Genomic DNA, 57671 nt, shown 5'->3' on the forward strand with positions numbered 1-57671 from the left:
GAACGCGGCTGGACCGTCCCGGCTGTTACATTGCGCCGACGATCTTTGCCGATGTGACCGACGCGATGGCCATCGCCCGCGAGGAGATTTTCGGCCCGGTGCTGTCGGTGCTGGATTTCGAGGAGGAGGCCGAGGTTCTGGCCCGCGCCAATGCCACCGCCTTTGGGCTGGCGGCAGGGGTTTTCACCCGCGATCTGGCCCGCGCGCATCGCGTTGCGGCAGGGTTCGAGGCCGGCACCTGCTGGATCAATACCTACAACCTGACGCCGGTGGAGATGCCCTTCGGCGGCGTCAAGGCCAGCGGTGTCGGGCGCGAGAACGCCAAGGCCGCGATCGAGCACTATTCGCAGCTCAAGACCGTCTATGTCGGCATGGGCGATGTCGAAGCCCCGTACTGAGGAGCCTGCCATGCAAGCGGATTACGTGATCGTCGGGGCCGGATCGGCAGGCTGTGCCATGGCCTACCGGCTGTCCGAGGCCGGGGCCTCGGTTCTGGTCATCGAACATGGCGGCACCGATGCCGGGCCGCTGATCCAGATGCCCGCCGCGCTGAGCTATCCGATGAACATGTCGCGCTATGACTGGGGGTTCAAGACCGAGCCTGAACCGCACCTGGGCGGGCGGCGGCTGGTCACCCCGCGCGGCAAGGTCATCGGCGGATCGTCGTCGATCAACGGGATGGTCTATGTGCGCGGCCATGCCGGGGACTATGACCATTGGGCCGACAGCGGGGCCGAGGGCTGGGCCTATGCCGATGTGCTGCCCTATTTCAAACGCATGGAAGACTGGCACGACCGCGGTCAGGGCGGCGACGCGGGCTGGCGCGGGCAGGGCGGGCCGCTGCATGTCACGCGTGGACCCCGCGACAACCCTTTGCATACGGCCTTTGTCGAGGCCGGGCGGCAGGCGGGCTATCAGGTCACCGACGATTACAACGGGCGCCAGCAAGAAGGTTTCGGCCCGATGGAGCAGACGGTCTGGAAGGGCCAGCGTTGGTCGGCGGCCAATGCCTATCTGAAACCGGCGCTGAAACGGCCCAATTGCGATCTGGTGCGCGGTCTGGCGCGCCGGGTGGTGGTCGAGGCCGGGCGCGCCGTAGGGGTCGAGATCGACCGGGGAGGAAAGATTGAGGTCATCGGCGCACAGCGCGAGGTGATCCTTGCGGCCTCGTCGATCAATTCGCCGAAACTGTTGATGCTGTCGGGCATCGGCCCGGCGGCGCATCTGGCCGCGCATGGGATCGCGGTGGTGGCGGATCGGCCCGGCGTTGGCCAGAACCTGCAGGATCACCTTGAGATCTACCTGCAAATGGCGGCAAGCCAGCCTGTTACCCTGTTCAAGCATTGGAACCTGTGGGGCAAGGCGATGATCGGCGCGCAATGGCTGTTCACCCGAACCGGACTTGGCGCGTCGAACCAGTTTGAAAGCGCGGCCTTCATCCGATCCAGGGCCGGGGTGCGTTATCCCGACATCCAGTACCATTTCCTGCCCATCGCCGTGCGCTATGACGGGCAGGCGGCGGCGGAAGGACATGGATTTCAGGCCCATGTTGGGCCGATGCGCTCGGCCTCGCGCGGCGAGATCACCTTGGGGTCATCGGATCCGGCGGCCGCGCCGCGAATCTTGTTCAACTACATGAGCACGCCCGAGGATTGGCAGGATTTCCGCACCTGCATCCGCCTGACCCGCGAGATCTTTGCGCAAGAGGCGTTCAAGCCCTTCGTGAAGCACGAAATTCAACCGGGTGCGGCGTTGCAGAGCGATGACGAGTTGGACGGGTTCCTGCGCGAGCATGTGGAAAGCGCCTATCATCCCTGCGGCACTTGTCGCATGGGACGCGCCGACGACCCGAAGGTGGTTGTCGATCCGGCGTGCCGGGTGATCGGGGTGGACAGGTTGCGCGTGGCCGACAGTTCGATCTTCCCGCGGATTCCCAACGGGAACCTGAACGGGCCGTCGATCATGACGGGTGAGAAAGCGGCGGATCACATTCTGGGAAAAGGCATGTTGGCGGCGTCCAATGCCAGGCCGTGGATTCATCCAGAGTGGCAGACGGCGCAGCGCTAGGGCCGATGGTTCGGGCGCGCTTTCCGGGTATGTGATTGATAGAACGGTAGAAAGCCGTAACCTGCTGGACGCAGCCCCATTGGGCATGGTCCGCAGGGCCTGTGGCGCGCCGGCCCCCAAATGGTCAGGGGCCTGCGCGAAGAGGGGGTCTTACTTCATGCCTGCGGCTTCACGAGCCACGGCAGGGATGTCCGAGCGCGAAAGGCCCAGGTCGTTCAGATCGCGGTCGCTGAGAACCGACAGTTCGTTGATCGTCACGCGATAGGTTGCCCGGCGGGTGCGATGGGCCCGGAACGCGTCGAGGGCGCGTTCGATGCGGTTGACGATGGAGTTCTCATACGTGCGGATGTCTGCGGTAAAAGCCATGGGTGTGACCTTTCATAATTGTTTGTCGGGGCAGCACTGTCTGCCTCTGCATACGAATATAGGCGAATGCTGCACCTGCACAATGAATGCTAGCGCAAACCCGGAATGCCGCAGGCGCATAGGCCGTTGCAGTTGCGGGCGGGCGTTGTTTGCGCAAGGCTGGCCCGGAATGATCGGATCAGGGAGGTCGGCATGACGGCGCGCGTTGTGGTTCTGGGAATATTCGTGGCGGATACGACCTATCGGGCAGAACGGATGCCCCGGCTGGGGGAAACGATCCTGGGCAACAGCTTCGTGCTGGGCCCCGGCGGCAAGGGGTCCAACCAGGCGGTGGCGGCGGCACGGGCCGGGGGCGACGTGCGGATGCTGACCAAGCTGGGGCAGGATGACTTTGCCGAAATGGCGCTGGGGGTCTGGACCGGGGCAGGCGTCACACCGGTCATCAGTCAAAGCGCCGAATCTTATACCGGGGCCGCGTTCATCTATGTCGAGGAATCCTCGGGCAACAATGCGATCATCGTGGCGCCGGGGGCGGCGGCGACGATCTCGGCCGGCGACGTGGATGGCTGGGGCAATGAAATCGCGCAGGCCTCGGTTCTGTTGACGCAGTTGGAGCAGCCGCTTGATGCCGCCTATCGGGCGCTGGAACTGGCGCGCGAGGCCGGGGCGGTGACGATCCTGAACCCGGCGCCCGCGGCCTCCCTGCCTGACGACATGCTGGCGTTGTGCGACTACCTGACCCCCAACGAATCCGAGGCCGAAGGGCTGACCGGCATCGCCGTGCACAGCGTCGAGGATGCGCGCAAGGCAGCCGAGGCGTTGTTGGAAAAGGGCGTCGGCCGGGTCGTGGTCACGCTGGGCGAAAACGGTGTTCTGCTGCACGGGCGGGATCGCAGCCTGCACATCCCCGCCATCACCGCCGGTCCCGTGGTGGAAACCACCGGCGCAGGCGATGCCTTTAACGGCGGCTTTGCCACGGCCCTTGCTGGCGGCGCCGGGGCAGAAGAGGCCGCGCGGTTCGGCGTCGCCACCGCCGGTGTCTCGGTCACCCGTCCCGGGGCCGCGCGGTCGATGCCGGACCGGGCCGAGATCGAGGCCCTGCTGGCCGGACGCTAGGCGCAATTTCCATTCCCCAACCAGCGGAGCGGCGCGCGGTGATGCGATGCCGCGCGTGCGTTTGGGACTTGATCCCAAGAATTAAACAAGCGTACAATTAAATCAGAGGAAGCGTCCGGCGAACGGCCGCCAAGGGGAGGGAGCGGCATGTTCACCGCAAGCATGAGTTTCGATCTGGGCGAGGATATCGCCGCGCTGCGCGACATGGTCCACCGTTGGGCACAAGAGCGCGTCAAGCCGTTGGCCGCGGCCACCGACCGCGACAACACCTTTCCGAACGAGCTTTGGACCGAGATGGGCGAATTGGGCCTGCTGGGCATCACCGTGCCCGAGGCCGATGGCGGGTCCGGCATGGGCTATCTGGCGCATCTGATCGTGGTCGAGGAACTGGCGCGGGTGTCGGCGTCGATCTCGCTCAGCTACGGGGCGCATTCGAACCTGTGCGTGAACCAGATCAAGCTGAACGCCACCCCCGATCAGAAGGCAAAATACCTGCCGGGGCTGATTTCCGGGGAGACCGTGGGCGCGCTGGCCATGTCCGAGGCCGGGGCCGGGTCCGACGTGGTGGGCATGAAGCTGCGCGCCGAGAAGAAGAACGGCTACTACACGCTGAACGGCTCCAAGTACTGGATCACCAACGGGCCGGACGCCGACACGCTGGTGGTCTATGCCAAGACCGATCCCGAAGCGGGCTCGAAAGGCATCACCGCGTTCATCATCGAGAAGTCGATGACCGGCTTTTCGACCTCGCCGCATTTCGACAAGCTGGGGATGCGCGGCTCCAACACCGCCGAGTTGATTTTCGACAACGTCGAGGTGCCCTTCGAGAACGTGCTGGGCACCGAGGGCAAGGGCGTGCGCGTGCTGATGTCGGGGCTGGACTTCGAACGGGTCGTGCTGTCGGGCGTGAACATCGGCATCATGGCCGGCTGCATGGACGAGGTCATGCCCTACATGCGCGACCGCAAGCAGTTCGGTCAGCCGGTGGGCGACTTCCAGTTGATGCAGGGCAAGATCGCCGACATGTATGTCGCGCTGAACACCTCGCGCGCCTATGCCTATGAGGTCGCCAAGGCCTGTGACCGGGGCGAGGTCACCCGGCAGGATGCGGCGGGCTGTGTGCTCTATGCGTCCGAAGAAGGCATGAAGGTGGCGCATCAGGCGGTGCAGGCCATGGGCGGCGCCGGTTTCCTGAACGACAGCGTCGTCAGCCGTATGTTCCGCGATGCCAAGCTGATGGAGATCGGGGCCGGTACCAGTGAAATCCGCCGGATGCTGATCGGGCGCGAATTGATGGGAGCCATGGGGTGAGCAAACCGGTGGCCCACGGCACAACCCAGACCCTGACCGATGCCATCACCCGTGTTCTGAACGAACAGCGCGCCTATGAGGATGCGCGGGCGACCCGGATGGGGCAGGGGGCCGAACGGCTCACTGCGCCCCTGGGTAGCCTGATCGGCAGGGCGATCCCGGCCTCGGCGGTGCGCCGCGCGCTGGATCTGGCGGATCGGGCGGCGGGGGCCACGGTGCCGAACTTCCTGTTCGACCATGACAGCGCCGATCTGGCCGCCTGCGAGGCGACAGCCTTGAAGGTGCAGGCCTGGGCGCAGGGGATGAACGCCGCCTCGGGCGGGGTCGCGGGCTTCTTCGGCATGGCGGGCATGACCGCCGATATTCCGGCCACGCTGACGCTGGCCGCGCGCAATGTCCGGGCGACCGGCATTTCCTATGGGCTGGACGGCAGTAACGAAGACGAACGTCTGTTCCGGCTGATGGTGCTGGAAGTGGCCACCGTGCAGGCCGGCGACAAACGGCGCGAGACGCTGGACAACCTCAACACGCTGGCCCGGCATCTGGCCTCGCCCGAGGGGCGGCTGGTGCTGGAAAAGACCGGCGGCTGGGTCACCGACAAGGTGGCCGAACGTGTGGCCCGCGCCCTTGGGGTATCGCTGGCCGGGCGCAAGGCGGGACAGGTCGTGCCGGTACTGGGCGGCGCGGTGGCGGCCACCGTCAATGCCAGTTTTCAGGCCGATGTGGCGCGCGCCGCGCGATATGCCTACCGCCAGCGCTGGCTGATGGCGCGGCAGCTTTTGTCGGGAGAGGCCTCATGAAACTGACCAGTCAGATCCGCACCGGGTCGGAAACCTTCGCGGCCAACCGGACGGCACATCAGGCGGCGATGGATCGCATCGCCGAGGCCGCACAGGTCGCCATGGCCGGCGGCGGCGAGAAGGCCCGCGAACGCCATCTGTCGCGCGGCAAGATCCTGCCGCGTGAACGGGTGTCGCGGCTGCTGGATCCGGGCTCCCCCTTCCTTGAGGTCGGGTTGTTCGCGGCGCATGGGCTTTATGACGGGGCCTCGCCTTGCGGCGGGGCGGTGGCGGGCATTGGCCGGGTCGAGGGCCGCGAGGTCATGGTCATCTGCAACGATGCCACCGTGAAGGGCGGCACCTATTACCCGATGACGGTGAAAAAGCACCTGCGCGCGCAGGAGATCGCCGAGCAGAACAACCTGCCGTGCGTCTATCTGGTGGACAGCGGCGGCGCCAATCTGCCCAACCAGGACGAGGTGTTCCCCGATCGCGACCATTTCGGGCGCATCTTCTTCAACCAGGCCAACATGTCGGCCAAGGGCATCCCGCAGATCGCCGTGGTCATGGGATCGTGCACCGCCGGGGGGGCCTATGTGCCTGCCATGTCCGACGTGACGATCATCGTGAAGGATCAGGGCACGATCTTTCTGGCCGGTCCGCCACTGGTCAAGGCCGCCACCGGAGAGGTGGTGAGTGCCGAGGATCTGGGCGGCGGCGACGTGCACACCCGGCTGTCGGGCGTGGCCGACTATCTGGCCCGTGACGATGCCCATGCGCTGGCGCTGGCCCGGCGCGCCGTGGCCAACCTGAACCGGACCAAGACACAGACGCTGGACCTGCGCACGCCCGAGGATCCGGCCTATGATCCGGCCGAGATGCTGGGCGTCGTGCCTGCCGATCTGAAGACCCCCTATGACATCCGCGAGGTCATCGCGCGGCTGGTGGATGGCTCGCGCTTTGACGAGTTCAAGGCGCGCTACGGCACCACGCTGGTCTGCGGCTTTGCCCATGTGATGGGAATGCCGGTGGGGATCGTCGCCAACAACGGCGTGCTGTTTTCCGAAAGCGCCGTGAAGGGCGCGCATTTCGTGGAACTGTGCTCGCAGCGCGGCATCCCGTTGGTGTTCCTGCAGAACATCACCGGTTTCATGGTGGGCCGCGCCTATGAAAGCGGCGGCATCGCGCGCGACGGAGCCAAGCTGGTGACGGCGGTAGCGACGACGCAGGTGCCCAAGATCACCATGTTGGTGGGCGGATCGTTCGGCGCGGGCAACTACGGCATGTGCGGGCGCGCCTATTCTCCGCGCTTTCTGTGGACCTGGCCCAATTCGCGCATCTCGGTCATGGGCGGCGAGCAGGCCGCCGGGGTGTTGGCGACGGTGCGCCGCGAGGCCATCGAGCGCAAGGGCGAGAGCTGGAGCGCCGAGGAAGAAGCCGCCTTCAAGCGTCCCACCATCGAGATGTTCGAGGAACAGAGCCACCCGCTCTATGCCTCGGCGCGGCTGTGGGATGACGGCATCATCGATCCGCGCAAGAGCCGCGATGTGCTGGCGCTCAGCCTGTCGGCGGCGCTGAACGCGCCGATCCCGGACGCGCGCTTTGCGCTCTACAGGATGTAGCCGATGACATTGGACGACGTGAAACAGCGCTATCCGGGGGCCGAGACCTTCAAGTTCGGGGACGGACCCGCCCTGTCGGCGCAGCTTCTGGACCTGGTGCGCAGGGGGCGCAAGACGGCGACCTGCGGCGCCCTGCGCGACTTCGGCCCGGGCGGCGAGGCGATGCCCGAGGCCGGGCGGCGCGACATCGCGCTGAACTGGGACGGCACCCCGGCGCTGGTGATCGAAACCGTCTCGGTCAAGATCATGCGCTTTTGCGATGTGCCCGAGGCCTTCGCCCTGGCCGAAGGGGAAAACGACACGCGCGAGGGCTGGGCCGCCGATCACCGGGCCTATTTCGCGCGCCATGGCGGCTATGCCGCCGACATGATGCTTGTGTGCGAGCGGTTCAGGCTGGTCGAAGATCTGCAATCCGGGGAGAGTTGAGCGATGTTCACCAAGATCCTGATCGCCAACCGCGGCGAAATCGCGGCGCGCGTCATCACCACCGCGCGGCGGCTGGGGGTGCGCACCGTCGCCGTCTATTCCGACGCAGACGCCAATGCTGCCCATGTGGAACTGGCCGACGAGGCGGTCCACATCGGCCCGGCCGCCGCTGCCGACAGCTATCTGCGCGCCGACCGCATTCTTGAGGCCGCAAGGCGTACCGGGGCCGAGGCGATCCACCCCGGCTATGGCTTCCTGTCCGAGAACCCCGGTTTTGTCGATGCGGTCGAGGCCGCCGGGCTGACCTTCATCGGCCCGCCCGCCGATGCCATCCGCGCCATGGGTCTGAAGGATGCCGCCAAGGCCGCGATGGAGGACGCCGGCGTGCCCGTGGTGCCCGGCTATCACGGGTCCGAACAGGATCCGCAGTTTCTGGCCGATCAGGCCGACAAGATCGGCTACCCGGTGCTCATCAAGGCGCGCGCGGGCGGCGGCGGCAAGGGGATGCGGCTGGTCGAAACGCCCGCCGGGTTCGCCGAGGCGCTGGCCGGGGCGCAGCGTGAAGGGCAGGCCAGTTTCGGCGATCCCGGCGTGCTGATCGAGAAATACATCACCCATCCGCGCCACGTCGAGATTCAGGTCTTCGCAGATGGCCATGGCAACGTGGTGCATCTGTTCGAACGCGACTGTTCCTTGCAGCGCCGCCACCAGAAGGTGATCGAGGAAGCCCCGGCCCCCGGCATGCCCGACGACGTGCGCGCCGCCATGGGCCGCGCCGCGGTCGAGGCCGCCCGGGCCATCGGCTATGAGGGCGCGGGCACGGTGGAATTCATCGCAGACGGGTCGAAGGGTCTGCGCGCCGACGGGTTCTGGTTCATGGAGATGAACACCCGCCTGCAAGTGGAACACCCGGTGTCGGAAGCGATCACCGGCCTTGATTTCGTCGAGTTGCAACTGCGCGTCGCTGCCGGAGAGCCGCTGCCGGTCACACAGGCGGATCTGAAGATCAATGGCTGGGCGATGGAGGCGCGGCTCTATGCCGAAGATCCGGCCAAGGGGTTCCTGCCCGCGACCGGCACGCTGGATCACCTGCGGTTTCCCGACGGCGCGCGCTTTGGCCCCGGGGCCCTGCGCATCGACAGCGGTGTGCGGCAGGGCGACGAGATCTCGCCGTGGTACGATCCGATGATCGCCAAGGTCATCGTCCATGCGCCGACGCGCGGTGCGGCCATCGGCCAGTTGCGCGCGGCGCTGATGGATACGCAGGTGACGGGCACCACCACCAACCTGGCGTTCCTGACCGCGCTGACCCGCAACCCGTCTTTCGTGGCGGGCGACGTGGAAACCGGGCTGATCGCGCGGGATCAGGCGGCGCTGGTGGCCCAGCCCGATCCGGCACCGCATGTGGCCTCGGTTGCGGCGCTGGCCGCCCTTGGCCTGCTGGAAGACCGCAGCGGCCCCGATCCCTGGGACCGCCTGTCGGGCTGGCGGCACTGGAGCGACGCCAAGCTTTACGTCACGCTGGAACACGGCGGGCAGGAAATTGCCGCGCAGGTGCGCGCCCTTGGCGGCGGGCGGTTCCGGGTCAACCTGGGCGATGGCGGACAGACATTGCAGGTCGCGCGCCGGCCGGATGGACGGCTGGCGGTGCAGACCGATGGCCATGCCAGCCTGCTGGATCTTGTGCGCAATGGCAGCACGCTGACGCTGTTCCATGATGGCCAGGCCTACGCCTTTGGCCTGCCCGACAGCCTGGCCGACATCGAGGATACCGAGGCCGGCGGCGACCTGATTTCCGCCCCGATGCCGGGGCTTGTGAAACTGGTGGCGGCCAGGCCGGGCGCGGCGGTGACGCAGGGCGACCCGCTGTTCGTGCTGGAAGCGATGAAGATGGAACACACGCTGACCGCCCCGCGCGACGGCACGGTGCAGGAGGTTCTGGTGGCCGAGGGCGATCAGGTCACCGATGGCGCGGTGCTGTTGGTGCTGGAGCCGGGCGATGGCTGATCCAGTCACGATCTTCGAGATGGGCCCGCGCGACGGGTTGCAGAACGAACAGGCCAGCATCGCCACCGCCGACAAGATCGCGCTGGTCGATCTGCTGTCGGATTGCGGGCTGCGCAAGATCGAGGTGACCAGTTTCGTCTCGCCGAAATGGGTGCCGCAGATGGCCGATGCGGCGCAGGTTCTGGCCGGGATCACCCGCCGCCCCGGTGTGTCCTACGCGGCGCTGACCCCGAACCTGAAGGGCTTTCAGGGCGCGTTGGCGGCCCGCGCCGATGAGGTCGCGGTCTTTGCCTCGGCCTCGGAAGGGTTCAGCCGGGCCAACATCAACTGTTCCATCGCCGAGAGCCTTGAACGCTTTGCCCCGGTGCTGGCGGCGGCCCGCGCGGAAGGCGTGCCGGTGCGCGGCTATGTCTCCTGCGTGACCGATTGCCCGTTCGACGGGCCAACCGCCCCGGCACAGGTGGCCCATGTGGCCAAGGCGCTCCGCGACATGGGCTGCTACGAGATCTCGTTGGGCGACACCATCGGCGCGGGCACGCCGGACACCGTGGATGCGATGCTGAGCGCGGTGACAGGGGCGGTGCCGGCCCGGCATCTGGCCGGGCATTTCCACGACACCAAGGGCAGGGCATTGGCCAATATCGAGGTCAGCCTCGGTCACGGGCTGCGGGTGTTCGATGCGGCGGTGGGGGGGCTTGGCGGCTGTCCCTATGCGCCGGGGGCGCGTGGCAACGTGGCCACCGAGGCCGTGGTCGACCTGTTGCACGGGCGCGGCCATGCCACCGGCATAGACCCAGACAAGCTGGCCCAATGCGCCGCCTTTGCCACATCCCTGCGCGGAGACTCCGGATGAGCTTTGATACCCTCGACATCCAGACCGACGCCCGTGGCGTCACCACCCTGATCCTGAACCGCCCCGAGAAGCGCAACGCCTTGTCGGCGAAGATGATCGCAGAGCTGACGGCTTTCGCCGAAGCGATGCGGGACGATCGTACGACCCGCGTGGTGGTGCTGCGCGGGGCCGGCAGTCACTTCTGTGCGGGCGGCGATCTGGAGTGGATGAAGGCGCAAATCGAGTCCGATCGCTCGGGACGCATGTCCGAGGCGCGCAAGCTGGCCGGGATGCTGAAGGCGTTGAACGACATGCCGAAGCCCCTGATCGGGCAGTTGCACGGCGGCGCCTTCGGTGGGGGCGTCGGGATGGCCTGCATCTGCGACGTTGTACTGGCCGACCCGGACACGGCGTTTGGGCTGACTGAAACCCGCCTGGGCCTGATCCCCGCCACCATCGGCCCCTATGTGGCCGCACGGTTGGGCGAGGGCATGGCGCGGCGCGTGTTCATGTCGGCCCGGATCTTCGACGCCGCCGAAGCGCGCGACCTGGGCCTTGTGGCACGCGTGGTCGCGGCGGATGCGATGCCTGCGGCGATCGAGGCCGAGATCGCGCCCTATCTGAAAACCGCGATGGGCGCCGTGGGGGCCGCAAAAGCCCTGTTGCGCAAGCTTGGGCCGCCCATCGATGCGGCGGCGATCGACACAAGTATCACCGCATTGGCCGACACCTGGGAAACGGCAGAGGCCGCGGCGGGGATCGCGGCGTTTCTGGACAAGCGGCCCGCGCCCTGGGCCGGTTAGGGGCGCTGCCCCTCTGGGCCTGCGGCCCATTCACCCCGGAGTATTTCGGCCAAGAAGAAGTGGCGCTGCGCGATCAGTTGAAGTCCCGGAACAGGCGGGTTTCCGTGAACATGCTTTCCAGCCGCTCGATCCGGTCCCGGCCCTGGTTGGGCAGCCGGGTTTGAACCTGCGCCACCAGCGCCTCGACCAGCAGTTGCAGCGACAGGGTGGAGTCCCAGCCCGAAGGTGCCTCGACCATGGTGCTGAAGACGTGATCGGCGTGGCGGGCGATGGGCGAATTCCACTGGTCGGTGAAGAGCACGAGGGTGGCGCCGCTTTCGCGGCCCAGGCGGGCCAGTTTCGACAGGTCGCTTTCGTAGCGGCGGATGTCGAAGAGGATCAGGATGGCGGCGGCGTCCATGTCCAGCAGGTATTGCGGCCAGACAGCCGGGACGCGCCCCAGCGTGGTGACGCCGGGCCGGATGATCTGCAGGTGATTGTAGAGGTGATCGGCCACCGACCGGGTGATGCGCCCGCCTTCCAGATAGACCGGGCGGTCGGTGTCGGCCAGAAGGGTCGCGACGGTGTCGAAAGCCTCGGTGTCGATCCGGTCCAGCGTGCCTTGCAGGTTGCGCACCGCGGCTTCGGCGAAGCGAAACAGGGTGTGGCTGTCGCCATGGTCCCGTTGGGCACGATCCAGCTTGGACGCCGGTTTTCGGATCTGTTCGGAGATTTCGCGACGCAGCGCGTCTTGCAGCCCGGTGAACCCGTCGAACCCCAGTTTGCGGGCCAGCCGCACCACCGTTGGCGAGGAAACCTTGGCCGTGTCCGCCAGTTCGGTGATCGATTGCAGCCCGGCCACCGGGTAGTCCTGCAAAAGGGCGCTGACCACTTGCCGCTCTGCCAGTGTCAGGGTGGCATGGCGTGCCTGCAGGATGTCCTTGACGATGGGTTGGGAAGCCTGGGTGCTGTGCATGGCGAAAATTTATCGGGGTGCCCGAATGGGGTCTACGAAATAATCTTGACAGAAATATATTTTCTGTAACGAATCCGATCAATGGAAAGCCCTGACCCCCAACCGCTGTTGTCTGCCGCCGAAAGGCCGGCCTGTGTGCTGCACCGGCCAAAGGGACGCAGTGCTGTGGTTCTGGCCTGCGAACATGCGTCCAATGCCATCCCGGCCCGCCTGAACGGTCTGGGACTGGCGGTGGCGGACAGGACGTCGCATGCGGCCTGGGACATTGGCGCGCGGGATCTGTCGCTGGCCCTGTCGCAGCGTCTTGACGCGCCTCTGGTCCTGTCGCGGGTGTCGCGGCTGGTGCATGATTGCAACCGGCCGGTCGGGGCGGCCGATGCGATACCGGCACGTTCGGAAGTGATCGACGTGCCGGGCAACCGCGATCTGACGGCCACTGCGCGCCGCCGTCGCGAGACCGAGGTTCACGACCCGTTCCACGCCCTGTTGGGCAAGGTTCTGGCGGCGCATCCGGTGCCGCCGGTGCTGGTGACCCTCCACAGTTTCACCCCGGTCTATCACGGCAAACCGCGCGCGGTGGAGCTTGGGTTCCTGCATGGGGCCGATGATCGGCTGGCCCGTGCCATGCTGGCCGCCGTGCGCGACGTCTCGGGCTTGCAATCGGCGCTGAACGCCCCCTACGGTCCTTCCGACGGAGTCCTTCACACGCTGGAGGTTCACGCCCTGCCACAGGAGCGGCTGAACGTGATGATCGAAGTGCGCAACGACTTGCTGCGAACCCCGGCGCAATGCGCCGCCATGGCCGACACGCTGGCCGCCGCCCTGGCCGTGGCGCTGCCGGCCGCACAGGGCGCCGCCCCGTGATCGGCCACCGCCCGCCTGTCCTGTCCCAATCGCCTCTGGCGGCCGCGCGCCGCCGCAACACCGGAGTGCCGCAATGCCCTCGCCCCTGACCTTTCACGCGCTGGAAACCGCTGTCGCCGAGGGCGATATCGACACCGTTCTGGTCTGCTTCACCGACATGCAGGGCCGGCTCATGGGCAAGCGCTTCCATGCCGCGAACTTCATCGAACACGGCCACAAGGAAACCCACTGCTGCAACTATCTGCTGGCCACGGATCAGGAGATGGCGACGCCGGACGGCTATGCCGCCACCAGCTGGGCGCAGGGCTACGGCGACTATGTGATGCAACCCGACCTGAACACCCTGCGGCCGGTACCCTGGCTGGCGGGCACGGCCATGGTGCTGTGCGATGTGCTGGATCATCATACCCACAAGCCGGTGCCGCATGATCCGCGCGCCATCCTGAAGGGGCAGGTGGCCCGTGCCGAAGCGATGGGGCTGACCCCGATGATGGCCTCGGAGCTGGAGTTCTTCCTGTTCGAGAAGGGCTTCGACGAGCTGCGCAAGGGCGGGTACCGCGACCTGGAGCCGTTCTCGGGCTACAATCAGGACTATCACATCCTGCAGACCACCAAGGAAGAGGACGTGATGCGGCCGATCCGCAACCACCTGTTCGCGGCGGGCATCCCGGTGGAAAACACCAAGGGCGAGGCCGAGACCGGGCAAGGGGAGTTGAACATCCGCTATGCCGACGCCCTGTCCTGTGCCGACCACCACACCATCGCCAAGCACGCGGTAAAGGAAATCGCCTGGCAGGCGGGCCGCGCCGTGACCTTCCTGCCGAAATGGCGCGCCGACAAGGTGGGGTCATCCTCGCATCTGCACCAGTCGCTGTGGAAGGGCGACACCCCGGTGTTCCGCGATCCCGACGGCCCGCATGGCATGTCGGCGACGATGCAATCCTTCATGGCTGGCCAGTTGAAATATGCCGCCGATCTGACCTTCTTCCTGGCGCCCTATGTCAACAGCTACAAACGGTTCATGAAGGGCACCTTCGCGCCCACCAAGGCGGCCTGGTCGGTGGACAACCGCACCGCGGGTTTCCGGGTTTGCGGTGACGGCACGGCGGCGGTGCGCGTCGAATGCCGGATCGGCGGATCCGACCTGAATCCCTATCTCGCGCAGGCCGCATTGCTGGCCGCCGGTCTGGCGGGCATCGAGGAAAAGCTGCCGCTGCCGTCCGAGACCGCCGGCGATGTCTATGCCGCCAAGGAGGCCCCCGAGATCCCGCAGACCCTGCGCGCCGCGATCGAGACGCTGCGCGGCTCGGCGATGCTGAAAGACGCACTCGGGGCAGACGTGGTGGCCCATTACACCCGCTGCGCCGAGGTCGAGCAGGAAGCCTTCGATGCCGCCGTCACCGATTGGGAAATTGCCCGCGGGTTCGAGCGTGCGTGATAGCCGGCATGTGAGGCACGATCCCAAGGCCCGGACGTTCCGTCGCGTCTGCGCAATGCGCCAGGACTGGACCGGCTGGCGGGCTTGGATGTAACGATTTGGAAAACGTCCCGTGCGCCAAGGGCGGTGCGGCTTTTTCCGTACGCAATTGCAGTTGGCAGGCCGGGCCTTCCGGCGACAAATGAAAAGGATCCTCCGTGACCACTCTGGAGTGTATTTCCCCCATCGACGGCGCCGTGCTGGTGCGCCGTCCCGCCCTTGCCCCCGATGCCGCTGCCGCCACGGTGGCGCGTGCCCGCGCGGCGCAACCGGCCTGGGCCGCCCGACCGCTGGCCGAGCGCGTGGCGCTGGTGCTGAAGGCCGTCGAGATCATCGGCAGCCAGACCGACCGCATGGCCGACGAACTGGCCCGCCAGATGGGCCGGCCAATCCGCTATGGCGGCGAATTCGGCGGGTTCGAGGAACGGGCCAAATACATGGCCTCCATCGCCGACAGCACGCTGGCGCCCATGGTGATCGAGGACAGCGCCGCCTTTACCCGCAAGATCGTCCGCGAACCGCATGGCGTGGTGCTGGTGGTGGCGCCGTGGAACTATCCCTACATGACCGCGATCAACACCATCGCGCCGGCGCTGATGGCAGGCAATGTGGTGGTGCTGAAACACGCGACACAAACGCTGCTGGTGGGCGAGCATCTGGCCGAAGCCTTCCATGCGGCGGGCGTGCCCGAGGATGTTTTCGTCAATGTGGTGCTGGATCATGACACCACCAGCGGCCTGATCGCCGCGCGGGCCTTCGATTTCGTGAACTTCACCGGCTCGGTCGGCGGTGGCCGCGCGATGGAGCGGGCCGCGGCAGGCACTTTCACCCCGGTGGGCACCGAATTGGGCGGCAAGGATCCGGGCTATGTTCGGGCCGACGCAGATCTGGACGCGGCTGTCGAGGGGCTGATGGATGGCGCGATGTTCAACTCGGGCCAATGCTGCTGCGGGATCGAGCGGATCTATGTCCACGAAAGCCTGTTCGATGCCTTCGTCGAGAAATGCACCGCGCTGGTGAAAACCCACAAGCTGGGCAACCCGCTGGACCCCGAGACCACAATCGGCCCGATGGCCCATGCCCGCTTTGCCGCCACGGTGCGCGCCCAGATCGCCGATGCGGTAGCGGCAGGCGCCACGAGCCATCTGGCACCCTTCGAGGGCGACGACGGCGGCGCCTACCTGTCGCCGCAGATCCTGACCGGCGTGACCCACGACATGGAGATCATGCGCGAAGAAAGCTTCGGCCCCGTGGTCGGCATCATGCCGGTGGCCAATGACGACGAGGCGATCGCGCTGATGAACGACTGCCAGTACGGGTTGACGGCGGCGATCTATACCGCCGATGCCGAGGCGGCGGGCCGTATCGCCGATCAGCTGCAATCGGGCACGGTCTTCATGAACCGCTGCGACTATCTTGATCCGGCGCTGTGCTGGACCGGTTGCAAGGACACCGGATGCGGTGCCGGTCTGTCGGTGCTGGGCTTCCACGCCCTGACCCGCCCGAAATCCCTTCACTTCAAGAAAGGCTGAGCCATGAGCCCGGTTGCCAATTGGTCCTATCCCACTGCCATCCGTTTCGGCGCCGGCCGGATCTCCGAGATCGCCGAGGCCTGTGCGGTCGCCGGCATCACGCGCCCGCTGCTGGTCACCGACAAGGGGCTGGCCGGGCTGGAGATCACCGCCCGGACCCTGGACCTGATGGAGGCCGCCGGGCTGGGTCGCGCCATGTTCTCGGATGTGGATCCCAACCCGACCGGGGCAAATGTCGAGGCCGGGGTCGCCGCCTACAGGGCCGGGGGCCATGACGGGGTGATCGCATTTGGTGGCGGCTCGGGGCTGGATCTGGGCAAGGTGGTTGCGTTTCAGGCCGGGCAGACCCGCCCTTTGTGGGATTTCGAGGATATTGGCGACTGGTGGACCCGCGCCGATGCCGCGGCCATTGCGCCGGTCGTGGCCGTGCCGACCACCGCCGGGACCGGCTCGGAAGTGGGACGCGCGGGCATTATCACCAATGAAGAGGCCGCCGAGAAGAAGATCATCTTCCACCCGAAGATGTTGCCGGTGCAGGTGATCTGCGATCCGGAACTGACCGTGGGCATGCCGCCCGCGATCACCGCCGGCACCGGGATGGACGCCTTCGCCCATTGTCTTGAGGCCTATTGCTCGCCGCACTATCACCCGATGTCGCAGGGCATGGCGCTGGAAGGCATGCGGCTGGTCAAGGAGTACCTGCCGCGCGCCTATGCCGATGGGGCGGATCTTGAGGCCCGCGCGCATATGATGTCGGCGGCGGCCATGGGGGCTACGGCCTTCCAGAAGGGGCTGGGCGCGATCCATGCCCTCAGCCACCCCCTGGGCGCGCATCATCACACCCATCACGGCACCACCAACGCGGTCTGCATGGTCGAGGTGCTGAAGTTCAACCGCCCCGCCGCAGAGGACGTCATCACCCGCGCCGCCGCCTATCTGGGCATCGACGGCGGCTATGACGGGTTCATCGCCTTCGTGGACGCTTTGAACCGCCGGTTGAACATTCCCGCCACCCTGACCGAGCTGGGAGTCACCGATCCCGATCTGGACCGGCTGACCGCCGATGCGCTGCGCGACCCTTCCGTCGGCGGCAACCCGGTCAAGATGACGGCCGAAAACACCCGCGCGCTGTTCGAAGCCCTGCTGTGAGCCTTTCGCAGCGGGTACGGGCGGGCGGGCACCCGGTTCTGACGCTGATCCTCGGGATCGGGGCCGGGGTCGGGGCCGCTTGGGCCGATCCGCTGCCCGCGCCGCTGGCTGACGCCGACTATCTGCCGGTCAACCGGGCCGCCGCCGAGATCGGGCAGCTGCTGTTCTACGATCCGATCCTGTCGGGCAATCGCAATATCTCGTGTGCCACCTGTCATCATCCGAAATTCGCCACCAGCGACGGGGTCAGCCTGTCGCTGGGCGAGGGCGGGCAGGGGCTTGGCCCCGAGCGCAGTGTCAATCCCGCCAACCCGCCCGAGCAACGCATCCCGCGCAATGCGCCGGCGCTGTTCAACATGGGCGCCCGCGAGATCACGGTGCTGTTCCACGATGGCCGGATCGAGGTGGACCGGACCCGCAAAGCCGGCTTCCGCACCCCGTTGGAGGACGAGATGGTCACCGGGTTCGCGGGCATCCTGTCGGGGCAGACCATGTTTCCGGTGCTGAGCCAGGACGAGATGGCGGGACATTATTCCGAGAACGAGGTCAGCCGCGCGGTGCGGCAGGGGCTGATCACCGGGCCGGGCGGGGCCTGGGATCTGATTGCCGCCCGCGTCGCGGCCCTTCCTGCCTATGAAGCGGGGTTCGCGGCCGCCTATCCCGAGACCGCGACGCGAGGCATTGCCTTCACCGATATCTCCAACGCGGTGGCCGAGTTCATGGCCTTTGAATGGCGCAGCGACACCAGCGCCTATGATGCCCATCTTCGCGACGAGACGCCGTTGCAGGGCACGGCGGCCGAAGGCATGGCGCTGTTCTATGGCAAGGCCGGGTGCAGCACCTGTCACTCCGGTCCGCTGCTGACCGACCACGGGTTTCACGCCATGGGCCAGCCGCAGCTTGGCCCCGGCAAGGCGGCGCGCTTTGAAAACCACGCCCGCGACGAAGGCCGATTTCGGGTGACAGGTGACGCGGATGCCCTGTTTGCCTTCCGCACCCCCAGCCTGCGCAATGTCACCCGCACCGGGCCGTGGGGCCATGCCGGGGCTTATTCGGATCTGCGGGCGTTCCTGACCGCGCATCTGGACCCGGACAGCGCCATCACCAGCTACGACCGTGGACAGGCGGTGCTGCCGGATCTGCCGGGAGTTTCGGATTGGCGCATCCTCGACGATCCCGCCGCCAGTGCCGAGATTGCCGTGCGGGCCACCTTGCCGCCGGTGTCCTTGACGACGACAGAGATGGAGGCGCTGTTGGCTTTCCTGACCGCTTTGGAAGACCCCGTGGCGCTCAGCGGGCGTTTGGGCATTCCCGACCGGGTGCCCAGTGGTCTGTCCATAGATCGCTGAACCGGGTCAGTTCTGCCGGCTCAGCGTGATCGCCTGATTGGCCGTCACCTGTTGCCAGTCTGTCGCGGTGCCATCGGGCCAGATCACCCGCCCCTCGGCCCCCGTCGCGGCCCCAAGCCCAAAATGCAACGGCCCGGCCTGTCCCCCGGCATGGCCTCCGCCCACGGTCATCTCCTGCCGCTGGACGCCCCGCGCCGTGCGTATCTCGACCCAGGCGCCGATGGCAAAGCGGTTGGGCCTGTCCTGCACCGGTGTCACGGCCAGCCAGTTGCCTGCATCCGCCGTGGTATTTTCCCAGACTTCCAGCGGCGCGCGGCGGTTGACGACGATCAGGTCCAGCAGACCATCGCCGTTCAGATCGCTCAGCGCCGCGCCGCGCGACCGCTCCATCGTGGCGACCCCGGCCTCGACCGAGGCCTCGACAAAGGTGCCATCGGCCCGTTGCAGCAGCAGATTGTTGGGATCGCGCATGGCGTTTCCGGGCATCTGCTGGACATTGCCCTTGGCGATGAACAGATCGGCCAGACCGTCGTTGTCCACATCGCCGAACTGCGCATGCCAGCCGGTCGAGGGCCGCCCGTCATCTCCGACATGGGGCCGCGTGGCTTGCGAGCCTTGACCCCAGGGCGCATTGCGAAACCCAGTCTCTCCGTCCGAGAACTGCAGCAACTGGTCGCCCATCGAGGTCAGCATCACGTCCGGGCGTCCGTCGGCGTTCAGATCCCGGCTGGCGATGCCCATGCCCCAGATCGAAACCCTTTCCCAGCCGTCCTTGGGCCCCAGCAGGCGCAGCGGCGACATCTGCCACATCTGCTCGGCCCCCGCGCGCACGTAGTAGTGGCGATCGTTGGACAGCCGCAGATCGGCCCGGCCCCGGCGCGCCCAGTCGGAAAACAGTGCCGACAGCGCGCAATAGCCCGGCTCCAGCAGGGTTTCGGGGCCATAGCCTGTGCCTTCAGGGCGCAGCAGGATGTTGGCATCGCAGGCCTCGAACGGGCCTTCGGGGTCGGTCCGGTCCACATAGTTGCCGATGGCCAGCGTCGGGCGGGTCTGGCCCGGCTCGAATGTGGCGGCAAAGGCGGTGGACCAGCGGTCGGCCTGCGGCAGCCCCCAGGCGGCGGTGGCATCTTCGAACCGGCAATCGCCCAACCCGCGCAGGGCGATGTTGGGACCAACACGCAGCACGAACAGGTCCAGCACCCCGTCGCCATCCATGTCCAGCGGATAGGCGCCGGTGACCCCGGTCACCCCGGCCAGGGGTTGCCCCTCGGCCCGGTCGAATTTCAGCGGCGCGCCAGTGGTGGCTGTTGTGTTCAGATACAGCGGGCTGGGATTGCTGCCGCCCGCGGGCAGAAACTCGGGCAGGCCGTCGCCGTTGCAGTCAAAAACCGCGACGCCGCCGCCCACGAAATGCTCCCACCCGCCGTCATAGACATGGGCCGGGCCGGGCAGATCGGTTGCGCGGTCGGTGAACGTTGGACCCGCCGCCGCCGATCCCGCCGCCAGCAACGCCCCGCAAATGACCTTGAACATCGGCATCCTCCCCGCGCGCACCATGATCCGCAGGCAGGGGCGAGGCAAGCTTCAGAACGCGCTTTCCTTGATCGCCTCCATCGACACGTTGGTCGAGGTGTTGCCGACGAACGGCAGGGCCGAGATCTTTTCGCCCAGCACCCGGCGATAGCTGCCGATGTCGCGCGACCGAACCTTCAGCAGATAGTCGAAAGACCCCGCGATCATGTGGCACTGTTCGATCTCGGGCATGGCCAGCACCGCCCGGTTGAAGGCTTGCAGCGCCGGTTCGGTGGTGTCGGTCAGCTTGACCTCGACAAAGGTCACGTGGTTGCGGTCCAGCCGCGCCGGATCCAGCACGGCGCGGAAGCCCTGGATGTATCCCTCGCGGATCAGTCGCTGCAGGCGCGACTGAGTCGGGCTTTTTGACAATCCGACCCTGCGGGCAAGCTCGGTGACGGACATCCGGCCATCCTGCCCCAATTCCACAAGAATCTTTCGGTCGAACGGGTCTAATGGGCTGTTGGAGGGCATAAATCAGTCGATCCGGCAAGAATGGCGACTGACATTCGGTCCATTGTCCCGAAATGTCAATCAAGACAGGAAACCCGGCTCAAGGGAATCTGGTAAACGGGCCACAGTACCTGTTCCGGAGACTTCCATGACCAAGCTTCAAGACCTGCGCGCCACCATCCGGGCCCAGACCCTGTCCCAGGAAATGGGGTTGTTGAATGCCCTGTCCAGCCAGAGCGCATTGGACACCGCCTTTCGCAATCGCGCCGCGACCCGCGCCGAAGGGCTGGTGACCCGCATCCGGGGCGACAGCGCGCCGGGGCTGATGGAGGTTTTTCTGGCCGAATACGGCCTGTCCACCGACGAGGGCATCGCGCTGATGTGTCTGGCCGAGGCGCTGCTGCGGGTGCCGGATGCCGAAACCATCGATGACCTGATCGAGGACAAGATCGCGCCCTCGCAATGGGGCCAGCATCTGGGTCATTCCAGTTCGTCGCTGGTCAACGCCTCGACCTGGGCCTTGATGCTGACCGGGCAGGTTCTGAAGGACGGCACCGGGGTGGCGGGCGTGCTGCGCGGCATGGTCAAACGGTTGGGCGAGCCGGTGATCCGCACCGCCGTCAAACAGGCCATGCGCGAGATGGGCCAGCAGTTCGTGCTGGGCGAAACCATCGCGGATGCGCTGGAACGCGGCAAGGGCGCGCGCAAGAAGGGCTATACCTATTCCTACGACATGCTGGGCGAGGCGGCGCTGACCGCCCGCGACGCCGCCGCCTATTTCGATGCCTATGCCGGGGCCATCACCCGGCTGACGCAAGCCAGTGACGGTGGCGATATCCGGGCCAATCCCGGCATCTCGGTCAAACTGTCGGCCCTGCATCCGCGGTACGAGGAGCAGCATCGCGACCGGGTCATGGCCGAACTGGTGCCGCGCGTTACCGATCTGGCCCGCCGCGCGATGATCGGTGGCATGGGCTTCAACATCGATGCGGAAGAGGCCGACCGGCTGGACCTGTCGCTGGATGTGATCGCCGCGGTTCTGGCGGCGCCCGATCTGGCCGGATGGGACGGGTTCGGCGTGGTGGTGCAGGCCTATGGCAAGCGCGCCGCCCCGGTTCTGGACTGGCTGCACGCGCTGGCCGAAACCCACGACCGCCGCATCATGGTGCGGCTGGTCAAGGGCGCCTATTGGGACACCGAGATCAAGCGCGCGCAGGTCGAAGGCCTGCCCGGCTTTCCGGTGTTCACCCGCAAGACGGCGACGGATGTGCATTACATCCTGTGCGCCGAGAAGCTGCTGGGGATGACCGACCGCATCTATCCGCAGTTCGCCACGCACAATGCCCATACGGTTGCCGCCATCCTGGAAATGGGCGCCGATCCGCAGGCTTACGAGTTCCAGCGCCTGCACGGCATGGGCAATGCGCTGCACGACATGGTGCTGAAGGACGCCGGCACCCGCTGCCGTATCTATGCGCCGGTGGGGGCGCATCGCGATCTGCTGGCCTATCTGGTGCGGCGGCTGCTGGAAAACGGTGCCAACAGCTCTTTCGTGAACCAGATCGTCGATGAGGATGTGCCGGCCTCGGTGGTGGCCGCCGACCCCTTCGCGGCGCTGGAGGCGCCCGGACCGGTCGGCGCAGTGGTGCCGTCGGACGATGTCTATGCGCCCGAGCGTCCGAACTCCAAGGGGTTGGACCTGCACGACCGCCGTGATCTGGCCCGGCTGGAGGAGGCCCGCGCGCCCTTCCGAACCCATGTCTGGGAGGCAGGCCCGATGCTGGCCGTGCCTGGCGGCGCAGGCCCGGTGGCCGAGGTGCGCAACCCGGCCAATCCCGACGATCTGGTCGGCCATCTGCGCGACACCACGCCCGGGGAAGCCGAGGCCGCGCTGGCCGCCGCTGCCCCGTGGCAGGCCCCGGCCAGCGACCGCGCGACAGTGCTGAACCGGGCCGCGGACCTGATGGAAGACCGCTTTGGCGAGATCTTCGCGCTGGTCACCCGCGAGGCGGGCAAGACCCAGAAGGACGCCATCGCCGAGTTGCGCGAAGCGGTGGATTTCCTGCGCTACTATGCTGCCCGCGCTTTGGAGCTGACCCAGCCACCGCGCGGGGTGATGACCTGCATCTCGCCGTGGAACTTCCCGCTGGCGATCTTCGCCGGGCAGGTCTCGGCCTGTCTGGCGGCGGGCAATGGCGTGCTGGCCAAACCCGCCGAGGCCACGGTGCTGACCGCCGCCTTCGCCGTGCGTTGCCTGCGCGAGGCCGGAGTGCCGCCGCATGCCCTGCAACTGCTGCCCGGATTGGGGGCGGTTCTTGGCGCGCAACTGACCGGCGATGCCCGCGTGGACGGGGTGTGCTTCACCGGCTCTACCGCCACTGCACAAAGGATCAGCCGCACCATGGCCGCGCATCTGGCCCCCTCGGCGCCGCTGGTGGCCGAAACCGGTGGGCTGAACGCGATGATCGTGGACAGCACCGCGCTGCCCGAACAGGCGGTGCGCGATATCGTGGCCTCGGCCTTCCAGTCGGCGGGGCAACGCTGCTCGGCGCTGCGCTGTCTCTATGTGCAGGACGACATCGCGGACGGGCTGCTGACGATGCTGTATGGCGCGATGGATGAGCTGAGCGCCACCGATCCCTGGGACCTGTCAGCGGATCTGGGTCCGGTGATCTCGGCCACCGCGCGCGACGGCATTCAGGCCCATATCGACATTGCCGCACGCGAGGGCCGGGTGCTGAAACAGGGCAAGGTGCCCGCCACCGGATACTTTGTGAAGCCCACGGTCCTGAAGGTCGACAGCATCGGCGACATCGGCAAGGAGGTCTTCGGCCCTGTCCTGCATGTGGTGCGTTTCAAGGCCCGCGATCTGGACCGCGTGATCGCCCAGATCAACGGCACCGGCTTTGGCCTGACCTTCGGGTTGCACACACGAATGGACAGCCGCGTCGCCGAGGTGACCGAGCGGATCCGGGCCGGCAACATCTATGTGAACCGCAACCAGATCGGCGCTATCGTCGGCTCGCAACCCTTCGGCGGGGAAGGCATGTCGGGCACCGGTCCCAAGGCCGGCGGGCCGGCCTATGTGGCGCGGTTCACCCGGCCCGAAGCCGCCGCGACCTTCGCCCTGCCGAATGGCCGGGCGGCCGAAGAAACGGCCGTGCAGGCGGCCCTGGTCGCAGCGGGCGCGAAACCGCGCGTGGTCCTGTCCACCATCAGCCTGGCCGGGCCGACGGGGGAATCCAACCGCCTGACCGAACTGGGCCGGGGGGTGGTGCTTTGCCTTGGGTCCAGCCTTGATGCGGCGAAATCCCAGGCGGCCACGGCGCGCGAACAGGGCTGTCAGCCCGTGATCGTCGCCCCCGGTGCGACGGGAACTGGCGCAGTCGACGGGGTCCTGACACCCGACGCCCTGCGCCGCCTGACCGGCTTTGATGCGGTGATTGCCTGGGCTGAGGACCGTGATCTGCGGCCCCTGCGGCAGGCGCTGGCGGCGCGAGACGGCAAGATCGTGCCCCTGCTGTGCGAGGCCGATCTGGCCGCCCGCTGCCGGATGGAGCGTCACGTCTGCATCGACACCACCGCTGCCGGAGGCAACGCCGCCCTTCTGGCCGCCGTAGGAGAGGAGGAGACCGAGGACGCCTGAGTCGGACTACGAGCCCGAGAGCCGCTCGAAGTCGGCTTTCGGCAAGTAGTCTGCCCCATGAGTCTGAAGGCGGGCAAGCACTGGCCCATCAGGATCCTCGCCCTGTTCTTCCAGATACGGGGCGAGGTCCGACACGGCGTTGAATATCCAGACCGCTTCACCGGTGGTGATATCCACCTCGATCACCCGCCCGTTGATGGTTTCCGAGATGAGCATGTGGCGTCCGTCAGGACTTTCACGCACCGCGCCGGAAACATCCGCATCCAGATCGCCCCCAGCCTGTTCTGGAGAGGTTGGGAAGATGGTCCGGGCCGTGCGCTTGGCCAGATTCACGCGCAGGATGCGGGTCCCGCTGCTGGTGGCTTGACCCCCCTGGTTGTCAAAGACCAGCACCGTTCCATCGGCCAGAACCCGCGGGCTGTGCTGGGCAACCATCGGGCCGAAATAGTGATACTTGATCACGCCCGTGTCCCGGTCGAGGATCACCAGCGAGGAACTTGAACGCAGCGACACCAGGAGGTCGCCTGCATTCACGTCGTCCAGGGTCTTGGCCAGTGCCGGAGTGACCTCAACCGCGGCGTTGACGTGGTAGGGGTCGCAATCGTTGCGCACCGCATAGGCCAGCCCCTGCATGTCCGAGGCGCGAACCGAATCGTCCAGGAAATAGGTTGTCGCCTCGTTGCCATCCGGAGAGATGATCGACACGCCCTCCTGAAAGACCGAGCCCAGCTTGCAGTCGGTGCGCACCTGGGTCGCGGCGACAAATTTCGTCGCGGTTTCAACCGTGGCGGCGGGGGCCAGGATGGTGCCGTCGTCGGTGACCGTGGGCCAGTGGTGGCTATGATCGGGGCGCACCCAATCGACCGCGCCCTCCCACGACACGCGCGCGATGCCGACGTGATAGGGGTACATGTTGCGCGCCTGGAAGGTAACGATCAGATCGCCCTGATCGGTCATGTCCAGCCCCTGCACATAGACGTTTTCGGCCTGCGCCTTGCCCGAGAAATCGGCCAGGCGCTCGGGCGGGAACAGGGCTTCGGGGTCCACCTCCCACGTATGGAACACCGTTCCTTCATGATCCATGACATAGGCCAGGCATCCGAAGGTCGGGCAAAGGTCACGGCGATGATGAAAACCGCCGGTCATCAGGATCAGTTGATCGTCCGGAACTGGCCCCAGTGTGGAGGTGGAGTCCACGTCCGACTCTTCGGTGGCAAGCCGGACGACGGTATAGGGAAGTTCCTGATCTTCCAGTTCCCCAAGCGCGTCAAATCCGGCCTTGATCCAAACCAGCTGCTTGTGCGGGAAGATGCGGTATTCCATGGCTGCCACGCCCCAGACGAAGGCCAGCAGAGAGACGCCACAGACAAAGGCGATTTCTGGGAGGTGGCGCACCAATGTGGACCCGGTTTTTCGCGAAGCTTTTGACATATAATTTTTCGGTACCCTGAGAAAACTTCAAAATATTCACAGTCTATAGTGGGACCCGTCAAGATTATTTCGTTAACGCGTCGCGACAAGCGGACTGGCGCTCATTCTGGTGGTCGGCGTTGGCCGGTTTCTCACTGGCATGCGTTCGGACAATCGACCGCAACGCCCGAAACGGATGTCCGGGAACGAAACCCGGTTCCGCTGGCTTTACCTCACGGGGTGCAGAGGCGAGACTGCGGCCCAACGACTGAACGAGGACCAGCCACATGATTTCACGCGACGACAAGGCCTTTCTGACCGCGCTGTTCGAGGCTGCCGTTGCGGCGGCGGACCCCCGGCATGCTCTGGCGCGGCATTTGCCGGAACGGCCGAAAGGGCGGACGGTGGTCATCGGGGCGGGCAAGGGGGCGGCGCAACTGGCGGCCGCCTTCGAAGAACTCTGGGATGGGCCATTGGAAGGGGTGGTGGTGACGCGCTACGGCTATGCAACACCCTGCCGGCAGATCCGCATGCTGGAAGCGGCGCACCCGGTGCCCGATGCCGCCGGGTTGCAGGCCACTGCGGCGCTGAAACAGGCGGTCAGCGGGCTTGGCCCCGACGATCTGGTGGTGGCGCTGGTCTGCGGCGGCGGTTCGGCCTTGCTGCCCGATCCCCAGAAGGGGCTGACCTTTGACGACGAGGTCGCGCTGAACAAGGCTCTGCTGGCGTCGGGCGCGCCGATCTCTGCCATGAACGCGATCCGCAAGCAGTTCAGCGGCGTCAAGGGCGGTCGGTTGGCGGCGCTGGCGCATCCGGCGCGGGTGGTGAGCCTGGTGGTCTCGGATGTGCCCGGGGATGATCCGGCGCAGGTCGCCTCTGGCCCGACGGTGCCGGACGCCACATCGCCCGAGGACGCGGCGGCGCTGGTGCGCGCCTATCGCATCGACCTGCCGGAGCGTCTGATGGCGCATCTGGCGCAGGCCACACCGGCGCCGGGGCCGGATGCGGCCGCGTTCGCGGGGCATACGGTGACTGTCATCGCCTCGGCCGGGCTGTCGCTGGAAGCGGCGGCGCAAGCGTGCGAGGGGCAGGGCATTCCGGCGGTCATCCTGTCGGACGCGATGGAGGGAGAAGCCCGCGAGGTTGGCCGCGTTCTGGCCGCCCTTGCGCGCGAATGCGCCACCCGCGACCGCCCGTTTCAAAAGCCAGTGATGCTGCTGTCGGGGGGCGAGACCACGGTGACGCTGCGCGCCGAGGGCGGGCGCGGCGGGCGCAACACCGAATGCCTGCTGTCGGCGGCCCTTGCGCTGCAGGACATCCCCGGTGTCACCCTGCTGATGGCCGATACCGATGGCATCGATGGCTCGGAAAGCAATGCCGGGGCCTTTGCCGATGGTACCACCGCCGCCCGGCTGCGGGCAGCGGGGCAAGACCCCATGGCGCTGCTGAACGGGCATGACGCCTGGGGGGCTTTCGACAGCGTGGGTGATCTGTTCGAACCCGGTCCTACCGGCACGAATGTCAATGATTTCAGGGCAATCCTGATCCGCTAGGCCGGGTCCGGCCCGTCGCGGCAGGCTTACCGTTTACCGTAGTAGAGCCCGACCACGTGTTCGGCTTGCGCGAAGAACAGCCAACGCGACACGCCGACGCCGGCCAGATGCAGGGCGGCGACAAGCGCCAGCATCACCGGGTGATGGCTGAGCGTCAGGCCAAGGACCGGCAGGGCCACCATGCCCAGAAAGGCCAGACCGCGCAACTTGCGGGCGTGCTTGCGGCCCACCACAAAGACCATCTCGTCCAGCAGATAGTTGCTGCCGGTGTGAGGGCTGGCGATCTGCCGCAGGCCGCCACCGTCGCCCAGCCCGGTTGCGGTCTGCATGGTCGATCCGGCTTCGGCAAAGCGCCGGTCGCCGGCATGCCAGACCCAGAGTTGGGCCGCCCCGGCCAGCGCCAGCAGCAGCGGCGCCAGTGCGGGGGCGGCGAAGATTGCGCCGCCCGATAGGGACAGGGCCAGAAACAGCGCCGGGGTGCCGGGCTGGTGCCAGCGCGGCACGGTTTTCAACTGGGTATAGATCATCGCCGTGGCCCAGACCGTGGCCAGACACAGCAACGCGCCAAGCCATCCCAGCGGTTGCCAGTGTGCGCCGAAGAACACTGCCCCTAAGGCAAAAAGACCCATCAGCAGCAAACCGGCCACCGCCAGACAGCCCTCGCGCGACAGCCAGCTTGAGCGCCACTGGGTCAGCGCCCGCCACGCCCGTTCGGGGTGGCCAAGGTGGAAGGTGGACGCGGCCAATCCGCCAACAGCAAGCCCAAACCCCAGCAAATAATAGAAAAATGCGGCCCATCCGGTCACGGGCGGCAGGCCCAGGCCCAGCCAGAACAACAGTCCCAGACCAAAGCCCGACAGGGTGGTGAAGGCGATGACGGATGGGGCGGGATGCATCAGGCCGATCCTCCGGGCAGGCGGTCGAGGGCGCGGTCAAGCCAGCCGAGGAAGCCCTGCGGGGTTTCAGCGACGGGTTCCAGCAGGGGGGCCAGAATGTTGATCTGGTCGTCCTTGGGCCGCGGTGGCAGGTATTTGTTGACCGGTTTGGTGCCCAGTTCGGGCATCAGGTCCATGCCGCCGCGTTCGGCCACCAACTGGCTGACGGCGCTGCCCGGATCGCCCAGATCGCCGAAGTGGCGGGCCCCGGCGGGGCAGGTGCGCACGCAGGCGGGTTCCCGGTCCTCTTCCGGCAGGTTGTCGTTGTAGATCCGGTCGACGCACAGCGTGCATTTCTTCATCACGCCTTCGGCCTTGTCCATCTCGCGGGCACCGTAGGGGCAGGCCCATGCACACAAGCCGCATCCTATGCAACTGGATTCATTGACCAAAACAATGCCGTCCTCGGTGCGCTTGTAGCTGGCGCCGGTGGGGCAGACGGTCACGCAGGGGGCGTCGTCGCAATGCAGGCAAGACTTGGGGAAATGCACGGTCTGGGCCGCGCCGCCGCTTTCGGGGGTGACTTCATAGGTGTGGACGCGGTTCAGAAAGGTGCCTTGCGGGGCAGCACCATAGGGGTCCTGATCGGACAGCGGCGCGCCATAGCCCTGATCGTTCCAGCCCTTGCAGGCGATGACGCAGGCGTGACAGCCGACACAGGTATCAAGGTCGATCACCAGCCCCATCTTGCGGTCGGTCGAAGCAGGGAGCTGGGTCATGAGTCCTCGGATTCCGGGGTCTGGAAAGCGTCTGGAAAAGGTATGGCTGGCGTCTGGCCCGGAGCGGTCTCGGTCAGCACGCGGCGCATCATCGGCGCCGGTCCCAGCGGGGTCTCGACCTGCTCGACCTCGGTGAAGCCTTGCCGGGTGTAGAACCCGTAGGCCGCCGAATTCACCACCAGCCGGCAAGAAGTGCAGCCCGCCGTCATCGCCTCGCCCAAGGCCGCGTGCAGCAGCGCCCGGCCGATGCCCCTGCGGGTGTGGAAGGGATCGACGAACAGCGCCAGAAGTTCGGCCTCGGGACACGAGCGGGTCAGCGCGGCAAAGCCGATGATGGCCCCGGATGGGCCCTCGCAGACATGGATGATGTCCAGCAGATCCACGTCCAGTTCCAGAAGCTCGGGGTGGGCTTTAAGTTTTTCAACGTCGCCGGCATTGGCCATGGCACCACGGCGGTACAGTTCGGCCAGTTGCGGCAGGTCAGAGGGGCGGGCAGCGCGGATCATGGGCGGCTCCTTGGGCCTTTGCCCACCGGGCTGGGCAGGGGCGAAAATGCGGGTTGGGACTCGGGCGGCGGCGGGTCGGCCTTTGCGATCCGCACCCGCAGGTCGAACCACGCGGCCTGCCCGGTGATCGGGTCGGAATTGGCCCATCGCAGCCCGTCGCCCTTGGGCGGCAGCAATTCGTGGATCAGGTGGTTCAGCAGGAAGCCCCTGGTCGCCTCGGGCACATCGTCATCCAGCGCCCAGGTGCCCTTGCGCTTGCCGATGGCGTTCCACGTCCAGACGGTATTGGCGTTCAGCGCCTCTTGCAGGGCCACAGGCACGGTGATCTCGCCATGCGGAGAGGTGACCCGCGCCCAGTCGCCCTCGGCAAAGCCGTGTTCGTCCCACAGCTTGCGCGGAACATACAGCGGGTTGACCCCGTGCAACTGCCGCAGCCAGGCGTTCTGGCTGCCCCAGCTGTGATACATGGCCATGGGCCGCTGGGTCAGAGCGCGGATCGGATAGCTGTCGTCGGTGCCCTGGGGCTCCTCCCAATAGGGCAGCGGGTCCATGCTGCGGCGCACCCTTTCGCGCAGGTGTTCGGGCGGCTGGCGGTCGCCATGGCCTTCGGCGGCGCGCTGGAAGCGGCGCAGGGGTTCGGACCACAGTTCGAACAGATAGGGTTGCGGGGCATCGAACAGGCCCAGTTCCACCGCCCAGTCCTGATAGGCCATGTTCCACGGTTTGTAGAATTGCGCCGCGTCGGGGATGTGGTGGATATGGAAGCCGCCCTGTTCGATATAGCGGTCGATCTGGTCGGGGTTGGGCGCGCCGCGCCCGGTCTGGTCGGCGGTTTCACCGCGATGGCCCATCAGCGGGCCGATGCCCGGTCGGCGTTGGTGGTTGGCGATATAGTCGGCGTAGTCCTTGTAGATCGGCATCCCTTCGGCATCGGTGAAGCCCGGCATGCCCAGACGGTTGGCCAGCTGGATCAGCACGGTCTGGAAGCCGCGCACGTCGCGGTCGGGTTCGACCACCGGCCAGCGGATAGCATCGGCGGCGGCCTCGGCCTCGCAGATCGGGCGATCCAGCAAGCTGATGCAGTCGTGCCGTTCCAGATAGGTGGTGTCGGGCAGGATCAGATCGGCATAGGCCACCATTTCCGAGCTGTAGGCATCGGAATAGATGATCCGGGGGATGACATAGTCGCCGTCGTCGGTGCGCCGTGTCAGCATCTCCATCACACCTGAGGTGTTCATGGAGGAGTTCCACGACATGTTGGCCATATAGAGAAACAGCGTGTCGATCGGGTAGGGATCCTGCGCCACCGCGTTCGAGATCACCATGTGCATCAGCCCATGCGCCGACAGCGGGTTTTCCCAGGTGAACGCCTTGTCGATGCGGCTGGCCGAGCCGTCGTCTTCCAGCAGCAGATCGTCGGGGCCGCGCGGAAAGCCAAGGTGCGGGCCGTCCAGCGGGCGGCCGGGACGGTCACGGCCGTGCGGGGTCGGATGGGCCGAAACCGGCTTGGGATAGGGCGGCTTGAAGCGAAAGCCGCCGGGCACCTCGACCGTGCCAAGGATGATCTGCAGGACGTGCAGCGCACGGCAGGTCTGGAAGCCGTTGGCATGGGCGGAGATCCCGCGCATGGCGTGGAAGCTGACCGGGCGACCCACCATCTTGGCATGGGTGTCGCCCCGGAAATCGGTCCATTCCTGATCCAGCGTGAAGGCCTGATCAAAGGCCGCATGGGCGATCTCGGCGGCCAGTTGGCGGATGCGCGGGGCGGGGATGCCGGTGGTGACGGCCACCGCTTCGGGGGCGTAGTCCTTGGACAGGTAGCGTTCGGCCATGTGCTGGAACACGGTGCGGGCGCCATCGTGGCTGGCGGCCAGATCGGGACGCACGCCCTTCTGGTCGAAGGGGGCAAGCTGTCTGGTGGCGCGGTCGATGACCACCAGCTTGTCCTCGGCATTGCGCAGCAGCAGCCCGTCCTTGCCCACAAGACAGGGGGCGTTGGTGAAGCGCGCCAGATAGTCGAGGTCGATCTTGCCCGCCTCAATCAGGCAGTGGATCAGCGCCATGATGAACAGCCCGTCGGTGCCCGGCGTGATGCCGACCCAATCGTCGGCCACCGCGTTATAGCCGGTGCGCACCGGGTTGACGCCGACCACGCGCCCGCCGCGGCCCTTGACCTTGCCGATGCCGATCTTGATCGGGTTGCTGTCGTGATCCTCGGCCACGCCGAACAGGAAGAACAGCTTGGTGCGGTCCCAGTCGGGCTGGCCGAATTCCCAGAACGCGCCGCCCATGGTGTAGATGCCGGCGGCGGCCATGTTGACCGAGCAGAAGCCGCCGTGGGCGGCGTAATTCGGGGTGCCGAAGTTCTGGGCCCAGAAACTGGTGAAGGATTGCGACTGGTCGCGCCCGGTGAAGAAAGCCAGCTTGTGCGGGGCGGTTTCGCGCAGATCGTTCAGCCAGCCGACGGCGGTGGACAGGGCTTCGTCCCAGGAAATCTCGCGGTATTGGCCCGACCCGCGCGGCCCGGTGCGCAGCAGCGGTTTGCGCAAGCGCGAGGGCGCGGTGTGCTGCATGATCCCGGCCGACCCCTTGGCGCAGAGCACGCCCTTGTTCACCGGGTGGTCGCGGTTGCCTTCGATATAGGAAACCTTGCCGTCTTTCAGGTGTACGTTGATCCCGCAGCGGCAGGCGCACATGTAGCAGGTCGTCTTGCGGATTTCGTCCGACACATGTGGCGAGGTGTCGAGATCGACCTTCGGGATGGTCACCTGGCGCGTCTCCTGGGCTGGGGTGGTCCTGGCGTCAGTCTAGACCGGATTTTTCGACACTGGCGAGAGGATTTTCCCGTCCCGGTGCCAAAAGCCCGGAAACGGGTCCGGGCTGGGGCAGGTTGGCGGAACATCGGGCCGGTGGCGCCAGGTGGGCAGGGCGCTGCTTGCCGCACCCGCCGGGGGGGGAGATGGCGCCGCGGCGGGCCGCCTGGTCAGATCCGGAAGGCCGAGGCCAGCGTTTCGGGCAGGTCGAATTCCGACAGCACGCGGGCACGGCCTTCTTCCGACATCTTGCGCGCGGTCTTGACGACAATGCCGTGCACCTTGTCCTGCGGATGCTTGGCCGCGAAGGGCGCGAAATACCATTTCAGGAACACGAAGCAGATCACGTCCTCCAGCGCCTGCACCTGCGGGTCGCGTTTCAGCCCTTCCTTGCGTAGCAGGCTGGCAGCGGTGTCGGCCTCGGCGTCGGAATAGCCCGCATCGCGCATCATCCCGGCCACGCGGGCGCCGTGGTGTTTGGCCAGATCGCGCCGCCAGGTCAGATAGCCGGCGCGGCCTTCGGGGTAGTCTGCCCGTTTCAGGGTCCAGCGTTCGATGTGCTGGCCGCGCGCCGCCAGTTGCAGCACCTCGGACGCCTCGGGGAACAGCCGCGCCAGTTCCGCGCTCATCCGCTCGCCATAGACTTGTGCCTCGGGGCGGCCATCGGTCTGGTTCGGATCCTGGGCATTGGCCGCATCAATGGCGGCGATCACATCGGTCAGTCGGCTCATGGGCGGGGCTCCGGGCATGGGTCAATGGGAAATCGGGGCGGGGGTGTGCTGGGATTGGCCGGTGCCGGGTTGCAGGCGGTCCAGGGCCTGTGCCAGCCGGGCGATACCTTCGGCGATGCGATCGGCGGGGATCGAGGAATAGGCCAGCCGGTAGTGGCGGTTGTCGGGTGCGTCCGGGGCAAAGAAGGCGCGCCCCGGTTCGATCAGCACGCCGTGGTCCAGAAGCTCCCGGGCCAGCGCGCGGCTGCCGATGCCTTCGGGCGTGGTCATCCAGAAGCTGGAACCGCCGAATTGTTCGGTCCCGGCCAGGGTCAGCCCGTGGGCGCGGATCGCCTGATCCATCACCACGCGGCGTTCGCCATAGGCCAGCCCCATGCGCTTGATCTGGCTGTCGTAATGGCCCTGCGACAGGAAATAGGCGGCGGTGCGTTGCAGGTGCCCCGGCGGGTGGCGCAGCACGAGGGCGCGCAGGGCGCGGGCCTCACGGATGAAGGGTTCCGAGCCGACCAGATAGCCCAGCCGCAGCCCCGGAAACAGCGATTTCGAGAACGAGCCGATGTAGATCACCCGCCCGTTGCGATCCAGCGATTTCAGCGCCGGTGAGGGGGTGTCGAGAAAGGACATCTCGAACTCGTAGTCGTCCTCCACGACAAGGAAATTGTCGGCCTCGGCCCGGTCGAGCAGTGCCATGCGGCGCTCCAGCGGCAGGGTGGCGTTGGTCGGGCACTGGTGGCTGGGGGTGGTGAAGACCGCGTCAACCTCGTCGGAAAGGGCGTCCGGGTCCAGCCCGTCGGTGTCCACATCCACCGCCAGCGTCTTGCAACGGGTCTGGTTCAGGATCTCGCGCAGGCCGGGATAGCAGGGGTTTTCGAAAGCGGCGAGACGGCGCTGGGTCAGCAGGATCTGGGCGGCAATCCACAGGGCGTTCTGGGCGCCCAGGGTGACCAGCACTTCTTCGGGGCGCGCGGTGATGCCCCGGCGCGGCAGGATGTGGCGCAGGATGTATTCCACCAGCTTGGGATCATCGCGCTCGTAGTAATCCGCCGTCAGGGCTTCGAAATCGCGCTGGCCGAGCGCCTGCATGGCGCAGACCCGCCAGTTGCGATGGTCAAACAGGGTTGGATCGGTCTGGCCGTAGATGAACGGATAGGGATAGCGGCGCCAGTCGGGCGGGCGGTGCACGGGGGCGTAGGCGGAAAACTTCTGGCCCAGGGCACGGGACCAGTCCACGCGGTCCTCGCTGCCGCCGCGCGACAACTCGAAGGCCGGTGGGCGCGGGGCCGACAGCGAGACGTAATAGCCCGATCGCCCGCGCGAGGTCAGGTAATCATTGGCCAGAAGCTCGGTATAGGCCAGCGTCACGGTGATCCGCGAGATCCCCAGATGCGCGGCCAGCTTGCGCGACGAGGGCAGCTTGTCGCCGGGTTTCAGCCGACCCGACAGGATCGCCGAGGTGACCATGTGCTGAAGCTGCTGCTGAAGCGTGCCTTCGAAATCTGGGTCCAGAAAAAAGGTCTGTTCCGAAATCGTGGCCATCGAGCTTCCCGGCATTGGTGCGCGGGCAGCCTAGGCCGTCGGGGGGGCATGTGCAAGGCAGGGGCGCAGCGGGCGGGAATTGTGCCGTGCAAACGGGTGGTTGCCGGTGAGCCGTGGCCCGGGGTCGGGTGCGATCGCGCCGCGCCGCAGGCGCGGCGCCCGGCCCAACGCCTTGCGGCCGTCAGGCCAAAAGGGGGCGGGAGCCGCCCCCGTCTGGATCTGTCCCTGTGCCGGTCGCCTAGCCGAAGACCCGGCCCAGGGCCGCGTCCACCGCGCCGGTGATGGCGTCGATGTCATCGGCCGTGGCGATCAGCGGCGGGGCAAAGCACAGCGAGTTGTTGAACCCCGGCAGTGACCGGTTGGTGGCGCCCACGATGACCCCCTGGCCCATGCAGTCGGCCAGCACCGCGCCCACCTGCTTCTCGCTCACCGGCTCCTTGGTGCCGCGATCCGCGACCAGTTCGGCACCGCAGAACAGCCCCGCGCCGCGCACATCACCGATCACCGCGTGCTTGTCCTGAAGCGCGCGCAGGTTGTCCACCATCCGCGCGCCCATGGCCTTGGTGTTGTCCAGCAGGTTTTCGCGTTCGATGATCGCCATGTTTTCCATGGCCGCCGCCTGTCCGGCGGTGCAGCCGCCAAAGGTCGAGATATCGCGGAAATAGTTCATCGGATCGCTGTCGTCGTCCTTGAACTGCTCGAACACCTCCTCTGTGGTCACGGTGCAGGAAATCGCGGCATAGCCCGAGGCCACGCCCTTGGCCATCGTCACGAAATCGGGCTGAACATCGTAATTCTGATAGCCGAACCACAGACCGGTGCGCCCGACGCCGCAGACCACCTCGTCGATGTGCAGCAGGATGTCGTACTTGCGGCAGATCTCCTGCACGCGCGGCCAATAGCCCGGAGGGGGCGGGATCACGCCGCCACCGGCGGTTACCGGCTCAAGACACAGGGCGCCGACGGTGTCGGGGCCTTCGCGCAGGATCACCTCCTCGATGGCATCGGCGGCCCGCTGGCCATAGGCTTCGCCGCTCAGATCCCACTGGGCGCGGTATTCCAGGCAGTGCGGCACCTCGACGAAACCCGGCGTATAGGGGCCGTACTGGGCGTTGCGCTCGGGCTGGCCTCCACCGGAGAGGCAGGCGATGGTGGTGCCGTGGTAATCGCGTTCGCGGTACAGGATCTTGTGCTTGCGGCCGCCGTGGCGCTTGTGGGCGATCTGGCGGACCATCTTGAAGGCCTTCTCGTTGGCTTCCGATCCCGAGTTGGAATAGTAGACCCGGCTCATCCCCGGCATCTTTTCCAGAAGCTGCTCGGCGAATTGTGCCGCCGGCACCGTGCCCATGGCGCCGCCCCAGAAGTTCATCTTCAGGATCTGGTCGCGCACCGCGTTGGCGATGCTTTCGCGCCCGTAGCCGACGTTGACCGTCCAGACCCCGCCCGAGACGGAGTCGATGAATTCCTTGCCGTTCTGATCCCAGACCTTCAGCCCGCGGCCTTCGACGATGATCCGCGGATCATTGTTCTCAAGCGGTTTGTGCTGCATCAGGTGATGCCACATGTGCGCCCGGTCTGCGGCGACCACATCCGACAGATCGTTGCGAGAGATGTTCTGATTCATGCCAGCATTCCTTCTCCATGGCGCGACGGGATCAGTCTGACCCGGTCTGCCGCCATGCTCAAGCTTTCTAAGTGCACAGCGTGCGCGTGTCGGATAGGGCCAGTTCCGCATTCTGTGTAAGGCCAGGCGGGCAAGCCCGATGCCAGCAAGACAGGGCGCGCCCCGGGCTTTGTCCGGATCCGGAGGGCCGAAATTCGCCGCGACGGAAGGAAAAGACACCTGCGCGGGGGGGGGGCGAGATGCAGCTACGCGTGGCCCTGGCCTGCCATCTGGCCAATGATCGCGACGCGATCCTGATGACCCATTCGGTCGAACAGGCGCTCTGTATCGGGCTGTTCGTTGGCGCGGCTTTTGAATTGAACGGTCGTTTCGTCGCGGAGCTGATGCTTGTCGGATCCCGGCGCCGGGGCCTAAGTAGATGCAACAGCGAGGAGGCGAGAATGGATCTGAACGGATTGACGGCGATTGTCACGGGCGGCGCATCGGGGCTGGGCGAGGCCACGGTGCGGGCGCTGGTGGCCGAAGGCGCGCGCGTGGCGATCTTCGATCTGAACGCCGAACGCGGTGCCGCGCTGGTGTCGGAACTGGGCGCGGCGGTGATGTTCCGCTCGGTCGACGTGAGCGACGAGGCCAGCGTGACCGAGGCGTTGCGCGCCGTCGAGGACGCATTCGGCATCCCCGGCGCGGCGGTGAATTGCGCGGGCATCGTTCTGGCCAAGACCACGCTGGGCAAGACCGGGCCGCATCCGCTGGACGCCTATGCCAAGGTCATCGACGTGAACCTGAAGGGCACCTTCAACGTGCTGCGGTTGGCGGCAGCGCGCATGGCCGAGGCTGCCCCCGGCCCGGATGGCGAGCGCGGGGTGATCGTCAACACCGCTTCGGTCGCGGCCTTCGACGGGCAGCGCGGGCAGGCGGCCTATGCGGCCTCGAAAGGCGGCATCGCCGCGACCAGCCTGCCGGTGGCGCGGGATCTGGCGCGCAACGGCATCCGCGTCAACGCCATCGCGCCGGGGCTGTTCCTGACCCCCATGGCCGAGGAACTGGGCGAGGACGTCTGCGCGCAACTGGCCAAGGACGTGGTGTTTCCCAAGCGGCTGGGCAAGCCGTCGGAATTTGCCGACGCGGTGCTGTTCCTGATCCGGAACACCTATATGAACGGCGAAACCCTGCGCCTGGACGGCGCCGTGCGCCTGCCCTGAGGCTGCGCGAACCCGGTCCGATATTTCACCCCCGCAACGCCGTTTGCGGGGGTTTTTTCGTGTGTGTCCCGGCGCAAGGAAATGGAAGCCGGCGAAAGAAAATTTCAAATTCATTACGCAGGGGAAAGAAAAAGGTTAAGATAGTCTCATTACAGATGTGTCTTTCGACCGGGAGTCTGTCATGAGCACGCCGCCGCTGCTGAATCTATCCACCGCCGTCACCGCCATCGAAGACTATGACAGCGGCTTGCAGACCAGCCTGAAAAACGTCGGCGAGATGCGGACCGAAACCGCCAAGGTCATCGACGCGCTGGATGTGTTCGACCGGGCCATCGAGAAAGTCGTCGCCCTGCGGGACGAGCTGGACTCCTTCGGCGACGATATCGGCAAACTGCGGGTGATCGTGCGCCTGATGGGCAAGGCCGGGGCGCTGAAAGCCATCGCCAAGACCGCCGACGAAATGCTGGAGGTGATCGAGACCAAGACCAAGCAGTTCGAATCCCGCGTCGACAGCGTGGTCAAGAAGCTGGAAAAGAGCCCGATCAAGACCACGCTGGACAGTGTCAACAGCAAGGTGATGGATTTCGACGACCGGCTGGCGGCGGTCGAGGGCGAGTTGGGCGCGCAGAAATCCAGTTTCGGACAGGTGCGCGAGGTCGTCGGGCAGGCCGCGGCCTTCAACGCCACACCGATCCAGTGGACGGGCACGCTGGTGGAAACGCCCGCCGCCCTGCTGGGCGAGATCAACCAGCAATATGACAACGCCAAGGCGCTGCTGGACAGTTTTTCGGCCGATGTGCCCGAGGGCGACTTCCAGCCGATCATCGACCTGGATGCGGCGGTGCGCAAGGTGACCAGCCTGCTGGACAATTTCAGCAAGCCGCTGAACGAGGTCTACAAACTGCTGGAGCCGATCGAGCCGCTGCTGGCAGCGGTGGACTTTCTGGCGTCGCTGACCATCGATCCGGTGATCAACAAGATCCAGGAAGCCATCGGCATCGACGACATCATCGACAAGGCCAAGGCCCAGGTGGAACGCCTGCTGCCGTCACTGTCGATCCTTGACCATCTGGACGGGGCCTTCGATCTGGCGGTGACGACCCTGACCGACTTTGACCTGAACGCCAAGACCTACCCGGTAGAGCAATCGGGCGGCGGCACGCTGGATGTGCCCGATCCGCTGGGCATCGTCGCCTGGGTCGAGGGCGAGCTGAAGGACAAGCTGCAGGAGTTTCTGCTGAACGGCGCCAAGACCCTGATCGCCGATGCCGGGCTGAGTGCCGGCGGCTATGGCGTGGCACTGGAAATCCCGCCGCATCTGCCGGGGGCCGATACCTCGCAGCCGCCGCTGACCGGGTCGGACAATGACAACGATCTGACCGCGCTGATCCATGACATCGTGATGATCGGCGACCAGCATGACAACGTCATCACCGCGCTTGGCGGTGAAAACATGCTGATCGGCGGGGCCGGTGAGGACGAGTTGATCGGCGTCGATGGCGAGAACGATTACTTCGCCGGCGGGCAGGGGGATGACACCCTGCGCGGTGGTGCCGGGGCCATGGACACGGCTTTCTATTTCGGGAACATCACCCAGTACGTGGTGTCGCGCGAAAGCGAGAACGCGCCGGTGGTGGTGGAACATATCTCGCCCATTGCCGGGGTGTCGCTGGACGGGCGCGACACGCTTTACGACATCGAAAGCCTGGAATTCCGCAATCGCGTCGTCGATGTGGATTTGCTGCTGAAGAACCAGCAGCGGGTGGCGCCGGGGACCAGTTTCACCGCGCCGGCGCCGGTGCAGAACCCTGACGGCAGCTATGATCCGTCCTTCCTGTTTGCCGACACGCCGGGATCGACCACAGGGGTCACCATGACCGGCAGTCTGGGCGACGATGTGATCGCGGGGGGCGCGGGCGACGACACCCTGTCGGGCGGCGCGGGCAATGACAGTTTCACCGGCGGGGGCGGCGATGACGCCATTGATGGCGGCGCGGGCATCGACACTTTCAGCTATTACGACGATGGCGTCGGCGGCGGCCATGACATCGAGGTCGATCTGGCCGCGGGCAGCTTCCGCCTGACAGGACGGCAGATCGCCACCCTGACCAGCATCGAGAACGTGGTGGCCGAAGATGCCACCAATTCGTTGCTGTTCGGCGATGCCAATGGCAACGGTCTGACCGGCGGCTTCTCGGACGACCTGATCGACGGGCGTGGCGGCAACGATGCCATCAGCGGCGGCGACGGCCGTGATATCCTGATCGGCGGGCTGGGGATCGACCAGCTGTTCGGTGGTGACGGCAACGATTACCTGGTGGTGGGCGATGCCGACACCTCGGCCGCGCAACGCTATGATGGCGGCGAAGGCACCGACACGCTGGACTATTCGTTCAACAATCCCACGCAGTCGAACGGGCCGCTGAACCATTCCTGGCTGACCGGCAACACCGGCTTCAATCCCGACGACAAGGCCGAGGTGCAGCAAGGCTCGGGCCCGGTGCGCATCTTTGCAGGTCAGGGCAAGGTCGAACGGATGGCCGCCGATCTGACCACGGTTCTGGTCACCGAATACACCCAGAGCATCGAAAGCTACGTCGGGTCCGATTTCAACGACGTGATCCACGGCGGCACCGGCGCCACGGCGGCCCATTCGCTGGACGGGGCGGGCGGCGACGATGTGATCTACGCCGAAGGCGCGCGCGGGACCATCCGGACCGGCGACGGCGTCGACACCGTCTATGCGGGCACCGGCGGGGCGGGCTATATCGGCGACAGCGAGGACACGCTGTACCTGGAATCCGTCGACGATCTGCGCTGGCATGTCGAGGATATCGGTGCCTCCAGCCGCAAGATCCAGGCCTTCCTGGCCACCGATACCGTGGAAATCAAATCGGCCAGCGGGGCCTCGAATCCCGGTGCAGGCTCGGTCCAGGGCTTCGGCACCATTTTCGGCAGCGACTTTGACGACAGTTTCGACATTTCGCGGTCCGGCATCCGCGACGAGGCCGCGGTGGTGGTGCATGGCGGCGAGGGCGACGACGATTTCAGCTTTCACATGCGGGGTTCAACCCCCAACAACGGTCATTTCTACGAAGCCCATGGCGAGGCGGGCAACGATCACTTCGCGGTGGCCTATAACGCCGAACTGGACGGCGGCGACGGCGACGACAGTTTCGCGCTGCGCGGCAATGGCGGGGCCACCCGGTTCATCAATGCCTCTGGCGGAACCGGGACCGACATGTTCCAGGTGAACCGGGTGAATGGCATCATCGACGGCGGCGAAGGCACCGATATCGTGTCGGCCTTCGACAGCAATCCGCTGGAGGGGCTGACCGTCAATCTGCTGGCACAGCAGATCACCTATGCCGGGGATTCCTCGAAGGTCACCACCCTGCGCAATATCGAGGTGCTGATCGGTTCGGACCTGCATGGCGACACGCTGTCGGGCGGGCACCTGGGCGACAAGCTGATCGGAGCGGGCGGCAACGATGTGCTGGAAGGCATCATGGGCGCCCGCAACGCCCCGGATATTGCAAGCTATTACAAGACCACGTCGAGCGCGTCAAAACTGCCGCTGAACGGCAGTTGGACCATCGAGGCCTGGTTCCAGACCACGGACGTGGATTCCGACTATAACCGCCTGATCTCGCGCCCGATCGGCGGGTTGCAGACCTTTTCGCTGGCGGTGCGCAATGGCGATGGTCATACCCGCTTTGACCGTGACACCGGGGGTTTCTACGCCATCTCGGGCGGGGCGGTCGCCGATGGCCTGACGCACCATATGGCGGGGGTCTATGATGAGGTGGCCCAAACCTTCGAGCTGTTCGTGGACGGGGTGTCCGTCGACAAACTCGTCAATCTTCAGGGCGCTCCGCGCGACGATCCGGCCGAGATTTTCATCGGGCGGTTCTCGGACACCAGCAAACAGTCCTTCGATGGCGTGATCGAGGAGATCCGGGTCTGGGACGTGGCCCGCGCGGCCACCCAGATCTCGGCGGATCCCACGGCCATCACTGCCGCCAATGAGCCCGACCTGAAGCTGCACATGGTGGGCGGCACGGCGGATACGCAGTTGACCGTGTCGAAAGGGGCGGCCTTCGGGCCGGTCTACCTTGACCAATCGTCGGGCGACGATCTGCTGTATGGCGGCGCTGGCAACGACATTCTGGCAGGCGGCGACGGCGATGACCTGCTGCACGGCGGCACCGGCGCCGACATGCTGTACGGCGGGACGGGGCGGGACACGGCCTCGTATGCGTCGGCGGCGCCCGGTGCCGATGGCGGGGCCCTTGAGGTGTCGGAATTCAACAACGTGACCGTGGATCTGCAGGCGGGCACGGCCGTTGTGCACAACAGCGTCGCTGCGGTGGACATCCATATTCCCAACACCTTGTTCTGGAACCAGATCGACCAAATTCTGCTGCAGCATGGCACGCTGGTCGCAACCCGGACCGTGCGTATCGTGCCCTCAGAATCCGGCGCGGCAGGTCAGAATCTGGTCGCCACCATGCGGACCTCTCCCTTTGCAACAGTCACCGATACCACGGCCAACCGGGATGTCACGGAAACCCTGGACGGGATCGAAAACGTCGTTGGCGGCGTGGGCGCTGACACGATCCTGGGCGACGGCGGCAGCAACACCCTGCGCGGCGGCGCCGGGGCGGACCTGTTGGACGGGCGCGGCGGCGACGATTATTTCGGGCTGGAGGGCAACGACACCGCCCGGGGCGGGGCCGGCAACGACACCTTCTTCATCGGCGCGGGCGCGCTGACCATCGACGGCGGCAGCGGCACCGACACGCTGGACTTCGGAGAGTTAGGCACCCGGCTGCTGGATATCACCAACTCCGACGGCTCGGTCAGCGAGGTCGAGCAGACCGTCGAACTGGGGCTGGTGCGCTATGACATGGCGGGCGGCTTCTACATCGCCGATTTCGAGATCGACGTGCCGGTCTGGTCCGATACCGGCACCCGCGAGTCGCGCGGCGGGCTGTCGCCCCGCGCGGTGCTGGAAACCGACGCGGCCTATGCCAACAGCGCCGACGACCTGACCCGCGTGGTGCCCACCGGCACCCAGTACGTGGTGTCCTTTGAAAAGCAGATCCAGAGCTTCCGGGGCGATTTCACCAACATCGAGGTGATCCGAAGCAGCAGCCACGTGGAGGTGCTGCAAGAGACCTCGACCGCCGGCGACGACTACATCCGCGGCGGGCTGAACCACGACACGCTCAACGGGCTGGCGGGCAATGACATTCTGATCGGGGATCTGGGCACCGACCATCTGGACGGCGGTGTTGGCGACGACGACATGCGCGGCGGCGGCGGCGACGATTTTCTGTACGTGGACAGCACGGGCGACAAGGTCGATGGCGGCGACGGCTATGATCGGGTTGCGATCGTCGCCGGCACCGGCTTTGACGTGGACCTGGCAACTTGGGCAGCGATCGAAGAAGTCGAAGGCGCGGGCGGCGATGACACGCTGGACGGCTCAAAGGCGTTTTCGCGGCTGACGTTGTTCGGCCGCGCCGGTCAGGACGAATTGCGCGGCGGTTTCGGCAATGATCAGCTGTTCGGCGGCAGCCAGGATGACATGCTGTTCGGCGGCGATTCCACCGACTCACTGTTCGGAGATTCCGGGGCCGACTGGATGGACGGCGGCGAGCAGTCGGATTTCTACGCGTTCGACGGGTTCGACACCATTCAGGACAGCGGCACCCGGGGCTACGACAAGGCCCAGACCAACGATGCTGCGGGCGTCACCGTCTCGCTGGCCGGGTGGAGCGGCGTGGAGCGGATCAACGGGTTCACCGGGAACGACCGCATCAACGGGTCGGGGCAGACCGACGCGCTGTTGCTGTTCGGCGATGCCGGCGATGACATCCTGAGCGGCGGCAGCGGCAACGACGTGTTGATCGGCGGCGATGGCAACGACACGCTGAACGGCGGCGGCGGCAACGACTTTTTGCTAGGTGGTAGCGGTGATGATGTGTTCGACGGCGGCGCGGGCAATGATGTGCTCTATATCGGCCAGCCGGGGGATTATGTCTTCGACGGCGGCGCCGGGTTTGACAAGGCCGTGGTCACCGACACCAATGGCATCATCCTGTCCATCGGCGGCTGGACCGGGGTGGAGCGGGTGAACGGGCTGACCGGCGACGACAATATCGAGGCCAACGGGCTGGCCACCGCCATCACCTTGGTCGGCTCGGCGGGGCATGACACGCTGGCGGGCGGTTCGGCCGGCGACGTGCTGTATGGCGGGGCCGATGATGATCGCCTGTTCGGTGGCGACGGCGCAGACGCGCTGATCGGATCGACGGGAGACGACTATTTCGACGGCGGCGACGGCGGCGATTTCTACCTTGGCGGTGCCGGGCTCGACTCGTTCGTCTGGAAAGCGGGCTTCGGACGCGACGTGGTCAAGGACTACATCGACGGCGAGGATCGGCTGGATTTCCGCTTCCACACCGGGGTGACGGCGCTGTCCGACCTGACGATCACGCAATCGGGCGCGCATACGGTGATCCGTCTGGCTGCGGGTGGGCCGGACAAGATCACGCTGGCGGATGTGCTGGCCACCGATCTGACCAGCAGCGATTTCGACTTCGTCTGAGGGACGCGCCTAGCGGTAGATCTCGTCTTCCGAGGGGAAGCTGCGGTCCTTGACCTCGGTGGCATAGTCGCTGACCGCCTTCTCGATCATAGGGCCCAGAGAGCCGTAGACCTTGACGAATTTCGGGGTCCAGGGGTTCATGCCCAGCATGTCCTCCAGCACCAGGATCTGGCCGTCGCATTCGGCACTTGCGCCGATGCCGATGGTGGGAATGTCGATCTGCTTCGTGATCTTGGCCGCAAGCGGCTCGACCATGCCTTCCAGAACCACGGCAAAAGCGCCGGCCTCGGCCACGGCCTTGGCGTCGGCCTCGTGCAGGGGCCAGCTGTCCTCATCGCGACCTTGCGTCTTGAAGCCGCCCATGACGTGGCTGCTTTGCGGGGTCAGGCCGATATGGGCCATCACCGGGATGCCACGTTCGGTCAGGAAGCGGATGGTTTCGGCCATGCGTGCGCCGCCTTCCAGCTTGACCGCGCCACAATGGGTTTCCTTCATGATCTTGGCGGCATTGCGGAAGGCCATGTTGGGGCTTTCCTCGTAGGTGCCGAAGGGCATGTCGACCACGATCAGCGCCTTCTTGGTGCCGCGCACCACCGCCTGCCCGTGCATGATCATCAGGTCCAGCGGCACGCCAACGGTGCTGTCCATGCCGTGCATGACCATGCCCAGGCTGTCACCCACAAGGATGAAGTCGGCGTATTTGTCGACGATCGCCGCCGTATGCGCGTGATACGAGGTCAGCGACACGATCGGGGTGCCGCCTTTGCGCCGGGCAATTTGCGGCACGGTGATACGGCGGATGGTTTCGGTCTGGGTGCTCATGAAAGGGCCTCGTGCAGAACGGCGGGGGTCAGGGGGTGACGACGCGCTGGTCGATCAGAAGAACATCGCCGAAGCGCACCGCCAGCAGGATGACGGCGGGGCGGGCGATGCGGCCGGAAAGCTCGGCAAGGGTTTCGGCGTCGCGGATATCTACCGACTCGATCTCGGCGCCGGCGGCATCGCTGACGCGGGAGGTGATGGCGGCGGCCAGTTCCTCGGCGCTTTGCGGCAGTTGCGGCAGGGCGCGTTCGGCCCAGTCCAGCGCCGCGTTCAGCGCCGGTGCGGCGGCCCGATGCGCCGGGGTCAGCCGCACATTGCGCGAGGACATGGCCAGACCGTCGCGTTCGCGCACGGTGGGCACGCCGATGATCTTGATGGGCATGTCGAGATCGCGGACCATGGTGCGGATGACTTGCAGTTGCTGATAGTCCTTGCGGCCAAAGAAGGCGCGGTCGGGCTGAACGATGTTGAACAGCTTGGTCACCACGGTGGCGACGCCGCGAAAGTGGCCAGGTCGCAGTGCGCCGATCAGGACGTTGGCCAGCCCGGTGGTTTCCACGACGGTCTGGGCCTCGGGATGATACATTTCGCCGGCTTCGGGCAGGAACAGCAGGTCCACGCCCTCGGCTTCCAGCAGCGCGATATCCCGGTCCAGATCCACCGGATAGGCATCCAGATCGCTGGCCTCGTCGAACTGGGTCGGATTGACGAAGATCGAGGCCGCAACCCGGTCACAAGAAGCCTTGGCCGCGCGCACCAGCTTGAGGTGGCCATCGTGCAGGTAACCCATGGTGGGCACCAGACCCAGCACGGCCCCGTCGGCCTTCAGCCGGGCGACGGCCGCACGGGTTTCGGATTTGGTCGGGCAGATTTCCATGGCACCGCCGGTCGAAGAGCTTTGATCTTCTGAGTAAAGCGGCGGCGCGGGCGGCACAAGTGCCGTGGCTGGCGCCAAAGGTCACGCCAGACCGGAGAGAGGGGCCCCGGTCTGGCGCGGCATCGTCAAGCGCAGGTCACGCTCTCACGATGAGGATCGGACACGGGGTCCGGGGTCAAATCGCTGATCCAGGCGCGCATGCTGGCCTGCTGGGCAATCTCATAGGCGCGGTCCAGATCCCAGGCCGCCATGGCGTCCTGCAGGCTGGGCGCGTCGCAATTGGCCGGATCGGTTTCCGCAGGCTCGATCCCGACGTCGGGCAGCCGCACGGCCAGCAGCGTCAGCAGGCCAAGGGTCAGGGCCGCACCGCCGAACCAGCCCAGGGCAAAGACGGAAAACAGCGCCCAGTCGGACAGCCAGGCCAGGGTGCCCAGGCCGCAGCAGCAGCAGGCGTTGAACGCGATGATCGACACGGGATTGACGACACGCGCCGCGCGCGGCTGCGGGGTCGGGTCCAGGGCATCTGTCTGTCGGTACATTCCGGCGACTCCTCACAAAACTTTTGACGATGACACAAACACAACCGTTTACTCTTGCCCTCAGGATCATCCTCCAAGCTTAAGGATCCGTTACCCATGATTCGACGCGGGGAGGAAATGCGCGCAGGGCCGTTGCATGTCGTTTTTTCCGGCCGATGGGTCGGGCCGATTTGGACAGGAGGGCACCGCCGCGCCATGGTGCTGACAAGCGTGGAACAGGAGGCCCGGCCATGAAAACAGAAGTCAAAGCACTGGTTGTTGGTGGTGGGGCTGTCGGCGCGTCCATAGCCTATCATCTGGCCCGCGCGGGCTGGGACGACGTGATGCTGCTGGAACGGGACGAGCTGACCAGCGGATCGACGTGGCACGCGGCGGGGCTGCTGCCGCTGTTCAACATGTCCTATGCCACGACGCATATCCACAAGTACTCGGTCGATTTCTACAAGATGCTGGAGGCCGAGACCGGGTTGAATGCCGGGTTCTCGGTGGTGGGCAACCTGCGCATGGCGCAGACGCAGGCGCGCATGGATGAATACATGCTCTATGCCTCGACGGCCGAAACCGCGGGCGTGCCCTATGAATGGCTGACCCCGGCCCAGATCAAGGAGCGGTGGCCGCTGGTGCGCACCGAAGATCTGAAGGGCGCGATCTATCACCCGACCGATGGCTACATCAATCCGGCGGATGTGACGATGGCCATGGCCAAGGGCGCCCGTCAGCGCGGCGTTGTCATTGAACGCAAGTGGCAGGTCGATGGCTATCGCTGGAACGGGCAGGCCTGGGAAGTCACCTGCACCCGCACCGCCGACAAGGGCGGCAATCTGATCGCGACCGAGGAACAGGTGGTCATCACCGCCGAGCATGTGGTCACCGCCACCGGCAACCACGCGCAGCGCACCGCGCGACTTCTGGGGTTGAAGATCCCGGCGATCCCGGTGGAACACCAGTTCATCGTGACCGAGCCCGACCCGGCCTTGGTGGAATATCGCAAGACACATGGCGAACACCCGGTCCTGCGCGATGCCGACGCCAAGTGGTACGTGCGCGAAGAACGCGGCGGCTGGATCCTTGGCCCCTATGAGCGCAACGCACCTGCGCGGTTCGAATACGGCGTGCCCGACAGTTTCCGCGCCGACCTTTTCCCGCTGGATCTGGAGCGGATCGAGGAGGAATACATGTCGATGATCCACCGGATTCCGTCGTCGGAAACCGTGGGTCTGAAGGATGATTTCAACGGCCCGATCTGCTACACGCCGGACGGCAATCCGCTGGTCGGTCCGGCGCCGGGGCTGCGCAACATGTGGCTGGCCGAAGGCTTCAGCTTCGGCATCACCGCGGCGGGCGGCACCGGGTATTACCTGGCGCAGATGATGGTGGACGGCGAGGCCGAGATCGACATGGCCTCGCTTGATCCCAAGCGCTACGGGCGGTGGATGACCACCGAATACGCGGCGCGCAAGAACGAGGAATGCTACGACCACGTTTATATCCTGCACCACCCCGACGAGGAACGCCCGGCCTGTCGGCCCCTGCGCACCGCGCCGGCCTATGACCGTCAGGCGGCGCGCGGCGCACAATTCGGGCAGGTCAACGGCTGGGAGCGGCCCAATTATTTCGGCCCGCTGGGGGCGCATGACAATTTCGACCACGACTCTCGCAGTTTCCGGCGCGGCGACTGGTGGCAATATGCCGAGGCCGAGGCGCGTGCGATCCGCGAGGGTGTCGGACTGATCGACGCCACCGCCTTTGCCAAGCACCGGGTATCGGGCGCGGGCGCCACCGAGTTTCTGGATTGGTTCACCTGCAACAAGCTGCCCAGGATCGGCCGGATCAACCTGACCTACGCGCTGACAAGTGCAGGCACGACGCGCACCGAATACACCATCGTCCGCCAGCACGAGAACGTATACTATCTTGTCTCGGCCGGGGCCTGGGTGACCTATGACGCGGACTACCTGCAAAAGGCGGCCGAGGATTTCATGGACCGCACCGGCAAGTTGGTACTGGTGCAGGATGTCACCACCCAATGGGGCGTGTTCGCCATCGCCGGCCCGAAGTCGCGCGATGTGCTGAAGGCGGTGCTCAAGGATGCCGATCCGGACACCGCCCTGTCCAACAAGCGGTTCCCCTGGCTGTCGGCCCGCGAGATCGAACTGGGCATGTGCCCCACGATGGCGATCCGTGTCGCCTATACCGGCGAGTTGGGATGGGAGTTGCACCACCCGATCGAGATGCAGAATTACCTGTTCGACCTGCTGGAAAACGCCGGTGCGGCGCACGGCATGAAGCTGGTGGGCGCACGGGCGCAGAACTGGCTGCGGCAGGAGAAATCCTATCGCGCCTTCGGCACCGAACTGGGCCGCGACGCCACCCCCGCCGAGGCCGGTCTGGACCGCTTCATCGACTTGGACAAGGACTTCTTCGGCAAGCAGGCAATGCTGGATCTGGGCATCCGGTCGAAATGCGTGACCCTGCTGATCGACGGGCCCGAGGATGCCGACCCCTGGGGTCGCGAGGCGCTGTATGACGGCAACACGCGTGTCGGACGCCTGACATCGGGCGGCTATTCCGTGGCCTTCGGCAAATCCATTGGCATGGGCTATGTGGCGCCGGACCTGGCGGCTCCCGGCACCCGCCTGAAGGTCAAGATGTTTGACCAACTGTGGGATGCCGAGGTGACCGAGGACAGCCCCTATGATCCGACCAATGCCACCATTCGCTTGAACGGATAGACAGCCGGGGCGTCGGGGCTAGCCGGCGCTCAAATCGTCATAGGCGCGCAGGGCCTTGGCCGAATACATCAGCGACGGCCCGCCGCCCATCTGCACGGCCATGGCCAGCACGTCCGCGATTTCCTCGCGGGTGGCGCCAAGCTTGACCAGCGCGTCCATGTGGAAACCGATGCACGGCTCGCAGCGATCCGCAACGGCGATGCCGAGGGCGACGAACTCCAGCGTCTTGGTGTCCACGGCAGAGCCGGTCTTGGCCGCCTTGCTGAGGGCGCCAAAGCCCTTGGCCGCTTCGGGAATGGCAGTGTTCAGCGCGCGCAACTGTTCGCGCATGTCCTTGTTCTTGTCTTGCCACGACATGAGGTCGCCCTTTCACTCTGGAATATGTGCATGGGTTGCGACCATTCTCGTCGTACGGCAACGCGACAGGAGCGCACAGGGGGGGCGGGATCCCGCCGCACCAGCAGCCTGAGCCGCCGGCAGGGACAGCCGCCCGCACCCGAAGGGGCGGGCGGTCGTGGGATCAGTTGGGCACGTCGCCTTCGATGCCTTCGACGTAGAAGGTCATGCCGGCCAGTGTGCCGTCGTCGGCCACTTCGCCTTCGGCCAGCCAGGGTGTGCCGTCTTGCTTGTTCAGCGGGCCGGTGAACGGGTGGTAGGCACCCGAGGCGATGTCATCGCGCATCTTGGCTGCTTCGGCACGCACGTCTTCGGGGATCACTTCGCTGAATTCGCCGATGCCGACCATGCCCTCGGTGATGCCGTACCAGGTGTTCACCGACTCCCATGTGCCATCCATGACGGCCTGCACACGCTCGATGTAATAGGGCGCCCATTCGTCGATGATCGAGGACAGGCGCGGTTCGGGCGCGAATTCGATCATGTCAGCCGCCTGGCCAAAGCCGTAGCCGCCCTGTTTTTCCAGTGTCGCCAGCGGCGCGGTGGAATCGGTGTGGGCCAGGATCACGTCAACACCCTGGTCCAGCATGGCCTGGGTGGCGTCGGCTTCCTTGCCCGGATCGAACCAGGTGTAAAGCCAGATCACGTTGAGTGTGACATCCGGATTGGCCTTCTTGGCGTGGATATGGGTCGAGTTGATACCGCGGATGACCTCGGGGATCGGGAACGAGGCGATATAGCCGATCTTGTTGGTCTTGGTCATCGCCCCGGCGATATAGCCGGTGACAGCGCGGCCTTCATAGAACCGCGCGGAATAGACCGAGACGTTGGGCGCGGTCTTGAAGCCGGTGGCGTGTTCGAACTTCACGTTCGGAAACTTCTTGGCGACGTTGATGGTCGGATCCATGTAGCCGAAGGAGGTGGTGAAGATCAGGTCGACACCGGACAGCGCCATCTGGGTCATCACGCGTTCCGCATCGGCACCCTCGGGAACCGATTCCTGTTCGACCACCTCGACGGCATCGCCGAAGTGTTCCTTCATCTTCATCGCCGCCTCGTGGTGGTGCTGGGACCAGCCGCCGTCGTTGGCGGGGCCGACGTAGATGAAGCCCACCTTCACCGGATCCTCGGCGATGGCCGGTGCCGCGACACCGACCGCCACGACCGCCGCGGCGAGCACGGCTTTCAATGTTTGCATCATGTTCAAGTTCTCCTTGTTGGTTTTCTTTTCAACGGCGCAAGATCCTTGCGGATCTCGCGTTCGATTTCCTCGTGCAGTTCGGTCTCCACCTCGCGTTCGACCTCGGCTTCTACCTTTTTCTCGATGGTGCCTTCCAGTTCGGTGTTGATCAGCGCGGTGGTGATGATCGCGGTGGGCACGGCGATGACACCCAGCCCAATGAACAGGATTGCGGTGGTAAACAGCCGCCCTTCGGTGGTGATCGGGTAGATGTCGCCATAGCCCACGGTGGTGAAGCTGACCACTGCCCACCACAGGCTGATCGGGATCGACGAAAATGCCTCGGGCTGGGCGTCATGTTCGAAGATATAGATGCCGACCGCCGCGATATAGAGGATGATGGCCGCCAGGAAGGCAAAGACCATCAATTCGCCGCGGCTGTGGGCCAGCGCCAGCTCCAGCCGCCGCAGCGCGCGGTTGGCGTGCAGCAGCTTCAGCAGGCGCACCAGCCGCAGCAACCGAAGCGATCGGATGGCGGCCCATTGCTGCTGCACGATCAGCAGCGCCGGCAGGCAGGCCAGAAAATCCACGATGCCCCAGAAACTGAAGATGTATTTCAGCCGGTTGGGGGCGCAGTAGACGCGGGCGATGTATTCCACCAGAAACACGAAGAGCACAAAGATCTCGAACCAGAACAACAGCGCATGGGCCCAGGACGGCAGGCTGGGCACGGTTTCCAGCGAAATGCTCAGCCCCGACGCCACGATCAGTCCCTGGTGGACCAGCGCAATCGCGCGCGAGTGGTCCGGGTGCACCCCGTCCAGGATCTCGATGTATTCTTCGCGGCGCATGTGCGGTCAGGTGGCCTTTTCGTCCGGGTCAGGTGGATGCGTGGAAGACGCGGCCAAGGGCGGCCGGTGCGTTCAGCGCGGCGCGGCGGCGGTCTGCCGACATGATGACCAGCACAAGGATGGTAATCAGGTAGGGCGACATGGACAACAGCTCGACCGGCACCTTCAGGCCCGCCGCCTGCAGGTTCAGCTGCAACACGGTGACGCCGCCGAACAGATAGGCCCCCAGCAGCACGCGCCAGGGTTTCCAGGCGCCGAACACCACCAGTGCCAGCGCGATCCAGCCCGCGCCCGCGGTCATGCCCTCGGTCCATTGCGGCACGCGCACGAGGCTGAGGTAAGCACCGCCCAGACCGGCGCAGGCACCGCCGAACAGGATTGCCAGAAAGCGGATGCGCACCACCTTGTAGCCAAGGGCATGGGCGGCCTCGTGGCTTTCGCCGACCGCGCGCAGGATCAGACCGGCGCGGCTGAACTTCAGGAAGGCCCAGACCGCGGCCACCAGCGCCAACGCCACGTAGACGGTGACGTCATGGCTGAACAGCACCGGACCGACGAAGGGAATGTCCGACAGGATGCCCAGGTTGACCGAACCGATGGCGGGCGGCTTGATGCCCACGTAGCCTTGTCCGATCAGGGCCGAGAACCCCAGCCCGAACAGCGTCAGCGCCAGCCCGGTCGCCACCTGGTTGGACAGCAGGTATTGCGTCAGCACGGCGAAGATCACCGACAGGGTCGCGCCCCCAAGGGCCGCGCCGACAAACCCCAGGAAGGGGCTGCCGGTTTCCACGGCGACAGCAAAGCCGCAGATGGCACCGGTGATCATCATCCCCTCGACGCCAAGGTTCAGGACGCCGGATTTCTCGACCACCAGCTCACCGATGGCGGCCAGCAGGATCGGGGTCGAGGCCACCATGAGCGAGGCCAGCAGAAGCTCGATTGATATAGCACCCATCACGCCACCTCGGATTTGATCAGGCGAATGCGGAAGTTGGTCAGAACGTCCACCGCCAGCAGGAAGAACAGCAACATGCCCTGGAAGGCCTGGATCGCTGCTGCCGGAAGTCCCAGCATGAATTGCGCCAGCTCGCCGCCGATATAGGTCAGCGCCATCAGCAGCCCGGCCAGCAGGATGCCCACCGGATGCAGGCGGCCCAGGAAGGCCACGATGATGGCGGTGAAGCCGTAGTTCGAGCCGAAGTCGATGCTCAGTTGCCCCGCCGGGCCAGACACCTCGAACATGCCCGCCAATCCGGCCAACGCGCCGGAAAGGCCAAGGCATGTGACGATCAGCCGGGTCGGGTTCACGCCGCTGAACCGCGCCGCGCGCGGCGCAGCCCCGGTCAGGCGGATCTGGTAGCCCAACATGTGCCGGGCCAGCAGGACATAGGCGCCGATCACCGCGATGAAGGCCGCGACCACACCCCAGTGCATGCCGGTGCCGGGGAACAACTCGACGTTGGCTGCCGCGTCCCAGTGCTGGAAATTGCGCGAGCCGGGAAAGCCGCCGCCGTCGGGGCTGCGCAGAAGGCCCAGCGAGACCGAGGCCAGAAGCTGTTCGGCCACATAGACCAGCAGCAGCGACACGAGGATCTCGTTGGTGTTGAATTTCGTCTTCAGGATCGCCGGGATCATTGCCCAGGCCCAGCCGCCCAGGGCGCCAGCCAGCACCATCAGCGGAAAGATCAGCGGCGATTCAGACGGGTAGAGCGCCAGTCCGACGCCGCCGCCGCAGATCGCGCCCATGATGTATTGACCTTCGGCGCCGATGTTCCAGATGCCGGCCTTGAAGCCAAGGCTCAACCCGATGGCGATCAGGATCAGCGGCCCGGCCTTTACCAGAAGCTGCGGCCGCGAGTAGCTGGCGAATTGTTCGTTGAAGAGCGGATCGTAGAAGATCGTGCGGATGGCCTCGACCGGATCCTTGCCAAGGGCGGCAAACATCAGCCCCCCGGCAATCACGGTGGCCAGAACCGCGACCAGCGGCGTCAGCGCGGTCCACAGACGGGACGGGGTGGGGCGCTTTTCAAGGCGGATCATCGGGCGGCTCCTTGTGGGGCGCTAGGCTTCGGCATGATGTGCGGTGTCCATGTCATGAGCGCCGCCCATCATCAGGCCGATTTCTTCCAGGCTCAGCCCGGCGGCAGGGCGCGGTTCGGTCAGGCGGCCTTCGTTCAGGGCCGCGAAATTGTCTGCAATCTCAAGTATTTCCTCAAGATCCTGGCTGATGACGATCAGCGCGGTGCCCTGTTCGGCCAAATCCAGCAGGGCCTGCCGGATCGCGGCGGCGGCGGCGGCATCCACGCCCCAGGTCGGCTGGTTCACCACCAGCGCGCGGGGATTTTGCAGCACCTCCCGGCCGATCACGAATTTCTGCAGGTTGCCGCCAGACAGGGCACGGGCGGCCACATGGCTGCCCGGCGTGCGCACGTCGAAATCGGCGATGATCTTTTTCGCGAACTCCCGGGTCTTCGGCCAGTCCAGCATACCGTTGCGCACCAGAGACATGCGCGGGTCGCCGGTCAGCATCGCGTTTTCCACAAGGCTCATGTCGGGTGCTGCGGCATGGCCCAGACGTTCTTCGGGCGCGGTCAGCAGCCCCATCGCGCGGCGCTGGCGTGGGCCGAGGGCGGCGATGTCCTGACCTTCAAAGAACAACGTGCCCGCCGGGGCGCGGCTTTCGCCCGACAGAACGTCCAGCAATTCGTCCTGTCCGTTGCCCGCAACCCCGCCGATGCCCAGGATTTCGCCGGACCGAACCTGCATCTGGATGCTCTTCAACGCGGTGCCGAACTGGCGCTCCGAGGGCAGACTCAGCCCACGCGCCTCCAGCAGCACCTCGCCGCGCGTGCCTGCGGCGCGGGCCGGGGTTTGCAGGGTGGCACCGACCATCAGTTCGGCCATGGCGCGGGCCGAGGTTTCGCGCGGGATGCAATCGCCCACCACCTTGCCGTGGCGCAGCACAGTGGCCGCGTCGCAGAGGCTGCGGATTTCATCCAGCTTGTGCGAAATATAGAGGATCGCGGTGCCTTCCGCCGACAGGGTGCGCAGGGTGGTGAACAGCATGTCCACCTCTTGCGGGGTCAGCACCGAGGTCGGCTCGTCCATGATCAGCAGCTTGGGATTCTGCAACAGGCAGCGGATGATCTCGACCCGCTGGCGTTCGCCCACCGACAGGTCACCGACGCGTCGGGACGGGTCCAGCGGCAGGCCATATTCTTCCGAGACCGAGCGGATGCGTTCAGACAGATCGCGCCGGGGCGGCGGGTCTTCCATGCCCAGGGCGATGTTTTCGGCCACGTCCAGCGCCTCGAACAGCGAGAAATGCTGGAACACCATGGCCACGCCGCGCCGACGCGCTTCCGAGGGTTTGGCAGGCATGTAGGCTTCGCCGTGCAACTCCATCCGGCCGGCGTCGGGTTTGACCAACCCGTAGATGGTCTTGACGAGGGTCGATTTCCCGGCGCCGTTTTCGCCCAGCAGCGCGTGGATTTCCCCCGGCGCGATCGAGAAACCGACCTGGTCGTTGGCGACAACGCCGGGATAGGCCTTGGTCAGACCCTCCAGCAACAGCAGGGGTGTTTGGGCAGGCTCAAAACTCATGGGCAATCCGGGATTGATGGGCGCAGGGCTCGTCGGCCAGAAGGGCGGCGGCGACACCGATGGCAATGGCTGCAGGATGCTTGCCGAGGCGTGGATCGCCGATCGGACAGGTGATGCGGGAGACGTCGTCGGGGGCATGGCCCAGGGCCGCAAGCCGGCGCCGGAATCGGGCCCATTTTGTGGCCGATCCGATCAGCCCGGCGCTGTGAAACCCGTGGGTCAGCAGCGCATGGCAAAGATCAAGATCCAGCGCGTGCGAATAGGTCAGGATCAGGTGCCGGGCATCGCGGGGGGCGCGGTGCACCAGCAGCGGCGGTTGTGCGGCAGGCAGCACCGCAACCGTTTCGGGCGGCGTTTCCGGGAAGCGGTCGGGGGCCGTGTCGATCCACGTCAGCGCAAGGTTCGGCAGGGGTGCCAGCACATCGACCAGTGCGCGGCCCACATGGCCCGCGCCCCAGATCCAGACCGGGCGGGTGGGTCGCGTTACCGGCTCCAGCAGCCAGCCGTCCTGAAGAACGGTGGTCACGGGCTTGCCTTCGGATCGGGCCGCGCGGCACGCACGGCGCAGGGAAAGCGGCGCCAGATCCGCGCCATCGATACGGCGCAGGAAAGGCGCGTCCTCGGCAACCTCGGCCAGACGCGTGGTGTCGAAACATTCGATCACAAGGGTGACCGCACCGCCGCAGCACTGGCCGCGCGCCGGGCCCAGCGGGATCCGCTGCACCCTGTGGGTACCTGCGGACAGGCATTTGCGGGCCTCGGCCACCGCGTCGAATTCCAGCGCGCCGCCACCGATGGTGCCCGATTGCCCCTCGGGCCAGACCAGCATCGCGGCGCCGGTTTCGCGCGGCACGGATCCTGCGGTTTCGGCCACCACCACCCGCGCCACGCGCGGATGCCGCGCAAGGGCCTGTACCAGCATGTCGCGATCCAGGCTCATGTGCCCTGCACCACAAGAACCGGGCATAGGTCTGGCACGCACGGAAGTGCGCTGTTGCAGGATGACATGTGAACGCTCAGCCGGGCGCGCGTCACGGGTTTCCCATCAATGCGCACGGCCGGGCCGCCTGGAAGTAACGCCACCATAGATCCGAAAAACCGCCGCTGTACCGGAATGGATCCGTGCCAAGATCGATCGATGCGGCGTAGACCAGCCTTGGCGTCCAGCAGGAAAGCCGGGAAACTCGGCATTTGCAAGACTTCTGTGCGTTGGCCTGACACCCTGAGCCGGGCAAATGCGAAGAATTCGGGCAGAAATGTCCAAGCCTTGCGTGTCGAGGGCACTGTGAGAACCTGTGCCCGCCGCCCTGAGCCCCCGATAGGGCTTTCACGTCGTTGCGCTGGCTTCTAGGTTGGCCGCATGACCAGTTCTCCGCGATTCATCCACCTGCGCCTGCATTCCGAATACTCGCTTCTTGAAGGCGCGGTTCGGGTCAAGAAACTGCCCGGTCTCGTGGCTGGGATGGGGATGCCGGCGGTGGCGTTGACCGACACCAACAACATGTTCGCCGCATTGGAGTTTTCCGAGCTTTCGGCGCGCTCGGGCGTGCAGCCGATCATCGGCTGTCAGGTGGATCTGGCCTATGACACCCCGCGCCCCGGTGAAAAACCGCTGCCGCCCGCGCCGGTGGTTCTGCTGGCGCAATCGGCGGCGGGGTACGCGCACCTGATGAAGCTCAACTCGGTCCTCTACCTGGAAAGCGACGGGCAGGTGCCACAGGTACCGCTGGCCAAGCTTCTGGAGCATTCCGAGGATGTCATCTGCCTGACCGGCGGACCAGACGGCCCGGTGGGACGGCTGCTGCAGGCGGGGCATCGCCCGGCGGCCGAAGCGCTGGTGCGGCAACTGGCCGAAGGGTTCGGCAACCGGCTGTATATCGAGTTGCAGCGCCATCCCGGCGAGGACGGCCTGCCCGAGGCCGAGGCCCGGACCGAACGCGGACATGTCGAGATCGCCTATGCGATGGATCTGCCGCTGGTCGCCACCAATGACGTCTATTTCCCCAAGGCCGAGATGTACGAGGCGCATGACGCGCTGATCTGCATCGCCGATGGCGCTTATGTGGATCAGCAGGACCCGCGCCGTCGCCTGACACCCCAGCACTATCTGAAAAGCCCCGAGGAAATGGCGACCTTGTTTGCCGATCTGCCCGAGGCACTGGAAAATTCCGTCGAGATTGCCCGCCGCTGTGCCTTCAAGGCCGAGACCCATCCGCCGATCCTGCCCCGTTTCGCCGACGACGAAGTCGAGGAATTGCGCCGTCAGGCGCAGGCCGGTCTGAAGGATCGCCTTGCAGTCATCCCGCATGCGGCCTCGGTCGAGGACTATGAGAAACGGCTGGAGTTCGAGCTGGGCATCATCGAAGGCATGGGCTTTCCCGGCTATTTCCTGATCGTGGCCGATTTCATCAAATGGGCCAAGGATCACGACATTCCGGTGGGGCCGGGGCGGGGCTCGGGCGCGGGCAGCCTTGTGGCCTATGCGCTGACCATCACCGACCTTGATCCGCTGCGCTACAGCCTGCTGTTCGAACGGTTCCTGAACCCCGAGCGGGTGTCGATGCCCGACTTCGACATCGACTTCTGCATGGATCGCCGCGAAGAGGTGATCCACTACGTGCAAGAAAAATATGGCCGCGACAAGGTGGGCCAGATCATCACCTTCGGCGCGCTGCTGTCCAAGGCTGCCGTGCGCGATAT

43 protein-coding genes (2 of these 43 only partly in view) are annotated in these 57671 nt (G+C 66.0%); 21 read left to right on the forward strand and 22 right to left on the reverse strand.

The features are described 5' to 3' along the window. On the forward strand, nucleotides 1-398 hold the 3' portion of the coding sequence (gene betB / locus H8B03_RS09430) for a betaine-aldehyde dehydrogenase (RefSeq protein WP_193141484.1). Its footprint begins 1060 nt before the window's first position; only the last 398 of its 1458 coding nucleotides appear in the window; the start codon falls outside the window, past its left edge; it ends in the stop codon at nucleotides 396-398. 10 nt (nucleotides 399-408) lie between these two features. Next, nucleotides 409-2067 (forward strand): choline dehydrogenase, encoded by a 1659-nt coding sequence (gene betA, locus H8B03_RS09435; RefSeq protein ID WP_193141485.1) that lies wholly within the window; start codon nucleotides 409-411, stop codon nucleotides 2065-2067. A gap of 150 nt (nucleotides 2068-2217) precedes the next feature. On the opposite strand, the gene H8B03_RS09440 is transcribed toward betA, so the two are convergent. Continuing rightward, complete coding sequence (locus H8B03_RS09440; protein WP_193141486.1) at nucleotides 2218-2433, reverse strand: DUF1127 domain-containing protein; 216 nt, start codon at nucleotides 2431-2433, stop codon at nucleotides 2218-2220. A 192-nt stretch (nucleotides 2434-2625) separates the two neighbouring features. Here H8B03_RS09440 and rbsK point away from each other — a divergent pair, with 192 nt between their 5' ends. The 8 genes from rbsK (at nucleotide 2626) to H8B03_RS09480 (ending at nucleotide 11329) form a co-directional block, all read left to right on the forward strand. Next, nucleotides 2626-3549, forward strand: a complete 924-nt coding sequence (gene rbsK, locus H8B03_RS09445; RefSeq protein WP_193141487.1) for a ribokinase — start codon at nucleotides 2626-2628, stop codon at nucleotides 3547-3549. A 147-nt stretch (nucleotides 3550-3696) separates the two neighbouring features. Continuing rightward, nucleotides 3697-4860, forward strand: coding sequence for an acyl-CoA dehydrogenase family protein (locus H8B03_RS09450; protein ID WP_193141488.1), 1164 nt, complete (start codon nucleotides 3697-3699; stop codon nucleotides 4858-4860). Further along, nucleotides 4857-5660, forward strand: a complete 804-nt coding sequence (locus H8B03_RS09455; RefSeq protein ID WP_193141489.1) for an EcsC family protein — start codon at nucleotides 4857-4859, stop codon at nucleotides 5658-5660. The genes H8B03_RS09450 and H8B03_RS09455 overlap by 4 nt, the downstream gene beginning before the upstream one ends. Then, a complete protein-coding gene (locus tag H8B03_RS09460) occupies nucleotides 5657-7261 on the forward strand; it encodes a carboxyl transferase domain-containing protein (RefSeq protein WP_193141490.1) in 1605 nt (534 codons plus the stop codon). The genes H8B03_RS09455 and H8B03_RS09460 overlap by 4 nt, the downstream gene beginning before the upstream one ends. A gap of 3 nt (nucleotides 7262-7264) precedes the next feature. Next, nucleotides 7265-7687 carry an ASCH domain-containing protein gene (locus H8B03_RS09465; protein ID WP_193141491.1) on the forward strand — a complete coding sequence of 141 codons (423 nt, stop codon included), beginning with the start codon at nucleotides 7265-7267 and terminating at the stop codon, nucleotides 7685-7687. Nucleotides 7688-7690: 3 nt separating this feature from the next. Further along, nucleotides 7691-9694 carry an acetyl/propionyl/methylcrotonyl-CoA carboxylase subunit alpha gene (locus tag H8B03_RS09470; RefSeq protein ID WP_193141492.1) on the forward strand — a complete coding sequence of 668 codons (2004 nt, stop codon included), beginning with the start codon at nucleotides 7691-7693 and terminating at the stop codon, nucleotides 9692-9694. After that, on the forward strand, nucleotides 9687-10547 hold the full coding sequence (locus tag H8B03_RS09475) for a hydroxymethylglutaryl-CoA lyase (protein WP_193141493.1): 861 nt from the start codon (nucleotides 9687-9689) through the stop codon (nucleotides 10545-10547). Before H8B03_RS09470 ends, H8B03_RS09475 begins: the two co-directional genes overlap by 8 nt. After that, entirely contained in the window at nucleotides 10544-11329 is a 786-nt protein-coding gene (locus H8B03_RS09480; RefSeq protein ID WP_193141494.1) for a crotonase/enoyl-CoA hydratase family protein, read from the forward strand. The genes H8B03_RS09475 and H8B03_RS09480 overlap by 4 nt, the downstream gene beginning before the upstream one ends. 73 nt (nucleotides 11330-11402) lie before the next feature. Here H8B03_RS09480 and H8B03_RS09485 read toward each other — a convergent pair whose 3' ends face one another. Then, entirely contained in the window at nucleotides 11403-12284 is an 882-nt protein-coding gene (locus tag H8B03_RS09485) for a MurR/RpiR family transcriptional regulator (RefSeq protein WP_193141495.1), read from the reverse strand. A gap of 81 nt (nucleotides 12285-12365) precedes the next feature. On the opposite strand from H8B03_RS09485, the gene H8B03_RS09490 reads away from it, so the two are divergent. The 5 genes from H8B03_RS09490 (at nucleotide 12366) to H8B03_RS09510 (ending at nucleotide 18655) form a co-directional block, all read left to right on the forward strand. Further along, nucleotides 12366-13148 (forward strand): N-formylglutamate amidohydrolase, encoded by a 783-nt coding sequence (locus tag H8B03_RS09490; RefSeq protein WP_193141496.1) that lies wholly within the window; start codon nucleotides 12366-12368, stop codon nucleotides 13146-13148. Between the two features lie 73 nt (nucleotides 13149-13221). Further along, nucleotides 13222-14586, forward strand: a complete 1365-nt coding sequence (locus H8B03_RS09495) for a glutamine synthetase family protein (protein WP_193141497.1) — start codon at nucleotides 13222-13224, stop codon at nucleotides 14584-14586. Nucleotides 14587-14783: 197 nt separating this feature from the next. After that, a complete protein-coding gene (locus H8B03_RS09500; RefSeq protein WP_193141498.1) occupies nucleotides 14784-16157 on the forward strand; it encodes an aldehyde dehydrogenase family protein in 1374 nt (457 codons plus the stop codon). 3 nt (nucleotides 16158-16160) lie between these two features. After that, nucleotides 16161-17306, forward strand: a complete 1146-nt coding sequence (locus H8B03_RS09505; protein ID WP_193141499.1) for an iron-containing alcohol dehydrogenase — start codon at nucleotides 16161-16163, stop codon at nucleotides 17304-17306. Between the two features lie 38 nt (nucleotides 17307-17344). After that, nucleotides 17345-18655: a cytochrome c peroxidase gene (locus tag H8B03_RS09510; RefSeq protein WP_193141562.1), complete on the forward strand. Its 1311-nt coding sequence runs from the start codon at nucleotides 17345-17347 to the stop codon at nucleotides 18653-18655. 6 nt (nucleotides 18656-18661) lie between these two features. Here H8B03_RS09510 and H8B03_RS09515 read toward each other — a convergent pair whose 3' ends face one another. Together H8B03_RS09515 and H8B03_RS09520 are read right to left on the reverse strand one after the other, a co-directional pair. Then, on the reverse strand, nucleotides 18662-20194 hold the full coding sequence (locus H8B03_RS09515; RefSeq protein WP_193141500.1) for a CRTAC1 family protein: 1533 nt from the start codon (nucleotides 20192-20194) through the stop codon (nucleotides 18662-18664). A gap of 45 nt (nucleotides 20195-20239) precedes the next feature. After that, entirely contained in the window at nucleotides 20240-20701 is a 462-nt protein-coding gene (locus tag H8B03_RS09520; RefSeq protein ID WP_193141501.1) for an Lrp/AsnC family transcriptional regulator, read from the reverse strand. Between the two features lie 127 nt (nucleotides 20702-20828). On the opposite strand from H8B03_RS09520, the gene putA reads away from it, so the two are divergent. Beyond that, nucleotides 20829-24326, forward strand: coding sequence for a bifunctional proline dehydrogenase/L-glutamate gamma-semialdehyde dehydrogenase PutA (gene putA, locus H8B03_RS09525; protein WP_193141502.1), 3498 nt, complete (start codon nucleotides 20829-20831; stop codon nucleotides 24324-24326). A 6-nt stretch (nucleotides 24327-24332) separates the two neighbouring features. Here the strand turns inward: putA and H8B03_RS09530 are convergent, their stop codons facing one another. Further along, nucleotides 24333-25721, reverse strand: a complete 1389-nt coding sequence (locus tag H8B03_RS09530) for an arylsulfotransferase family protein (RefSeq protein WP_193141503.1) — start codon at nucleotides 25719-25721, stop codon at nucleotides 24333-24335. A 302-nt stretch (nucleotides 25722-26023) separates the two neighbouring features. On the opposite strand from H8B03_RS09530, the gene H8B03_RS09535 reads away from it, so the two are divergent. Beyond that, the gene (locus H8B03_RS09535; protein ID WP_226925816.1) at nucleotides 26024-27289 is read left to right on the forward strand and encodes a glycerate kinase; all 1266 of its coding nucleotides are present in this window, start codon (nucleotides 26024-26026) and stop codon (nucleotides 27287-27289) included. A gap of 26 nt (nucleotides 27290-27315) precedes the next feature. On the opposite strand, the gene H8B03_RS09540 is transcribed toward H8B03_RS09535, so the two are convergent. From H8B03_RS09540 to H8B03_RS09570, 7 genes are all read right to left on the reverse strand, one after another. Next, the gene (locus H8B03_RS09540) at nucleotides 27316-28185 is read right to left on the reverse strand and encodes a DmsC/YnfH family molybdoenzyme membrane anchor subunit (RefSeq protein WP_193141504.1); all 870 of its coding nucleotides are present in this window, start codon (nucleotides 28183-28185) and stop codon (nucleotides 27316-27318) included. Next, on the reverse strand, nucleotides 28185-28943 hold the full coding sequence (locus H8B03_RS09545; RefSeq protein WP_193141505.1) for a 4Fe-4S dicluster domain-containing protein: 759 nt from the start codon (nucleotides 28941-28943) through the stop codon (nucleotides 28185-28187). Before H8B03_RS09545 ends, H8B03_RS09540 begins: the two co-directional genes overlap by 1 nt. After that, nucleotides 28940-29449: a GNAT family N-acetyltransferase gene (locus H8B03_RS09550; RefSeq protein ID WP_193141506.1), complete on the reverse strand. Its 510-nt coding sequence runs from the start codon at nucleotides 29447-29449 to the stop codon at nucleotides 28940-28942. The genes H8B03_RS09545 and H8B03_RS09550 overlap by 4 nt, the downstream gene beginning before the upstream one ends. Beyond that, a complete protein-coding gene (locus H8B03_RS09555; protein ID WP_193141507.1) occupies nucleotides 29446-32217 on the reverse strand; it encodes a molybdopterin oxidoreductase family protein in 2772 nt (923 codons plus the stop codon). The genes H8B03_RS09550 and H8B03_RS09555 overlap by 4 nt, the downstream gene beginning before the upstream one ends. Before the next feature lie 215 nt (nucleotides 32218-32432). After that, complete coding sequence (locus tag H8B03_RS09560; protein WP_193141508.1) at nucleotides 32433-32993, reverse strand: DUF4202 domain-containing protein; 561 nt, start codon at nucleotides 32991-32993, stop codon at nucleotides 32433-32435. 21 nt (nucleotides 32994-33014) lie between these two features. Then, nucleotides 33015-34529, reverse strand: a complete 1515-nt coding sequence (locus tag H8B03_RS09565; protein ID WP_193141509.1) for a PLP-dependent aminotransferase family protein — start codon at nucleotides 34527-34529, stop codon at nucleotides 33015-33017. 238 nt (nucleotides 34530-34767) lie between these two features. After that, on the reverse strand, nucleotides 34768-36153 hold the full coding sequence (locus H8B03_RS09570; protein ID WP_193141510.1) for an aspartate aminotransferase family protein: 1386 nt from the start codon (nucleotides 36151-36153) through the stop codon (nucleotides 34768-34770). Between the two features lie 440 nt (nucleotides 36154-36593). Here H8B03_RS09570 and H8B03_RS09575 point away from each other — a divergent pair, with 440 nt between their 5' ends. Both H8B03_RS09575 and H8B03_RS09580 read left to right on the forward strand, forming a co-directional pair. Continuing rightward, nucleotides 36594-37355, forward strand: coding sequence for an SDR family NAD(P)-dependent oxidoreductase (locus tag H8B03_RS09575; RefSeq protein ID WP_193141564.1), 762 nt, complete (start codon nucleotides 36594-36596; stop codon nucleotides 37353-37355). A 181-nt stretch (nucleotides 37356-37536) separates the two neighbouring features. Continuing rightward, nucleotides 37537-43971, forward strand: a complete 6435-nt coding sequence (locus tag H8B03_RS09580) for a LamG-like jellyroll fold domain-containing protein (RefSeq protein ID WP_193141511.1) — start codon at nucleotides 37537-37539, stop codon at nucleotides 43969-43971. Between the two features lie 9 nt (nucleotides 43972-43980). Here the strand turns inward: H8B03_RS09580 and panB are convergent, their stop codons facing one another. The 3 genes from panB to H8B03_RS09595 all read right to left on the reverse strand — a co-directional run bounded on the left by panB (nucleotide 43981) and on the right by H8B03_RS09595 (nucleotide 46209). Further along, on the reverse strand, nucleotides 43981-44793 hold the full coding sequence (gene panB, locus H8B03_RS09585; RefSeq protein WP_193141512.1) for a 3-methyl-2-oxobutanoate hydroxymethyltransferase: 813 nt from the start codon (nucleotides 44791-44793) through the stop codon (nucleotides 43981-43983). Between the two features lie 28 nt (nucleotides 44794-44821). Continuing rightward, nucleotides 44822-45670 carry a pantoate--beta-alanine ligase gene (panC, locus tag H8B03_RS09590; RefSeq protein ID WP_193141513.1) on the reverse strand — a complete coding sequence of 283 codons (849 nt, stop codon included), beginning with the start codon at nucleotides 45668-45670 and terminating at the stop codon, nucleotides 44822-44824. Between the two features lie 125 nt (nucleotides 45671-45795). Further along, on the reverse strand, nucleotides 45796-46209 hold the full coding sequence (locus tag H8B03_RS09595; protein ID WP_193141514.1) for a hypothetical protein: 414 nt from the start codon (nucleotides 46207-46209) through the stop codon (nucleotides 45796-45798). A gap of 230 nt (nucleotides 46210-46439) precedes the next feature. Here H8B03_RS09595 and H8B03_RS09600 point away from each other — a divergent pair, with 230 nt between their 5' ends. Further along, nucleotides 46440-48941 (forward strand): FAD-dependent oxidoreductase, encoded by a 2502-nt coding sequence (locus H8B03_RS09600; RefSeq protein ID WP_193141515.1) that lies wholly within the window; start codon nucleotides 46440-46442, stop codon nucleotides 48939-48941. 18 nt (nucleotides 48942-48959) lie between these two features. Here H8B03_RS09600 and H8B03_RS09605 read toward each other — a convergent pair whose 3' ends face one another. From H8B03_RS09605 to xdhC, 7 genes are all read right to left on the reverse strand, one after another. Beyond that, nucleotides 48960-49298, reverse strand: a complete 339-nt coding sequence (locus H8B03_RS09605; protein ID WP_193141516.1) for a carboxymuconolactone decarboxylase family protein — start codon at nucleotides 49296-49298, stop codon at nucleotides 48960-48962. A 163-nt stretch (nucleotides 49299-49461) separates the two neighbouring features. After that, nucleotides 49462-50535: a BMP family ABC transporter substrate-binding protein gene (locus H8B03_RS09610; protein ID WP_226925843.1), complete on the reverse strand. Its 1074-nt coding sequence runs from the start codon at nucleotides 50533-50535 to the stop codon at nucleotides 49462-49464. 5 nt (nucleotides 50536-50540) lie between these two features. Further along, nucleotides 50541-51368 carry an ion transporter gene (locus tag H8B03_RS09615; protein WP_193141518.1) on the reverse strand — a complete coding sequence of 276 codons (828 nt, stop codon included), beginning with the start codon at nucleotides 51366-51368 and terminating at the stop codon, nucleotides 50541-50543. Between the two features lie 28 nt (nucleotides 51369-51396). Further along, nucleotides 51397-52323: an ABC transporter permease gene (locus tag H8B03_RS09620; RefSeq protein ID WP_193141519.1), complete on the reverse strand. Its 927-nt coding sequence runs from the start codon at nucleotides 52321-52323 to the stop codon at nucleotides 51397-51399. Beyond that, nucleotides 52323-53408 (reverse strand): ABC transporter permease, encoded by a 1086-nt coding sequence (locus tag H8B03_RS09625; protein ID WP_193141520.1) that lies wholly within the window; start codon nucleotides 53406-53408, stop codon nucleotides 52323-52325. The genes H8B03_RS09620 and H8B03_RS09625 overlap by 1 nt, the downstream gene beginning before the upstream one ends. 21 nt (nucleotides 53409-53429) lie before the next feature. Continuing rightward, complete coding sequence (locus H8B03_RS09630) at nucleotides 53430-54971, reverse strand: ABC transporter ATP-binding protein (protein ID WP_193141521.1); 1542 nt, start codon at nucleotides 54969-54971, stop codon at nucleotides 53430-53432. Beyond that, nucleotides 54961-55911 (reverse strand): xanthine dehydrogenase accessory protein XdhC, encoded by a 951-nt coding sequence (gene xdhC, locus H8B03_RS09635; protein WP_193141522.1) that lies wholly within the window; start codon nucleotides 55909-55911, stop codon nucleotides 54961-54963. Before xdhC ends, H8B03_RS09630 begins: the two co-directional genes overlap by 11 nt. Nucleotides 55912-56331: 420 nt before the next feature. Here xdhC and dnaE point away from each other — a divergent pair, with 420 nt between their 5' ends. After that, nucleotides 56332-57671 carry the beginning of a DNA polymerase III subunit alpha gene (gene dnaE / locus H8B03_RS09640; protein ID WP_193141523.1) on the forward strand. It continues 2161 nt past the right edge of the window, so only the first 1340 of its 3501 coding nucleotides appear in the window; the start codon lies at nucleotides 56332-56334; its stop codon lies beyond the right edge, outside the window.

It is taken from the genome of Meridianimarinicoccus sp. MJW13, from assembly GCF_014901205.1.
In the GTDB taxonomy this organism is placed as follows: domain Bacteria; phylum Pseudomonadota; class Alphaproteobacteria; order Rhodobacterales; family Rhodobacteraceae; genus Meridianimarinicoccus.

Coding starts and splice junctions, on each gene's coding strand:
- H8B03_RS09595 (WP_193141514.1), bottom strand. CDS start 46,209: ATGTACCGACAGACAGATGCCCTGGACCCGACCCCGCAGCCGCGCGCG.
- H8B03_RS09515 (WP_193141500.1), bottom strand. CDS start 20,194: ATGCCGATGTTCAAGGTCATTTGCGGGGCGTTGCTGGCGGCGGGATCG.
- H8B03_RS09630 (WP_193141521.1), bottom strand. CDS start 54,971: ATGAGTTTTGAGCCTGCCCAAACACCCCTGCTGTTGCTGGAGGGTCTG.
- rbsK (WP_193141487.1), top strand. CDS start 2,626: ATGACGGCGCGCGTTGTGGTTCTGGGAATATTCGTGGCGGATACGACC.
- H8B03_RS09615 (WP_193141518.1), bottom strand. CDS start 51,368: ATGCGCCGCGAAGAATACATCGAGATCCTGGACGGGGTGCACCCGGAC.
- H8B03_RS09490 (WP_193141496.1), top strand. CDS start 12,366: ATGGAAAGCCCTGACCCCCAACCGCTGTTGTCTGCCGCCGAAAGGCCG.
- panC (WP_193141513.1), bottom strand. CDS start 45,670: ATGGAAATCTGCCCGACCAAATCCGAAACCCGTGCGGCCGTCGCCCGG.
- H8B03_RS09440 (WP_193141486.1), bottom strand. CDS start 2,433: ATGGCTTTTACCGCAGACATCCGCACGTATGAGAACTCCATCGTCAAC.
- H8B03_RS09600 (WP_193141515.1), top strand. CDS start 46,440: ATGAAAACAGAAGTCAAAGCACTGGTTGTTGGTGGTGGGGCTGTCGGC.
- H8B03_RS09625 (WP_193141520.1), bottom strand. CDS start 53,408: ATGATCCGCCTTGAAAAGCGCCCCACCCCGTCCCGTCTGTGGACCGCG.
- H8B03_RS09505 (WP_193141499.1), top strand. CDS start 16,161: ATGAGCCCGGTTGCCAATTGGTCCTATCCCACTGCCATCCGTTTCGGC.
- H8B03_RS09535 (WP_226925816.1), top strand. CDS start 26,024: ATGATTTCACGCGACGACAAGGCCTTTCTGACCGCGCTGTTCGAGGCT.
- xdhC (WP_193141522.1), bottom strand. CDS start 55,911: ATGAGCCTGGATCGCGACATGCTGGTACAGGCCCTTGCGCGGCATCCG.
- H8B03_RS09520 (WP_193141501.1), bottom strand. CDS start 20,701: ATGCCCTCCAACAGCCCATTAGACCCGTTCGACCGAAAGATTCTTGTG.
- H8B03_RS09475 (WP_193141493.1), top strand. CDS start 9,687: ATGGCTGATCCAGTCACGATCTTCGAGATGGGCCCGCGCGACGGGTTG.
- H8B03_RS09485 (WP_193141495.1), bottom strand. CDS start 12,284: ATGCACAGCACCCAGGCTTCCCAACCCATCGTCAAGGACATCCTGCAG.
- H8B03_RS09480 (WP_193141494.1), top strand. CDS start 10,544: ATGAGCTTTGATACCCTCGACATCCAGACCGACGCCCGTGGCGTCACC.
- H8B03_RS09550 (WP_193141506.1), bottom strand. CDS start 29,449: ATGATCCGCGCTGCCCGCCCCTCTGACCTGCCGCAACTGGCCGAACTG.
- H8B03_RS09470 (WP_193141492.1), top strand. CDS start 7,691: ATGTTCACCAAGATCCTGATCGCCAACCGCGGCGAAATCGCGGCGCGC.
- H8B03_RS09580 (WP_193141511.1), top strand. CDS start 37,537: ATGAGCACGCCGCCGCTGCTGAATCTATCCACCGCCGTCACCGCCATC.
- H8B03_RS09610 (WP_226925843.1), bottom strand. CDS start 50,535: ATGCAAACATTGAAAGCCGTGCTCGCCGCGGCGGTCGTGGCGGTCGGT.
- H8B03_RS09620 (WP_193141519.1), bottom strand. CDS start 52,323: ATGGGTGCTATATCAATCGAGCTTCTGCTGGCCTCGCTCATGGTGGCC.
- H8B03_RS09605 (WP_193141516.1), bottom strand. CDS start 49,298: ATGTCGTGGCAAGACAAGAACAAGGACATGCGCGAACAGTTGCGCGCG.
- H8B03_RS09575 (WP_193141564.1), top strand. CDS start 36,594: ATGGATCTGAACGGATTGACGGCGATTGTCACGGGCGGCGCATCGGGG.
- putA (WP_193141502.1), top strand. CDS start 20,829: ATGACCAAGCTTCAAGACCTGCGCGCCACCATCCGGGCCCAGACCCTG.
- H8B03_RS09545 (WP_193141505.1), bottom strand. CDS start 28,943: ATGACCCAGCTCCCTGCTTCGACCGACCGCAAGATGGGGCTGGTGATC.
- H8B03_RS09540 (WP_193141504.1), bottom strand. CDS start 28,185: ATGCATCCCGCCCCATCCGTCATCGCCTTCACCACCCTGTCGGGCTTT.
- H8B03_RS09465 (WP_193141491.1), top strand. CDS start 7,265: ATGACATTGGACGACGTGAAACAGCGCTATCCGGGGGCCGAGACCTTC.
- H8B03_RS09570 (WP_193141510.1), bottom strand. CDS start 36,153: ATGAATCAGAACATCTCTCGCAACGATCTGTCGGATGTGGTCGCCGCA.
- H8B03_RS09560 (WP_193141508.1), bottom strand. CDS start 32,993: ATGAGCCGACTGACCGATGTGATCGCCGCCATTGATGCGGCCAATGCC.
- H8B03_RS09565 (WP_193141509.1), bottom strand. CDS start 34,529: ATGGCCACGATTTCGGAACAGACCTTTTTTCTGGACCCAGATTTCGAA.
- betA (WP_193141485.1), top strand. CDS start 409: ATGCAAGCGGATTACGTGATCGTCGGGGCCGGATCGGCAGGCTGTGCC.
- panB (WP_193141512.1), bottom strand. CDS start 44,793: ATGAGCACCCAGACCGAAACCATCCGCCGTATCACCGTGCCGCAAATT.
- H8B03_RS09460 (WP_193141490.1), top strand. CDS start 5,657: ATGAAACTGACCAGTCAGATCCGCACCGGGTCGGAAACCTTCGCGGCC.
- H8B03_RS09450 (WP_193141488.1), top strand. CDS start 3,697: ATGTTCACCGCAAGCATGAGTTTCGATCTGGGCGAGGATATCGCCGCG.
- H8B03_RS09495 (WP_193141497.1), top strand. CDS start 13,222: ATGCCCTCGCCCCTGACCTTTCACGCGCTGGAAACCGCTGTCGCCGAG.